General features: G+C 66.7%; 50 protein-coding genes, 6 tRNA genes and 1 pseudogene (1 of these 57 cut by a window edge). 16 read left to right on the top strand and 41 right to left on the bottom strand.

Annotation, left to right across the window (positions count from 1 at the left end):
- The 19 genes from recO to ACFPOU_RS05380 all read right to left on the bottom strand — a co-directional run.
- Positions 1-424 carry the 5' portion of a DNA repair protein RecO gene (gene recO, locus ACFPOU_RS05470; protein ID WP_379718001.1) on the bottom strand. Its footprint begins 374 nt before the window's first position, so only the first 424 of its 798 coding nucleotides appear in the window; it begins with the start codon at positions 422-424; its stop codon lies off the left edge, out of view.
- Between the two features lie 24 nt (positions 425-448).
- A complete protein-coding gene (gene era / locus ACFPOU_RS05465) occupies positions 449-1,465 on the bottom strand; it encodes a GTPase Era (protein WP_379717999.1) in 1,017 nt (338 codons plus the stop codon).
- A 7-nt stretch (positions 1,466-1,472) separates the two neighbouring features.
- Positions 1,473-2,279: a ribonuclease III gene (gene rnc / locus ACFPOU_RS05460; RefSeq protein WP_379717997.1), complete on the bottom strand. Its 807-nt coding sequence runs from the start codon at positions 2,277-2,279 to the stop codon at positions 1,473-1,475.
- Between the two features lie 188 nt (positions 2,280-2,467).
- On the bottom strand, positions 2,468-2,872 hold the full coding sequence (locus ACFPOU_RS05455) for a DUF4845 domain-containing protein (protein WP_379717995.1): 405 nt from the start codon (positions 2,870-2,872) through the stop codon (positions 2,468-2,470).
- Positions 2,873-2,904: 32 nt separating this feature from the next.
- Positions 2,905-3,822 (bottom strand): signal peptidase I, encoded by a 918-nt coding sequence (gene lepB, locus ACFPOU_RS05450; RefSeq protein WP_379717993.1) that lies wholly within the window; start codon positions 3,820-3,822, stop codon positions 2,905-2,907.
- Positions 3,819-5,612, bottom strand: coding sequence for a translation elongation factor 4 (gene lepA / locus ACFPOU_RS05445; RefSeq protein ID WP_379717991.1), 1,794 nt, complete (start codon positions 5,610-5,612; stop codon positions 3,819-3,821). The genes lepB and lepA overlap by 4 nt, the downstream gene beginning before the upstream one ends.
- A 314-nt stretch (positions 5,613-5,926) precedes the next feature.
- Positions 5,927-6,193, bottom strand: a complete 267-nt coding sequence (locus tag ACFPOU_RS05440; protein WP_379717989.1) for a glutaredoxin family protein — start codon at positions 6,191-6,193, stop codon at positions 5,927-5,929.
- 20 nt (positions 6,194-6,213) lie between these two features.
- Positions 6,214-7,665: a DegQ family serine endoprotease gene (locus tag ACFPOU_RS05435; RefSeq protein WP_379717987.1), complete on the bottom strand. Its 1,452-nt coding sequence runs from the start codon at positions 7,663-7,665 to the stop codon at positions 6,214-6,216.
- Positions 7,666-7,971: 306 nt separating this feature from the next.
- Positions 7,972-8,271 (bottom strand): sigma-E factor negative regulatory protein, encoded by a 300-nt coding sequence (locus ACFPOU_RS05430; protein ID WP_379717985.1) that lies wholly within the window; start codon positions 8,269-8,271, stop codon positions 7,972-7,974.
- Between the two features lie 220 nt (positions 8,272-8,491).
- Positions 8,492-9,094: an RNA polymerase sigma factor RpoE gene (rpoE, locus tag ACFPOU_RS05425; RefSeq protein WP_379717983.1), complete on the bottom strand. Its 603-nt coding sequence runs from the start codon at positions 9,092-9,094 to the stop codon at positions 8,492-8,494.
- 194 nt (positions 9,095-9,288) lie between these two features.
- A complete protein-coding gene (locus ACFPOU_RS05420) occupies positions 9,289-9,777 on the bottom strand; it encodes a protein YgfX (RefSeq protein ID WP_379717981.1) in 489 nt (162 codons plus the stop codon).
- A 149-nt stretch (positions 9,778-9,926) separates the two neighbouring features.
- Positions 9,927-11,174, bottom strand: a complete 1,248-nt coding sequence (gene fabF, locus ACFPOU_RS05415) for a beta-ketoacyl-ACP synthase II (protein WP_379717979.1) — start codon at positions 11,172-11,174, stop codon at positions 9,927-9,929.
- 26 nt (positions 11,175-11,200) lie between these two features.
- The gene (gene acpP, locus ACFPOU_RS05410) at positions 11,201-11,440 is read right to left on the bottom strand and encodes an acyl carrier protein (protein WP_020653257.1); all 240 of its coding nucleotides are present in this window, start codon (positions 11,438-11,440) and stop codon (positions 11,201-11,203) included.
- A 182-nt stretch (positions 11,441-11,622) separates the two neighbouring features.
- Positions 11,623-12,360, bottom strand: coding sequence for a 3-oxoacyl-ACP reductase FabG (gene fabG, locus ACFPOU_RS05405; protein ID WP_379717977.1), 738 nt, complete (start codon positions 12,358-12,360; stop codon positions 11,623-11,625).
- Between the two features lie 29 nt (positions 12,361-12,389).
- A complete protein-coding gene (gene fabD, locus ACFPOU_RS05400; protein ID WP_379717975.1) occupies positions 12,390-13,328 on the bottom strand; it encodes an ACP S-malonyltransferase in 939 nt (312 codons plus the stop codon).
- A 40-nt stretch (positions 13,329-13,368) separates the two neighbouring features.
- Positions 13,369-14,352, bottom strand: coding sequence for a beta-ketoacyl-ACP synthase III (locus tag ACFPOU_RS05395; RefSeq protein ID WP_379717973.1), 984 nt, complete (start codon positions 14,350-14,352; stop codon positions 13,369-13,371).
- Positions 14,353-14,380: 28 nt separating this feature from the next.
- Complete coding sequence (gene plsX / locus ACFPOU_RS05390) at positions 14,381-15,406, bottom strand: phosphate acyltransferase PlsX (RefSeq protein WP_379717971.1); 1,026 nt, start codon at positions 15,404-15,406, stop codon at positions 14,381-14,383.
- A gap of 188 nt (positions 15,407-15,594) precedes the next feature.
- Entirely contained in the window at positions 15,595-15,777 is a 183-nt protein-coding gene (gene rpmF / locus ACFPOU_RS05385; RefSeq protein WP_055936259.1) for a 50S ribosomal protein L32, read from the bottom strand.
- A 180-nt stretch (positions 15,778-15,957) separates the two neighbouring features.
- Positions 15,958-16,455 (bottom strand): YceD family protein, encoded by a 498-nt coding sequence (locus tag ACFPOU_RS05380; protein WP_379717969.1) that lies wholly within the window; start codon positions 16,453-16,455, stop codon positions 15,958-15,960.
- A gap of 181 nt (positions 16,456-16,636) precedes the next feature.
- On the opposite strand from ACFPOU_RS05380, the gene ACFPOU_RS05375 reads away from it, so the two are divergent.
- Positions 16,637-17,251, top strand: coding sequence for a Maf family nucleotide pyrophosphatase (locus ACFPOU_RS05375; RefSeq protein ID WP_379717967.1), 615 nt, complete (start codon positions 16,637-16,639; stop codon positions 17,249-17,251).
- A gap of 18 nt (positions 17,252-17,269) precedes the next feature.
- Positions 17,270-18,019: an SAM-dependent methyltransferase gene (locus ACFPOU_RS05370; RefSeq protein ID WP_379717965.1), complete on the top strand. Its 750-nt coding sequence runs from the start codon at positions 17,270-17,272 to the stop codon at positions 18,017-18,019.
- 42 nt (positions 18,020-18,061) lie between these two features.
- Here ACFPOU_RS05370 and ACFPOU_RS05365 read toward each other — a convergent pair whose 3' ends face one another.
- From ACFPOU_RS05365 to aceA, 3 genes are all read right to left on the bottom strand, one after another.
- Positions 18,062-19,333: an EAL and HDOD domain-containing protein gene (locus ACFPOU_RS05365; protein WP_379717963.1), complete on the bottom strand. Its 1,272-nt coding sequence runs from the start codon at positions 19,331-19,333 to the stop codon at positions 18,062-18,064.
- 209 nt (positions 19,334-19,542) lie between these two features.
- A complete protein-coding gene (locus ACFPOU_RS05360; RefSeq protein ID WP_379717961.1) occupies positions 19,543-20,832 on the bottom strand; it encodes a 23S rRNA (adenine(2030)-N(6))-methyltransferase RlmJ in 1,290 nt (429 codons plus the stop codon).
- A gap of 172 nt (positions 20,833-21,004) precedes the next feature.
- Positions 21,005-22,303: an isocitrate lyase gene (aceA, locus tag ACFPOU_RS05355; RefSeq protein ID WP_379717959.1), complete on the bottom strand. Its 1,299-nt coding sequence runs from the start codon at positions 22,301-22,303 to the stop codon at positions 21,005-21,007.
- Between the two features lie 477 nt (positions 22,304-22,780).
- On the opposite strand from aceA, the gene ACFPOU_RS05350 reads away from it, so the two are divergent.
- The gene (locus tag ACFPOU_RS05350) at positions 22,781-23,521 is read left to right on the top strand and encodes a PEP-CTERM sorting domain-containing protein (RefSeq protein ID WP_379717957.1); all 741 of its coding nucleotides are present in this window, start codon (positions 22,781-22,783) and stop codon (positions 23,519-23,521) included.
- Positions 23,522-23,525: 4 nt separating this feature from the next.
- Here the strand turns inward: ACFPOU_RS05350 and ACFPOU_RS05345 are convergent, their stop codons facing one another.
- From ACFPOU_RS05345 to ACFPOU_RS05335, 3 genes are all read right to left on the bottom strand, one after another.
- Positions 23,526-24,731 carry an MFS transporter gene (locus ACFPOU_RS05345; RefSeq protein WP_379717955.1) on the bottom strand — a complete coding sequence of 402 codons (1,206 nt, stop codon included), beginning with the start codon at positions 24,729-24,731 and terminating at the stop codon, positions 23,526-23,528.
- 185 nt (positions 24,732-24,916) lie between these two features.
- Positions 24,917-27,529, bottom strand: a complete 2,613-nt coding sequence (gene clpB, locus ACFPOU_RS05340; protein ID WP_379717953.1) for an ATP-dependent chaperone ClpB — start codon at positions 27,527-27,529, stop codon at positions 24,917-24,919.
- 67 nt (positions 27,530-27,596) lie between these two features.
- Positions 27,597-28,511 (bottom strand): LysR family transcriptional regulator, encoded by a 915-nt coding sequence (locus tag ACFPOU_RS05335; protein ID WP_379717951.1) that lies wholly within the window; start codon positions 28,509-28,511, stop codon positions 27,597-27,599.
- 227 nt (positions 28,512-28,738) lie between these two features.
- Between ACFPOU_RS05335 and ACFPOU_RS05330 the strand changes: the two genes are divergently transcribed.
- Complete coding sequence (locus tag ACFPOU_RS05330; protein WP_379717949.1) at positions 28,739-29,710, top strand: TerC family protein; 972 nt, start codon at positions 28,739-28,741, stop codon at positions 29,708-29,710.
- A gap of 3 nt (positions 29,711-29,713) precedes the next feature.
- On the opposite strand, the gene yiaA is transcribed toward ACFPOU_RS05330, so the two are convergent.
- The 5 genes from yiaA to ACFPOU_RS05305 all read right to left on the bottom strand — a co-directional run bounded on the left by yiaA (position 29,714) and on the right by ACFPOU_RS05305 (position 34,471).
- The gene (gene yiaA / locus ACFPOU_RS05325; protein WP_379717947.1) at positions 29,714-30,142 is read right to left on the bottom strand and encodes an inner membrane protein YiaA; all 429 of its coding nucleotides are present in this window, start codon (positions 30,140-30,142) and stop codon (positions 29,714-29,716) included.
- A 97-nt stretch (positions 30,143-30,239) separates the two neighbouring features.
- The gene (crcB, locus tag ACFPOU_RS05320) at positions 30,240-30,614 is read right to left on the bottom strand and encodes a fluoride efflux transporter CrcB (RefSeq protein WP_379717945.1); all 375 of its coding nucleotides are present in this window, start codon (positions 30,612-30,614) and stop codon (positions 30,240-30,242) included.
- Entirely contained in the window at positions 30,611-31,069 is a 459-nt protein-coding gene (gene moaE / locus ACFPOU_RS05315; protein ID WP_379717943.1) for a molybdopterin synthase catalytic subunit MoaE, read from the bottom strand. Before moaE ends, crcB begins: the two co-directional genes overlap by 4 nt.
- Positions 31,066-33,792 carry a DUF349 domain-containing protein gene (locus ACFPOU_RS05310; RefSeq protein ID WP_379717941.1) on the bottom strand — a complete coding sequence of 909 codons (2,727 nt, stop codon included), beginning with the start codon at positions 33,790-33,792 and terminating at the stop codon, positions 31,066-31,068. Before ACFPOU_RS05310 ends, moaE begins: the two co-directional genes overlap by 4 nt.
- A gap of 88 nt (positions 33,793-33,880) precedes the next feature.
- Complete coding sequence (locus tag ACFPOU_RS05305) at positions 33,881-34,471, bottom strand: hypothetical protein (RefSeq protein ID WP_379717939.1); 591 nt, start codon at positions 34,469-34,471, stop codon at positions 33,881-33,883.
- A gap of 296 nt (positions 34,472-34,767) precedes the next feature.
- Between ACFPOU_RS05305 and ACFPOU_RS05300 the strand changes: the two genes are divergently transcribed.
- The 9 genes from ACFPOU_RS05300 to ACFPOU_RS05260 all read left to right on the top strand — a co-directional run bounded on the left by ACFPOU_RS05300 (position 34,768) and on the right by ACFPOU_RS05260 (position 45,292).
- The gene (locus ACFPOU_RS05300; RefSeq protein ID WP_379717937.1) at positions 34,768-36,009 is read left to right on the top strand and encodes an exonuclease SbcCD subunit D C-terminal domain-containing protein; all 1,242 of its coding nucleotides are present in this window, start codon (positions 34,768-34,770) and stop codon (positions 36,007-36,009) included.
- The gene (locus ACFPOU_RS05295) at positions 36,006-39,767 is read left to right on the top strand and encodes an AAA family ATPase (protein ID WP_379717935.1); all 3,762 of its coding nucleotides are present in this window, start codon (positions 36,006-36,008) and stop codon (positions 39,765-39,767) included. The genes ACFPOU_RS05300 and ACFPOU_RS05295 overlap by 4 nt, the downstream gene beginning before the upstream one ends.
- Before the next feature lie 72 nt (positions 39,768-39,839).
- Positions 39,840-40,049: a hypothetical protein gene (locus ACFPOU_RS05290; RefSeq protein WP_192052352.1), complete on the top strand. Its 210-nt coding sequence runs from the start codon at positions 39,840-39,842 to the stop codon at positions 40,047-40,049.
- Between the two features lies 1 nt (position 40,050).
- Positions 40,051-41,190, top strand: coding sequence for a methyltransferase (locus ACFPOU_RS05285; protein ID WP_379717930.1), 1,140 nt, complete (start codon positions 40,051-40,053; stop codon positions 41,188-41,190).
- A 76-nt stretch (positions 41,191-41,266) separates the two neighbouring features.
- Positions 41,267-41,343, top strand: a tRNA-Met gene (locus ACFPOU_RS05280).
- 77 nt (positions 41,344-41,420) lie between these two features.
- Entirely contained in the window at positions 41,421-41,654 is a 234-nt protein-coding gene (locus ACFPOU_RS05275; protein ID WP_379717928.1) for a hypothetical protein, read from the top strand.
- A gap of 25 nt (positions 41,655-41,679) precedes the next feature.
- Positions 41,680-43,086: an ATP-dependent RNA helicase DbpA gene (gene dbpA / locus ACFPOU_RS05270; RefSeq protein WP_379717926.1), complete on the top strand. Its 1,407-nt coding sequence runs from the start codon at positions 41,680-41,682 to the stop codon at positions 43,084-43,086.
- A gap of 173 nt (positions 43,087-43,259) precedes the next feature.
- Positions 43,260-44,774: a serine/threonine-protein kinase gene (locus ACFPOU_RS05265; protein WP_379717924.1), complete on the top strand. Its 1,515-nt coding sequence runs from the start codon at positions 43,260-43,262 to the stop codon at positions 44,772-44,774.
- Positions 44,775-44,785: 11 nt separating this feature from the next.
- On the top strand, positions 44,786-45,292 hold the full coding sequence (locus tag ACFPOU_RS05260) for a TssQ family T6SS-associated lipoprotein (protein WP_379717922.1): 507 nt from the start codon (positions 44,786-44,788) through the stop codon (positions 45,290-45,292).
- A gap of 48 nt (positions 45,293-45,340) precedes the next feature.
- Here the strand turns inward: ACFPOU_RS05260 and ACFPOU_RS05255 are convergent, their stop codons facing one another.
- From ACFPOU_RS05255 to earP, 3 genes are all read right to left on the bottom strand, one after another.
- Entirely contained in the window at positions 45,341-46,945 is a 1,605-nt protein-coding gene (locus ACFPOU_RS05255; RefSeq protein ID WP_379717920.1) for an amidase, read from the bottom strand.
- Positions 46,946-47,134: 189 nt separating this feature from the next.
- The gene (locus ACFPOU_RS05250) at positions 47,135-47,710 is read right to left on the bottom strand and encodes an elongation factor P (protein WP_379717918.1); all 576 of its coding nucleotides are present in this window, start codon (positions 47,708-47,710) and stop codon (positions 47,135-47,137) included.
- Positions 47,711-47,778: 68 nt separating this feature from the next.
- Positions 47,779-48,939, bottom strand: a complete 1,161-nt coding sequence (gene earP / locus ACFPOU_RS05245; RefSeq protein ID WP_379717916.1) for an elongation factor P maturation arginine rhamnosyltransferase EarP — start codon at positions 48,937-48,939, stop codon at positions 47,779-47,781.
- 431 nt (positions 48,940-49,370) lie between these two features.
- On the opposite strand from earP, the gene ACFPOU_RS05240 reads away from it, so the two are divergent.
- From ACFPOU_RS05240 to ACFPOU_RS05230, 3 genes are all read left to right on the top strand, one after another.
- Positions 49,371-50,213 carry a hypothetical protein gene (locus tag ACFPOU_RS05240; RefSeq protein ID WP_379717914.1) on the top strand — a complete coding sequence of 281 codons (843 nt, stop codon included), beginning with the start codon at positions 49,371-49,373 and terminating at the stop codon, positions 50,211-50,213.
- A gap of 75 nt (positions 50,214-50,288) precedes the next feature.
- Positions 50,289-50,540: a hypothetical protein gene (locus ACFPOU_RS05235; protein WP_379717912.1), complete on the top strand. Its 252-nt coding sequence runs from the start codon at positions 50,289-50,291 to the stop codon at positions 50,538-50,540.
- Between the two features lie 30 nt (positions 50,541-50,570).
- Positions 50,571-52,436: a S8 family serine peptidase gene (locus tag ACFPOU_RS05230; protein WP_379717910.1), complete on the top strand. Its 1,866-nt coding sequence runs from the start codon at positions 50,571-50,573 to the stop codon at positions 52,434-52,436.
- A 79-nt stretch (positions 52,437-52,515) separates the two neighbouring features.
- On the opposite strand, the gene ACFPOU_RS05225 is transcribed toward ACFPOU_RS05230, so the two are convergent.
- From ACFPOU_RS05225 to ACFPOU_RS05190, 8 genes and pseudogenes are all read right to left on the bottom strand, one after another.
- A tRNA-Glu gene (locus tag ACFPOU_RS05225) sits at positions 52,516-52,591 on the bottom strand.
- Between the two features lie 52 nt (positions 52,592-52,643).
- A tRNA-Glu gene (locus tag ACFPOU_RS05220) sits at positions 52,644-52,719 on the bottom strand.
- 41 nt (positions 52,720-52,760) lie between these two features.
- Positions 52,761-52,836 (bottom strand) — tRNA-Ala (locus ACFPOU_RS05215).
- A gap of 88 nt (positions 52,837-52,924) precedes the next feature.
- Positions 52,925-53,000: transfer RNA gene (locus tag ACFPOU_RS05210), tRNA-Glu, on the bottom strand.
- A gap of 29 nt (positions 53,001-53,029) precedes the next feature.
- Positions 53,030-53,105 (bottom strand) — tRNA-Ala (locus ACFPOU_RS05205).
- Between the two features lie 76 nt (positions 53,106-53,181).
- Positions 53,182-54,585 carry a glutamate--tRNA ligase gene (gltX, locus tag ACFPOU_RS05200; protein WP_379717908.1) on the bottom strand — a complete coding sequence of 468 codons (1,404 nt, stop codon included), beginning with the start codon at positions 54,583-54,585 and terminating at the stop codon, positions 53,182-53,184.
- A gap of 74 nt (positions 54,586-54,659) precedes the next feature.
- Positions 54,660-56,042, bottom strand: coding sequence for an aminotransferase class I/II-fold pyridoxal phosphate-dependent enzyme (locus tag ACFPOU_RS05195; RefSeq protein ID WP_379717906.1), 1,383 nt, complete (start codon positions 56,040-56,042; stop codon positions 54,660-54,662).
- A 170-nt stretch (positions 56,043-56,212) separates the two neighbouring features.
- A pseudogene (locus ACFPOU_RS05190) lies at positions 56,213-56,467 on the bottom strand (IS1595 family transposase); the annotation flags it as partial.

Raw genomic sequence — 56,467 nt, 5'->3', positions numbered from 1 at the left:
CGAACAAGGCACGGTGCGGATCGTCGCGCGCGATCAGCTTGACCAGCAATTCATTCAGATAGAAGCCGCACAGCAAGGCCGTGCGCTCGATCGGCAGCATGCCGCCGACCCATTCGGCATCGATCAGGGTGCGCAATTCCGACTTGCCGCTCCACGAGACCGACAGCGGCTGGAAGGTCTGGAGCACGCCGCGCAGTTTCGACAGCGGCCGCTTCGCTCCCTTGGCCACGACCGCGATACGCCCGTAATCGCGCGTGAACAAATCGACGATGAGGCTCGTTTCCTTGTAGGGATAGCTGTGCAGCACGAATGCCGGCTGGCCATTCACCCGCGTATTGCCGGCGGAGACACGGCTGCGCCGCGCCGGCGCGGGACCGTCGGGTGCCGGCGCGGTGGCGGCGAGGTGGGCGTCGAGGCTCGTCATGCGATGCGGTCCGGCCTCCGGTGCTTACTCGTAGCCGTAGGCGCGCAGGCCGGCCTCGTTGTCGGCCCAGCCGGACTTGACCTTGACCCAGATTTCCAGGTACACCGGACCGCCGAACAGTTTTTCCATGTCCAGGCGCGACTGGGTCGAGATCTCTTTCAGGCGCGCACCCTTGTTACCGATGATCATCGATTTGTGGGTATCGCGCTCGACCAGGATGGCGGCGAAGATGCGGCGCAGATTGCCCTCCTGCAGGAACTGTTCGATGATCACCGTGCTCGTGTACGGCAGCTCGTCGCCCAGCAGGCGGAATACCTTTTCCCGGACGATCTCGGCGGCCAGGAATTTCTCGCTGCGGTCGGTGATGTCGTCCGGTCCGAACACGGGCGGATTTTCCGGCAGGTGGTTGCGGATCTCGCGCTCGAGGGCGTCGACCTGGAAGCGCATCTTGGCCGACACCGGCACGATGGCCGTGAAGTCGCGCAGGCTCGCCACTTTCTGGGCAAACGGCATCAGGGCCGCCTTGTCCTTCATGCGGTCGGACTTGTTGATGACCAGGATGACCGGCACGTTCTTCGGCAGCAGGTCCAGCACTTGCTGGTCGGCCGGGCCGAAAGTGCCGGCTTCGACCAGGAACAGCACGGCGTCCGAGGCCGTCAGCGTGTTCGAGACAGTCTTGTTGAGCGTCTTGTTCAGCGCGTTCGCATGACGGGTCTGGAATCCAGGCGTGTCGACATAGATGAACTGGGCGTCGTCATGGGTCTGGATGCCGGTGATGCGGTGACGCGTGGTCTGCGCCTTGCGCGAGGTGATCGACACCTTGGCGCCGATCAGCACGTTCATCAGCGTCGACTTGCCCACGTTCGGGCGGCCGACGATGGCGATATAGCCGCAACGGAAGCCCTCGACCGAGGTGCCCTTGCTGGCGTCGGTGCGGTCGTTGAAGAAAGCGTTGACGTCGACGCCCTGCTTGTCCGCAGGCCCGTCCCCGTCTTTCGTATGCGTCTCGTGCTGGTCGGCGGGATTCTGTTCGGTATTCATGCTTCGTTCATGCCTGTTTGGTAGGGGCGACGGCGGCGGCAGGGGCGGATGCCTCGCCGTCGCCCTGGATGGTGGCGATGCCGGCCAGCTTGAGCTGGGCGGCACGCGGCTTGGCCTTGCGGCCGGCGGCCGGGGTCTTGCGCAATGCCTGTTCGGCCGTCTCGAGCGCCAGGCGGGCGGCGGCCTGTTCGCCGGCACGGCGGCTGCCGCCGCGCCCGAATACCTGGATGCCGAGCTTGGGCACCAGGCATTCGATCTCGAATTCCTGGCTGTGGGCGGCGCCATGGGTGGCGATCACGTTATAGGTCGGCAGAGAAATCTTGCGGCTTTGCAGGAATTCCTGCAGCAGGGTCTTGGCGTCCTTGCCGAGCGTGCTCGGGTCGACCGTGTCGAGCAGCGGAATATAGAAGGCGCGAATGGTGTCGCGCGCGGCATCGAAACCGGCGTCCAGGAAGATGGCGCCGAGCAGCGCCTCGAGCGTGTCGGCCAGGATCGACGGACGCCGAAAGCCGCCCGATTTGAGTTCGCCCTCGCCCAGGCGCAGGAACTGCGACAGTTCGAGCTTCTGGGCGATCTCATAGAGCGACTGCTGCTTGACCAGATTGGCGCGCAGGCGCGAGAGGTCGCCTTCGTCGAGGTGGCTGAAGCGTTCGTACAGGATCGAGGCCACGACGCAGTTCAGGATCGAGTCGCCAAGGAATTCGAGACGCTCGTTATGCAGGCTGCTATGGCTGCGGTGTGTCAGGGCCTGCTGCAACAGGGCAGCATCCCGGAACGTATACGCCAAGCGCGTTTGCAATAACTGAAGATTCATTGTCGATGTATTGTAGTACGGGCGCCGCGAAGGCGGCGTTTCCTGCTCGGTTGGACGACGCCGGACGGCGCGCGCCATGGTGATTCGGCCGCATCCGCGCCGCCCGTGGACAGGGGCCGGCGGCGGGCGGGGCCTGTCCACGGGCGCCCTGCACGGCCATCCCGGCCGCGTGCAGGCCGGACAGTGGATCAGTTCGCGTCGCCTGCCTTGTCGGCCACGACGCCGCGCGGGTCGGTCGTGCCATCGTAATCGATGACCAGGGTGGCGCGCGCGGTCAGGGGAATGCGCTTTTCGTAGGCAAAACTGATTTCCGGGGTCTCGCTGTCGCGGCTGATGACGAGGTCGCGGCCCCGGATGGTCTCGATATCGTTGATTTCGGCAAACTTGTCGAACGTCTTTTGCATCTCGGCGGAACTGCCGCCGGCCGCCTTTGCGCGCGTCACGCCGTCACGTACGGCGCGGTATTCGAGGAAAGACGGCACGATCTTGATCGCCAGCAGGGCGAACAAGCCGAACACCATCAGTACCAGGATCAGCGCGGTCAGCGAGAGGCCCTGCTGCTTGCCCGGAAAAACCTGTTCACGGTGGGTCATGACTACTCCTTGACGGGGGTCGAAACGGCGCATTACCGGATGCTGCCGATGCGCTTCGGATCGCCGAAGTTCATCCACACCAGGAATGCCTTGCCGACAATGTTTTTGTCGGGAACAAAACCCCAGTAACGGCTGTCCGCGCTGTTGTCGCGGTTGTCGCCCATCATGAAGTAGTTGCCTGCCGGTACAGTACAGGTAAATTTGTCATAGGAATAGTCGCAAGCCTCGCGCTGCGGGAAGTTCTCCACACCGTCGAGGTTGAACGACCGCGCCGGTTCCGTGTTCAGGATGCGGTGCTCGCTGCCCGGCAGCTTTTCGACGAACTGTTTGTGGTAAACCGGCCGTTCGTCGTCCAGGTAGTCGTCCAGCGCCGTGTACTGCACCGGCACGCCGTTCACCGTCAGGCGCTTGTTTTCATAAGTGATCTTGTCGCCAGGCACACCAATGACACGCTTGATGTAATCCTGGCTCAAGTCCTTCGGGTATTTGAACACCATGACGTCGCCACGCTGCGGATCGTTCAACTGGACGATCTTCTTGTTGATGATCGGCAGGCGAATGCCGTAGGTGTACTTGTTCACGAGGATCAGGTCGCCCACCAGCAAGGTCGGCACCATCGAGCTCGACGGGATCTTGAACGGCTCCCACAGGAATGATCGCAGGAAAAACACCAGTGCGATCACCGGGAAGAAGCTGCCCGAATACTCGACCCAGGTCGGCTGGCGCAGGTGCGCCGCCTCGATCGCCGCACGGTTGCCGTTGCTGTCGACCTTGATGCCGTCGGCCAGCAGCTTGGCCGTGCGGGCGTCGTACTCGGCCAGGGCGGCGTCGGCCGCGGCGCGGCGCCGCTTGGCCAGGACCAGCACATCCCAGAACCAGACCACGCCCGTGGCCACCATGAGTACGAACAGAATGAGTGCGAAATTCCCCAGGATCGGTTGCAGGTTCATTTATCTTCCACTTGAAGGATGGCGAGGAAGGCTTCCTGTGGAATTTCCACCGAACCGACCTGTTTCATGCGTTTCTTACCGGCTTTTTGTTTCTCAAGCAGTTTCTTCTTGCGGCTGATGTCGCCGCCGTAGCACTTCGCCAGCACGTTCTTGCGCAGCGCCTTGACGTTCTCGCGCGAGATGATGGTCGCGCCGATCGCCGCCTGGATGGCCACGTCGAACATCTGGCGCGGGATCAGTTCGCGCATCTTGGCCGCCACCTGGCGTCCGCGGTAGGGCGCATTGGCGCGGTGCACGATGATCGCCAGCGCATCGACCTTCTCGCTGTTGATCAGCATGTCGACCTTGACCACGTCGGCCGAACGGTATTCCTTGAACTCGTAGTCCATCGAGGCATAGCCGCGCGAGGTCGACTTCAGGCGGTCGAAGAAGTCGAGCACGATTTCGGCCATCGGGATTTCGTAGTGCAGCTTGACCTGGCGGCCGTGGTAGGCCATGTCCATCTGGACGCCGCGCTTGCCGTTACAGAGCGTCATCACCGAGCCGACATATTCCTGCGGCATGTAGAGATTGACGTCGACGATCGGCTCGCGCACTTCGTTGATCTTCGACGGCTCCGGCATCTTCGACGGATTGTCGACCCGGATGATGCTGCCGTCGCGCATCTCGACTTCGTACACCACGGTCGGAGCGGTCGTGATCAGGTCCATGTCGAACTCGCGTTCGAGGCGTTCCTGCACGATTTCCATGTGCAGCAGGCCGAGGAAGCCGCAGCGGAAGCCGAAGCCCAGCGCCTGCGACACTTCCGGCTCGTACATCAGGGCGGCGTCGTTGAGCTTGAGCTTTTCCAGCGAATCGCGCAGCGCGTCGTACTGGTTCGCTTCGACCGGGAACAAGCCGGCGAACACCTGTGGCTGGACTTCCTTGAAGCCGGGCAGCGGCGCGGCGGCGGGACGGTTCGCCAGGGTCACCGTGTCGCCCACTTTCGCGGCCTTCAATTCCTTGATGCCGGCGATGACGAAGCCCACCTGCCCGGCCGACAGCGTCGGCAGCGAAACCGAGCGCGGCGTGAAGACGCCGATGTTCTCGACCAGGTTCTGCGAACCGGTGGCCATCAGCAGGATCTTGTCCTTCGGGCGCAGGGTGCCGTTGACGACACGCACCAGCATGACGACGCCCACGTACGAGTCGTACCAGGAATCGACGATCAGGGCTTGCAGCGGCGCGTCGACGTCGCCCTTGGGCGGGGGCACGCGCTTGATCAGGTCTTCCAGCACGTCTTCCACACCCAGCCCGGTCTTGGCCGAGCAGGTGGTCGCCTCGGAGGCATCGATGCCGATGACGTCCTCGATTTCCTTCTTGGCGTTGTCGGGATCGGCGTGCGGCAAGTCGATCTTGTTCAGGATCGGCACCACTTCCACGCCCAGGTCGAGCGCGGTGTAGCAGTTGGCGACGGTTTGCGCTTCCACGCCTTGCGAGGCGTCGACCACCAGCAGCGCGCCCTCGCAGGCCGAGAGCGAGCGCGACACTTCGTAGCTGAAGTCGACGTGGCCCGGTGTATCGATCAGGTTCAGGTTGTACACCTGGCCGTCGCGCGCCTTGTAGTGCAGGGCAGCGGTCTGCGCCTTGATGGTGATGCCGCGCTCGCGTTCCAGATCCATCGAGTCGAGCACCTGCGCGTCCATCTCGCGGTCCGACAGGCCGCCGCAAAGCTGGATGATGCGGTCGGCCAGGGTCGATTTGCCGTGGTCGATGTGGGCGATGATGGAGAAGTTACGTATGTTGTTCATTAACAAAGCTCAAACCAAAAAGGGGCGAAGCCGCAGCGGGAACGGGCGGCGCCGCAAACTGCAGGCGCAATACGAAAAAGGCGCTTCGTGTGGGGCTGTTCCTCCCCAGGCGAGCGCCTTATATCAACCAAGATCAATGTGATCAGCTCATGCCGGCGACAATAGCTTCTCCAAGCCAGGCATTTTACCGGATTTCAGGGTAGAAAGCCCGGTTTCTGAGAAATTGGGCGGCCGCCGCCGCCGGCACGGCATGCGCCATGCATGGGCGCATGCCGTGCCGGCGCAACCCGGGGCGGACGGGTTTCCCGTCCAATTCAGGCCGGCTGGCGCTCGAGATAACGCTGCACTGCCCCTGCATCGAGGAAGTAGTGGCACAGCTCGGGTTCGTCGAGCCGGCCGTACAGCACCGGCACCAGCTCGTCGAAGCGCTCGACCAGCGCCGGGTCGGCGTCGACATCGATGACGTCGACCTCGAAGGCGTGCCCGGCCGGCGCGAGGGCCTGGAGCGCCGCCAGCATGTCCTCGCACAGGTGGCAATAGCTGCGCGAGTACAGCGTGAAGTGCGAAGTAAAGCGCGGCATAAGGCGCGGCGTCGAGCGCATCACTTGACCGGCTTGATGACCAGGTATTGCGTGACGTTCTCGCGCCGCACCAGCACCGCCACGCTCTTTTTCGGATCGAGCTTGCCGGCCAGCGCGTTGAACTGGGTCGCGTCCTTGATCTCGACGTTGTTCATCTGCAGGATCAGGTCGCCCGCGCGCAGGCCGGCGCTGGCCGCCCTGCCCTCGGCGGCCTCGACCACCACGCCACCCTCGATCCGCAAGGCGCGCCGCTGCTCGGCCGTGAGATTCGACACCGCCAGGCCCAGCGCGTTCGGCGCCGCGCCCGGGGCCGGCTTGTTCGGCTGCGGCTTGGCGGCGGCGGCCTTGTCGTCTTCCAGCGCGACGATCGTGACCGGCACGTCGAGCTGGGCGCCGCGGCGCCAGACGGTGACGGTGGCGCGCGTGCCGACCTTCGCCGCGCCGACCAGGCGCGGCAGGTCGCGCGTGGTTTCGATCGGCTGGCCGTTGAATTTCAGGATGATGTCGCCGACCTTGATGCCGCCTTTCTCGGCCGGTCCGCCGGGCTCGACCATCGACACCTCGGCGCCGCGCGCCTTGCCCAGGCCGAGCGACTCGGCCACGTCGCGCGTCACTTCCGCGATCTGCACGCCCAGGCGCCCGCGCGTGACGCGCCCCGTCTTTTTCAGCTGGTCCGCCACGCGCATGACTTCGTCGATCGGCACCGCGAACGAGATGCCGTTGTAGGCGCCCGAGAGCGTGGCGATCTGCGAGTTGATGCCGATGACTTCGCCGCGCATGTTGATCAGGGGACCGCCCGAATTGCCGGGATTGACGGCGACGTCGCTCTGGATCAGCGGCAGGTATTCGCCGGTGTCGCGCGACTTGGCCGAGATGATGCCGGCAGTTACGGTGTTGTCGAGGTTGAAGGGCGAACCGATCGCGATCACCCACTCGCCGACCCGGATCTTGCTCGAGTCGCCGGTGCGCAGGTAAGGCAGGTTGGTCGCGTTCACCTTCAGCAGCGCGACGTCCGAGCGGCGGTCCGAACCGAGCACCTTGGCCTTGAATTCCCGGCGGTCGGTCAGCGTGACGGTGACTTCATCGGCGCCGTCGACCACGTGGGCATTGGTCAGCACATAGCCGTCGTCGGAAACGATGAAGCCGGAGCCGACGCCGCGCTGCACTTCCTGCTCCTCCTGCTGCGGCTGAGGCGAACGGCGGCGCGGGATGGGCTGGCCGAAGAAGCGGCGCAGGAATTCCTGCATTTCTTCTTCGCCCGGTCCGCCCTGCCCCAGGCGCACGCGCTCGGTGGTGCGGATATTCACGACCGCCGGGCCGGCCTTGTCGATCAGGTCGGTAAAGTCGGGCAAGCCCGTCACGACCGGCGTCGGGACCGGCGCGGCGGCGCCGGCCACTGGGGAGGCAGACAGGCCGGCACACGCCAACAGCAGGGCCGACAGGACGATGTGAGCGTTTATTTTGCTTGTCATGGGAGTCAGGAGGTGAGGACGGAATTGACGTAATGGTAAGCCAAAAACCGGTGTCTTGTCGCGCATGCGCAGGGGAGCGGCGCCGCGGCGGCGGCGCGCAAAACGGCAAGGCACAACGCGGGGAGAGGAAGGACGTCGGCGCCATGCGGCGCCGAAGGCGTGGCATCGGCTATTCGGCCGCCCGGCTAGCGGGGCGGCACGGCGGACGGACGGCCAGCGACGGCTGCCACGGCGAATCGGTGCGGTGCCTGCCCGGCCGGAGGCAGCGGGCCGGCGCCGGCGCATGGCGCGCCGGTAGCCGGGAAATCAGGAAGATGGCGTCGACGCCGCCAGCGCGTGCACCTGGACGTGTTCGAGTTCGGGCGGCGCGCGGCGCGGGTGGAGCGGCTCGGCCGCCAGGCGCGCGGAAAGGCGTGCCGCGAAGCCGGGCGAGAGATCGGCGGACTCTCCCGTGCGCAATGCATCACCGATCAGGTGATAGACTTTCCAGGCTGCCGTACCGTCGGCCGTGCGCAGGGCTGCGCACGCCAGCTCATGGTCATCTTTCGGCAACGCGTCGTCGCTCAGGGCGGAAATACGTTCGCGGTTTTTTTTGTTCGTGTCCATCTGTCGTTCCAGTAGCTGTGTGATCCAAATTTGTCCAGGGTGGCACGAACCGCGGTCAAGCTGCTGCCTGTCGGCTGGGAGCCCCGGGCGCCCTGCGCCTCCGGCAGCTGCGTGCGGAGAGGCAGGATGCAATGCGCCCCGACGCGGGCGGCCGCCGACCCGGCGCCTCCCTCGAACACGGTGACTGCTTGCCGCGTTGCGCGTGATCCAACCAGGCCAGCTACTTGCGCTTATCAGTTGGAAAATCGAGCAAGGGCCTCAATTTTTCGGCAATGACTTCGCGCGCGCGAAAAATCCTGCTGCGCACCGTGCCGATCGGGCAGGCCATCACTTCAGAGATTTCTTCGTAGCTCAACCCCTCAATTTCGCGTAGAACAATCGCTGTTCGCAATTCAAGCGGAAGCGCTTCCATCGCCGCATTCACCGTGTACGCGATCTGCTTACTGGCTAACACTGATTCCGGCGTGTTTATGTCACGCAAACTATCGGCATCGTCAAACGCTTCGGCACGTTCGGTATCTGCTTCGGTAGAGGTGGGTGCACGCCTGCCTTGTGTGACGAGATAATTCTTCGCGGTGTTAATTCCTATCCGGTAAAGCCAAGTATAAAACGCGGACTCGCCTCGAAAATGGCGCAGGGCACGAAACGCTTTAATAAACGTTTCCTGTACAACGTCCTCGGCTTCGGCAGGGTCGTGCACGAGGCGCGACACGAGGCGCATCAGCCTGCGCTGATACTTCGCCACCAACAGGTCGAATGCGTGCCTGTCGCCGGCCTGGACGCGTTCGACCAGCAGTTGATCACCCTCGCGTTCTGTCGTCACTGACCATGTCCCGTATCTCGCGGCAGGCCGGAGCGGCCCGATCAACCTACTGCGCGTCGGTTCGTCGACCTGCGCAACGCGCTGTACTGAAGTACAGCGCGCATGGTCCCCATGGGAACGCGGTCAACTACCCTTTCGCTCGCTGCGGTTGCCCGGACCTCTCCCACACTGAGAGTTGGCCAGCTGCAATAAGTTCAAAGTATTTCGATAGTCGTTGCTGCCCGTTCCTCGCGCCCGGACAGGGTGCCGATGGCAACGCGCAGCGCTCGGTACTCGCTGGGGCTGAGGCTGTCGCGCAGGACCGGGACGATATGCCTGGCGCCACCTTCTTCGGCCAGATGCAGGAGCAGCATCGACGGCCAGATGAGTGTTGCCGGCAACAGCGTCACGACGGTAGCAGCGGACGCCAGCGGATCGGCTCCCACCTCCTGTTGTACCGTCAGGCCGATGGCGCCGGTTCCAGATACATCAATCCGGTGCGTCTTTGTCGCGCCTGCCCATCCGTGCAGGGAACAGAGCGCTGCAAGCAGGAAAAAAGCGGCGCAGAAGGCCGCACCGGCCACGCGTTCGGGCAACAGGATGCCGACGCTAAAGGCTGCCGCGAATTGCAGCAGCGCGAACGACAGCAGGCCCGCGCGCAAACGGCGTGACGGCGCGACACGTGCGGAGACGGCAATGGACACGAAATAAGAAGGGAAAAATAAAACGGAACGCCTGCCGCGCGCGGAATGCGGCAGAGTCAGGCGCCTAGCCTATTAGACAAGACCAGGCACGGCAGGTTCGACCGGGCGCGTGAAAATTCTCGATGGAGGAGCTTCACGCGCCCCGCGGACTATACCTTGCCAAACACGAGGGTACCGTTGGTACCGCCGAAGCCGAACGAGTTCTTGACCGCATAGTCGATCTGCATCTCGCGGGCGGCGTTCGCCACGAAGTCGAGATCGCAGGCCGGATCCTGGTTGAACATGTTGATCGTCGGTGGCGAGACCTGGTGATGGATCGCCAGCACCGTGAACACCGATTCCAGCCCGCCCGCGCCGCCCAGCAGGTGGCCGGTCATCGACTTGGTCGAGTTGACGACCAGCTTGCGCGCATGGTCGCCGAAGGTGCGCTTGATGCCCTGCACTTCCGCAAGGTCGCCCAGCGGCGTGGACGTGCCGTGCGCGTTCACATAATGCACCTGGTCGGCGTTGATGCCGGCGTTCGCCATGGCGGAGACCATGCAGCGGCTGGCGCCACTGCCGTCTTCCATCGGCGCCGTGATGTGGTTCGCATCGGCGCTCATGCCGAAGCCCAGCAGCTCGGCGTAGATCCTGGCGCCGCGCGCCTTGGCGTGCTCGTACTCTTCCAGCACCATGACACCGGCGCCCTCGCCCAGCACGAAACCGTCGCGGTCGCGGTCCCAGGGACGCGAAGCGGTGGCAGGATCGTCGTTGCGCGACGACAGCGCGCGTGCCGAAGCGAAACCGCCCAGGCCCAGCGGCGAGATGGTCGACTCGGCACCGCCGGCGATCATGACGTCGGCGTCGCCGTATTCGATCAGGCGGCCGGCCGCGCCGATGCAATGCAGGCCGGTGGTGCAGGCCGTGACGATCGCCAGGTTCGGACCGCGCAGGCCGTACTTGATCGACAGGTCGCCCGAAATCATGTTGATGATCGAGGCCGGCACGAAGAATGGCGAAATGCGGCGCGGGCCGCGCTTGTCGTACTCGTCCTTCTGTTCTTCGATCCGCGGCAATCCACCGATGCCGGAACCGACGATCACGCCGATGCGGTCGGCGTTTTCCTCGGTGACTTCGAGACCCGAATCCTGCAAGGCCTGGATGCCGGCTGCCATGCCGTAATGGATGAAGGTATCCATGTTGCGGGCTTCCTTGGCGGGGATGTAATCCTCGATATTGAAGCCTTTGACTTCGCCCGCGAAGCGGGTCGAAAACGGCGTTGCATCGAACTTGGTGATGTTGGCAATGCCCGACTTGCCGGCCAGTGCGGCGTCCCACGCTTCGGCAATCGTGTTGCCGATAGGTGAAATGCAGCCCAGGCCGGTAATGACGACGCGGCGGTTGCGTGAACGGCTCAAGCGATTCTCCCGGAAACTAAGACAGCTTAGGCCTTGACGTGCGCGGTGGCGTAGTCGATCGCCTGCTTGACGGTGGTGATTTTCTCAGCCTGCTCGTCAGGGATTTCCATTTCGAACTCGTCTTCCAGGGCCATCACCAGTTCGACGGTGTCCAGGGAATCTGCGCCGAGATCGTCCACGAACGACGACTCGATTTTGATGTCGGCTTCAGCAACACCCAGTTGCTCAGCGACGATTTTTTTAACGCGTTGTTCGATATCCGACATGTTATGGCTCCATTAGGTATGTGTTGCGGAAAGTGCGCGCATTTTATCAGGTTTGCGCGCTGAAAAACTATTTTCGGCGTCTGACGCTAATTCGGCCGAAACTCCTGCTAAAAGATGAGATTTCGCCGCGATGTAAATAAGGCGTATGTCAACCGTTTGCCCCGTTCGCGGCCGCTCGGCCTTCAATTCATGTACATGCCGCCATTCACGTGCACGGTCGTTCCGGTGACATAGGCGGCCGTCGGACCGGCCAGGAAAGCCACCGCGTGGGCGATGTCTTCCGGCTGGCCCAGGCGCCCCAGCGGAATCTGCGCAAGCAGCGCTTCGTGCTGGCCTTCGCCCAGCCCCTTGGTCATGTCGGTATCGATGAAACCCGGCGCGACGCAATTGACGGTGATGTTGCGGCTGCCGATTTCACGCGCCAGCGCGCGCGTCATACCCGCCACGCCCGCTTTCGCGGCGGCGTAGTTCATCTGGCCCGGGTTGCCGGACGAAGCGACGACCGAGGTGATGTTGATGATGCGCCCGGCCCTGGCCTTCATCATGCCGCGCAGTACGGCGCGCGACAGGCGGCCGACGGCGGTGAGGTTGGTCGCGATCACGCTGTCCCACTCCTCGTCCTTCATGCGCATGGCCAGGTTGTCCTGGGTGATGCCGGCATTGTTGACGAGGATCGCGACGGCGCCGAAGTTCTTTTGCACTTCGTCGATGACGGCCGTGCAACGCGCGGCATCGGTGACGTCGAGCACCAGGCCCTGGCCGCCGAATTCGGCCAGGTAGGCGGTGATGGCCTGGGCGCCGGATTCGCTGGTGGCGGTACCGACGACGGTCGCGCCTTGACGGGCCAGCTCGAGTGCGATGGCCTTGCCGATGCCGCGCGAGGCGCCGGTGACGAGAGCGACTTGGTTCTGCAGATTCATGTAGTTCTTTTCCTTATCTAGACAGGGGCTCAAGCGCCCTTGATGCTTTCCAGTACGCGCTCGAGCGCGGCCTGGTCCGTCAGCGCTTCGCCCGCCAGCACCGGATCGATGCGTTTCGCCATGCCGATCAGGGTCTTGCTCGGGGCGCATTCGATGACGCGGGTGACGCCGCCCGCCGCCATCTTCTGCATCGTCTCGACCCAGCGCACGGGGCCGGCGGCCTGGCGCACCAGGGCATCCTTGATCGCGTCCGGGTCGCCCACGATGGCGACGTCGACATTGTTGATCAAATCGATGCGCGGCGCGTGGAAGGCCAGTGGCGCCATGTACGCGCGCAGGCGGTCGGAGGCAGGCTTGAGCAGCGAGGAGTGGAACGGCGCCGACACCGCCAGCTTCATGGCGCGCTTGGCGCCCCTGGCCTTGGCGATCTCGCAGGCGCGGTCGATCGCGGCGGCGTGGCCGGCGATCACGATCTGGGTCGGCTCGTTGAAGTTCACCGCCTCCACCACGTCGCCCTCGGCCGCTTCGAGGCAGACGGCGCGCACGTCGTCGGCGCCGAGGCCCAGCACGACGGCCATGCCGCCCTGCCCGACCGGCACCGCATCCTGCATCGCTTGCGCGCGAAAGCGCACCAGCGGCACCGCGTCCTTGAAATCGATCACGCCGGCGGCCACCAGGGCCGAGTATTCGCCCAGGCTGTGGCCGGCGACGATGCTCGGGGCCGGGCCGCCGGCGGCGATCCAGGCGCGATACACGGCCACGGCGGCGGTCAGCATGACCGGCTGGGTGTTGGTGGTGAGGTCGAGGTCTTCCTTGGGGCCCTCGGCGATCAGGCGCTTGAGGTCCATGCCGAGGGCATCGGATGCCTCGGCGACGGTGTCGTCGACCGCCCTGTTGCCTTCAAAACCGTTCAGCATGCCGACCGCTTGCGCGCCCTGGCCGGTAAACAGGAATGCGAATTTGCTCATCTTTTTATGTGTCCTTGTCAGTAACGGCGCTGCGAGGCAATTACATGCGCGCCAGAATCGCGCCCCAGGTGAAGCCGCCGCCGACGCCTTCCATCAAGATATTGTCGCCTGCCTTGATGCGACCGTCGCGCACTGCAAGATCCAGGGCCAGCGGAATCGAGGCTGCCGAAGTGTTGCCATGCTCGTGCACCGTGACGACCATGCGCTCGATCGGCAAGCCGAGCTTCTTGGCCGTGCTCTTCATGATGCGGATGTTCGCCTGGTGCGGGATCAGCCAGTCGACGTCGCAAGCCTGCATCTGCGCGGCCGCGAGCACCTCGACGGCGACTTCCTCGAGCACCGTCACGGCCAGCTTGAACACGGCCTGGCCATCCATGTGCAGGAAGCCGCCGCTGGCGGGGCTGCCGGCGGGATTGGGCGGAATCGACAGGATGTCGGCATGGGTGCCGTCGGCATGCAGCTTCGAGGCCAGGATGCCTGGCTCTTGCGAGGCCGTCAGCACCACGGCGCCGGCGCCGTCGCCGAAGAGCACGCAGGTGGTACGGTCTTCGAAATTGAGGATACGCGAAAATACTTCGGCGCCGATCACCAGCACGGTCCGGTGCATGCCCGACTTGATGAAGGCATCGGCCGTGGCCAGCGCATACACGAAGCCGCTGCACACGGCCTGGACGTCGAAGGCCGCGCTACCGTTGAGCATGCCCAGCTTTTGCTGGACGATGCAGGCCGTGCTCGGGAAGCTGCCCTGGAAGTCGGGTGTGGAACTGGCGACGATCACCATGTCGATCTCGGCCGGAGACTTGCCGGCCATGGCGAGCGCCCGGTGCGCCGCCTCGACCGCGAGGTCCGACGAATTCTGTCCGGCCGCGGCGTAGTGGCGCGCAGAAATGCCGCTGCGCGAAACGATCCACTCGTCCGAGGTCTCGATACCCTTGGCGGCCAGTTCCGCCGCCAGTTCGTCGTTGCCGACCCTGCGCGCCGGCAGGTAGCTGCCGGTGCCGATGATTTTGCTGTAGACAGTCATTGCGTTTCCACCCGAGTTCCGTCGTCAATCAAACCTGGCGCTGGGCGTCAGGCGTATCTGGCATCAGTTCGGCGATCATCGCCGAGAGTTGCTCTTGTACATTATATTTCGCCGCATCGAAAGCGCGTTTGATGGCCCATTCGAAGGCATACGCGTTCGCGCCGCCGTGGCTCTTGAAAACCAGGCCCCTCAAGCCCAGCAGTCCAGCGCCATTGTAGCGTTCCGGATTGAGCTTTTTCAGTGCGCCGCGCGCGATCAGCGCGCCCAGCATCGACAGCGCGCTTTGCTTGAAGACCGACTTCATGAAGCGCGACAGGCCTTCGATGGCCTTCAGGGTGACGTTGCCGACGAATCCGTCGCAGACGACGACATTGGTCGTGCCCTTGAAGATATCGTTGCCCTCGACGTTGCCGTGGAAATTCAGGATGCCGCGCTCGTGGTCGGCGCGCAGCAGCAGCGCCGTTTCCTTCACGACCTCGTTGCCCTTGATTTCTTCGGTGCCGACGTTGAGCAGGCCGATGGTCGGCCTGGGCACGCCTTCCATGGCCGAAAACAGGACCGATCCCATGATCGCGAACTGGTGCAGGTGGTGCGGGCTGCAATCGACGTTCGCGCCCAGGTCGAGCATGTAGGTCGGCTCGTTCTTCTGGTTCGGCAGGATCGAGCAGATGGCGGGACGGTCGACGCCGGCCATGGTTTTGAGCACGTAGCGCGACACGGCCATCAGGGCGCCGGTGTTGCCGGCCGAGACGCAGGCATGGGCGCCGCCGTCCTTGACCAGCTCGACCGCGACGCGCATCGAGGAATCTTTCTTGCGGCGCAGCGCCACTTCGATCGGATCGTCCATCGCCACCACTTCGGAGGCATGCCTGATGGTCAGGCGTGGCGTCGAGGCGGCATGGTGTTTCTTGAGCTCTGCGCGCAGCGTCTCTTCCAGGCCGACGAGGACCAGTTCGACCTCCGGCTGCTTCTTCAGGAAGGACAAGGCTGCGGGAATGGTAACGGAGGGACCGTGGTCCCCGCCCATGCAGTCGATGGATATTTTAATTGTCATCTGTGGGGGTAATACCGCGGCTCACGCGACGGTGGGCGGCAAGGTGCGAGCGCGCAGCGAGCGCGTGCCGGTCCGGACAAGCAACCGAGGTGATGCGCCGACATGGGCAACCGGGACAAATAAAAAGCGGCGCCACGCACTCAACATACGTTGCACCGCTTTCATGGTACAGAAAAACAAGACGGCGATTACTCGTCGTTCTTGGTCTTCAGGACTTTGCGACCACGGTAGAAGCCGTTCGGGCTGATGTGGTGACGCAGGTGGGTTTCACCGGTCACAGGCTCGACTGCCAGGTTAGGTGCAACCAGGAAATCGTGCGAACGGTGCATGCCGCGCTTCGATGGGGACTTCTTATTCTGCTGAACTGCCATGATGACTCCTAATACTAAAGTTCTAAAATTCTAACACAACCGATTTGCAAAAACATGCGCATCGAGTATCCCACCGGCAACCTCACGATTGCCGACATGTTTGAAACGCTGCCCTGACATACTCGACTGTGCACGCGCCTGACACGTTCTTTCTTACTACACCTGCCAACTGCCTATTGCTTATTCGGTTTTCAGGCTCTTCAAGCCGGCGAACGGCGAGACCTTTTCGGACTGCAGGGTGTCGAGCAGCGTGGTGCCCGGACATACCTCGTGTTTCGGCGCCTGCGGCAATGCCAGCAGGGCTTCGTCCTCGAGCAGTTCGCGGATATCGGCAGCGTGGCTGCCGACGATCACGTCGATGTTTTCATCGTCGAGGATCTGTTCGAACTGATCGGCTTCCTCGTCGTCGCGGCCCAGGACCAGCTGGGTCGCCGAATCGATCTGGTAATCGAACGGGGCCAGGCAACGCTGGCATACCAGCTGCACCGGGCCTGTCACGGCCACGGTCATGGTCGGATAGCCTTGCGGGGTCGTGCCGCCCTGGATCGACCAGGCGATCTCGCCGCTGGCGTTGGCGCAATCGGCGGCAAGGCGGCTCATTTCCGTCAGCGCGGTCACCCCTTCGCGATAGCCGCTCGTGCGGCAGAATTCAAAGGCGTCGATGACAAAAGCGCTCATTGCAGAAAACGTCCCCGGAAAACCTGCGATAATAACAGGGTTTTCCGCGCGCAGTCAAAGACTTGGCGCTTTTTTTGGCTCCGCGCCGCCGTCCGTGGCGCCAGCGCCGCTGCATTCGTCGGCAATGCGTGCCGGGATGCGTGAAGGATCCATTTTTCTTGTTTATTTTTCGAGCGCGCACATGATACCAAGTTCTGCCGTACCGCGCCTGATTTTAGCGTCGGGCTCGGCCTACCGGCGCGACCTGCTGGGCCGCCTGCGCCTGCCCTTCGAGGCCATCGCTCCCCATGTCGACGAGACGCCGCTCGCCGGCGAGGCCCCCGACGCCACCGCCCTGCGCCTGGCGCGCGCCAAGGCCGGGGCGATCGCCCTGCGCCATCCGGGCGCGCTCGTGATCGGCTCGGACCAGGTCGCCACCCTCGACGGCGCGCAGATCGGCAAGCCCGGCGACCATGCGCGCGCGCTGGCGCAACTGCGCACGATGCGCGGGCGCGAAGTCGTGTTCCATACGGCGCTGTGCCTGTGGGATGGCCGCGCGGCCGATCCCGCCGCCGCCGCGCAAGTGGAAAACGTGCAAGTCTTCGTGCGTTTTCGCGACTTGCCCGACGCCGAACTCGACGCCTACCTGCGCATCGAGCAGCCCTACGACTGCGCCGGCAGCGCCAAGAACGAAGGCCTCGGCATCGCCCTCATCGAGCGCATCGACAGCTCCGATCCGACCGCCCTGACCGGCCTGCCCTTGATCGCCCTGACCGGCATGCTGCGCCGCGCCGGCGTGGCTTTCTTCGGCGTTTAATCTACATTCCATCGACCCATGCCCGGCACCCTCTACCTGATTCCGAACACCCTCGGCCCCACCGATGCCGCGCCCGGCGCGCTTTCCCACATCCTGCCCGGCCAGGTGCAGGCGATCGCTTCGCAGCTCGGCTATTTCGTCGCCGAAAACGCGAAGACGGCGCGCGCCTTCCTGAAATTGATTGCCATCGACCATCCGCTGGCGAAACCGCTGCAAGAAATCCGCATCGCCGAACTGAACGTCAACACACCTGCGGCAAGCCTGGCCGAACTGCTGGCGCCGCTACTGGCCGGCGAAGACGCCGGGCTGGTGTCGGAAGCGGGCGTGCCGGCCGTGGCCGATCCGGGCGCCGACCTGGTTCGCCTGGCCCATCAGCATGGCGTGACGGTGCGTCCGCTGGTCGGCCCTTCCTCGCTCCTGCTGGCCGTCATGGCAAGCGGCCTGAACGGCCAGAGCTTCGCCTTCAACGGCTACCTGCCGACCGATGCGGCGGCGCGCACCAAGCGCATCCGCGAACTGGAAGCGCGTTCGCGTTCGGAAAAGCAGACGCAGCTGCTGATCGAGACGCCGTACCGGAACGGGCAGATGCTCGAAGCGCTGGTGGCGGGCTGCCAGCCGGGCACGCTGGTCTGCGTGGCGACCGATTTGTCGCTGGGGACCGAATCGGTGCGCACGATGACCGCCGCCAGGTGGAAAGCGCAACTGGCGGCGGGAAAGATGCCGGACTTCCACAAGAAGCCGACGGTGTTCCTGTTCCTGGGCCAGTAGAAGGCCGATCCGCGCAAGGCGGCCGGCCGCTCGCGCGGTGCATCAGGCCGCGTCGCGCACCAGTTCGCGCACCCAGTCGAAGGCGGCGAGCTCGATCTCGCGCATCTGCTTCGGGGTCAGGCCGAGGCGGCGCAGGGCGCCGGTGAACTGGCGGCCGGTGTCGGCCTTTTCCAGGCGCTCGACGACGTCGAGCATCGCACCCAGGTCGCCGGCGCGCGCAAGCAGCGCGCCGCGTACCTCGTCGGCCAGCTCGACGTTGTCAAGGATGTCGGCCATCGGCATCGAAAACAGCGCGTCGGCCAGCGACATGATGCCGACCGTGAAGGCGCGCTCGGCGCCGGTCACGTCGCCCGGACGCACCTGCAGCGACATCAGTTCGAGCAGCTTGCCGCGCGTGGTGGCCAGCTGCAGCAGCGGCGAATCGAGTTCGACCTTGCTGCCCGGCGTGGCGTACAGCAGGATTTGCAGCCAGCGGCGCAACTGCTTGCGACCGAGCTGGGCCAGGGCCTCGGCGACGGATTCGATGCGGCCGTCGGGACCGGCGGCGCGGCTGTTCACCAGGCGCAGCAGGTTCAGGCTGATCAGGGGATCGCGCTTGACGGCCGATTCGATGGCGGCAACGTCGGCATCGGAATTGATCAGTTCGAGCAAGTGCAGGATGACCATTTCGGAAGGCGTGATCTTGCGTCCGCTGAGGATCAGGGGCCGCGCGAAATAATAGCCCTGGAAGTAGTCGAAGCCGAGCTCCAGGCACAGGCGGAACTCCTGCTGGGTTTCGACTTTTTCCGCCAGCAGCTTCTTGCCCGTCCTGTGCAGCGAGGCCACCAGGTGCGCCAGCGCCTCGGGCGCCACGCCCTGCAAGTCGATCTTGACGACATCGACCAGGTCCAGCAGCTTGCCGACTTCGTCGGTATGGTGAATGACGTCGTCGAGCGCGAACTTGAAGCCGAGCGCTTTCAGCTCGGCCACGCGCGCCAGCAACGGCTCAGTTGGCTTGACGGTTTCGAGAATTTCGAGGATAACCTTATGCGGCGGCAGGAAACGGACGTAGTCGCTCATCAGGACGACTTCGTCGACATTGACGAATGCAAGTTTATTGCCGACCACTTGCCGTAGGCCGAGTTGGGAAGCATGGGAAATCACGGCCGCGGTGGCTGCGGCGCCGTCGGTCAGGCGTGCGTCGTCATGCTCGCCGGCCGCGCGAAACAGCAGCTCGTAAGCAACCAGAATCTGGTCGCGCCCGAGAATGGGCTGGCGCGCCAGGAAAAATTCGTCGGACGGCATCGTCGATACCGCCCTTGCTTCGGTATGCATGTAAAACACTCCTAGAAACCGTTGCCGCACAACAGGCGCGGCAAGGCACGCGCATGGGTGCGCACCTCTTCCGACTATACACCATCGCGCGAATCTTTACATTTTTACATCGAAACGAACGCACTGCCGCGTTGCTAAAAAGGGGCTGCCACCCCTGGCGGGGTGAAGATGTGGGACGGGAGCCGCGCGCAGCCCCCGGGAAAGCCGTTTCAGCCGCGCTTGCGCGGCGCACGCGCCGCACCCGCGGCCGCCCGCGGGGCGCCCGGCGCGACCGGACGCCCCGAGGCCGCACGGGCACCGGCCGCCCGCTCAGGCCGCGTGCCCGACGTGCCGGCACGCTCGTCCGCGTAGCGCGCGCGGGGAGCCTTGGCCTCGCCCGCGGCCGGCGCCGCGCCGTCCGCACGCGAGAAGCGCTTGGCGCGTTCGGCGGCGCCCACCTTGCTCGCCACTGCGCCATCGGGACGGCGCACGTCGGGCGCCGCTTCGGCGCGCGCTGGCGCGGCCTGGCCCGGCAGGCGCAGGCTGCCGGTACCCGACAGCGGGCTGGCGCGGCGTGCATTGCCGATCGGCTGGCGCGCCGTGCCGCCGGCGCCCACGCGCGCCGAGGCCGCACCGGTGACCTGGGTGCCGCGCTCGATCACGAAGGTCGCGCCCGTATCCTTGCCCAGCACCTTCACCAGGTAAGGCAGCACTTCACGCAGCAAGGGTTCCAGCGTGTACGGAGGATTGAGGATGAACATGCCGCTGCTGTGCAGGCCGAAACCGTCCGGGCCCGGCGTCGACACGGTCAGGGTCACGTTCAGCCATTCCTTGGCCGCCAGGCGTTTCAGGCGGTCGGCGAACTGGCGCGACTCCATGCGCTGGAGCAGCGGATACCAGACGGCGAAAATGCCGGTAGGGAAGCGACCGAGCGCTTCTTCCAGCACGTCCTTGACCTTGCGGTAGTCGTCCTTGACCTCGTAGGGCGGGTCGATCAGCACCAGCGCGCGGCGCGACGGCGGCGGCAGCAAGGCCTTCAGGCTCTGGAAACCGTCGCCGCGCTCGATCATCACGCGGCGGCCGCGGGCGCGCTCGCCCTGCTCGGCCTTGTGCGCCTCGGCCTTGCGGAAATTCTCGGCCAGGATCTTGCTGTCGGCCGGATGCAATTCGAACAGGCGCAGGCGGTCCTCGGGCCGCGTCATCTTGTCGGCCACGTAAGGCGAACCCGGGTAATAGCGCATCTTGCCGCTCGGGTTCATGCCCTTGACCAGGTTGATGTAATCGGCCAGGGCCGGCGGCAGGTCGGTGCGGTTCCAGAGCGGGCCGATGCCGGTGTCGAACTCGGCCTTCTTGGTAGCGAAACTGCTGTCGAGCGCATACACGCCGGCGCCCGAATGGGTGTCGATATAGGTATAGGCCGTGTCCTTTTGATTCATGTACTGGTGCAACTGCACTTGCACGAAATGCTTGAGGACGTCGGCGTGGTTACCCGCGTGGAAGGCGTGGCGGTAGCTCAACATAAGGGGGATTCCAGTCTAAAGGTCGATGCGGCAGCCGCGCGAAGCGGTGCAATTGCCGACATTATCCACCACAACCGCCATGCACCGAAAATAATCGCCTCGAAACGAACGACGCCGCGGGCGTGCGCCGCGGCTCCATGCATCGCACCCGGACGCGGCCGGGCTGGACGCTTCAGGCGACTTTCTTTTCGTCGAAGAACTGTTCGTCCTCGGTCGAGCCGTGCAGCGCCGTCGTCGAGCTCTGGTGTTGCTGGATGGTCTGGGTGACGGCGTCGAAATAGCCTGTGCCCACTTCGCGCTGGTGCTTGACGGCAGTGAAGCCCTTGCCGGCGGCGGCGAATTCGGCTTCCTGCAACTCCACGAAAGCCGACATCTGGCGCCGCGCATAGCCGTGGGCCAGGTTGAACATGCCGTAGTTCAGCGCGTGGAAGCCGGCCAGGGTAATAAACTGGAACTTGTAGCCCATCGCGCCCAGTTCGGTCTGGAACCTGGCGATCGTGGCGTCGTCCAGGTTCTTCTTCCAATTGAAGGATGGCGAGCAGTTATAGGCCAGCATCTTGCCCGGGAATTTGGCGTGCACGGCGGCGGCGAACTTCTTGGCAAAGGCCAGGTCGGGCTTGCCCGTTTCGCACCAGACGAGGTCGGCAAACGGGGCATAGGCCAGGGCGCGCGAAATGGCCTGGTCGATGCCCGCACGGGTTTTGTAGAAACCTTCGACGGTGCGCTCGCCGGTGCAGAAGGCGCGGTCGTTGGCGTCGACGTCGGAGGTGAGCAGGTCGGCCGCTTCGGCATCGGTACGGGCGATCACCAGCGTCGAGGTGCCCATCACGTCGGCCGCCAGGCGGGCGGCGGTCAGCTTTTCGACAGCTTCGCGCGACGGCACCAATACCTTGCCGCCCATGTGGCCGCATTTCTTGACCGAAGCGAGCTGGTCCTCGAAGTGCACGCCGGCCGCGCCCGCCTCGATCATCGACTTCATCAGTTCGAAGGCATTGAGCACGCCGCCGAAGCCCGCTTCGGCGTCGGCCACGATCGGAGCGAAGTAATCGATGTCGTCCTTGCCTTCGGACCATTGAATCTGGTCAGCACGCTGGAACGTGTTATTGATGCGGCGCACCACCATCGGCACCGAATTGGCGGGGTACAGCGACTGGTCGGGGTACATTTCGCCGGCCAGGTTGGCGTCGCCCGCCACTTGCCAGCCCGAGAGGTAGATGGCCTTCAGGCCAGCCTTGACCTGCTGCATGGCCTGGTTGCCGGTCAGGGCGCCGAGGGCGTTGACGAAGGGTTCGTTGTTGACCAGGTCCCACAGCTTTTCGGCGCCGCGCTTGGCCAGCGTGTGCTCGATCTGGAGCGAACCGCGCAGGCGCACCACGTCGTCGGCGGTGTAGTTGCGCACTACCCCTTTCCAGCGTGGATTGGTGTCCCAGTCGTTTTGCAATGCTGCGACCTGCTGTTCACGCGTTGCCATCTTCCTTCTCCCGATAATGAATGAGCTCGATTGCCAAATGAAATCCGTTACTGAAATCATAGCTCAGGTTCCGCACCGCACCATCTGTCTTCTATAAGACATCTGACTATATTTTTATTTTTTAGAATCAATGACTAACAATCGAATTTTCATGATGTGGTAAATAATTTCTCAGCATGGGAGCGGATTTGGCGTACAGCGTGCTGCGCTTTTCATGGAAGACCATCAGCGTTTCACATTGTGGTATTCGCAGCGGCGTGGCGTCACCGGGAATCGTTCATGCGCAGTAATGGGAATGCAGTTATGTTGCATTTTATCTATAAATGTTTCTTTCAAACTTATTATATTGACGAAAATCATCAAACCCGGCAAGCTGCGGTCGTGTCGAACCTGCTATTTAACGAAACCGCCAGTGACTGGCCTACCAAGGACGTGCAATTGAAACCCTTTCTCCATACAATCAGCCTGGCACTCGCCATGGCAGCCGGACTTGGCCCGGCACAGGCCGGCGTGCTGACTTTCCAGGATGTCGTCTTTACCAGTAGCTGGACCGGCAATGTCCTGACGCTGGAAATCGACGCCGCCAAGCGCAGCGGCGACTGGAGCGGCGCTACCCTGCTGGGCGCGCTCAGCCTGAAGGACATCGGCAGTTTCAGCAGCGTGTCGATGGTGGCCGCGCCGAACGGCGTCGACGCCTGGCAGCTGAACTCGAAAGAACTCAATGCCAAAGGCTGCGCCGGCGGCGGCGCGACGAAGTCGACGACCGCCCTCTGCCTGTCGGGCGCGCCGATCGCCTTAACCGACAACATGGTGTTCAGCTTCGCCTTCAGCGGCGGCACGCCCGAGCTCGACGCGCCGCACCTGAAGGTCAACTTCATGGACAGCGCACGCAACAAGGTCGGCGACCTGCTCTCGCAGACCGTCAAGTCGACGCCGACCGTGCCGACGGTGCCCGTCGTGACGCCGCCCGTCGTGGTCGCTCCGCCGGTCGTGGTGACGCCGCCGGTCACGCAGCCGGTGGGCGACGGCACGACCGTTTCCGCCGGCGACGAAGTGCCCGGCCCGACGCCGCCGGTTCCGCCGCCGGTGCTGGTGCAGCCGCCCGTCGTGGAGCTCGCGCCCGTGGCGGGCAACAGCGAGGTGCCCGAGCCGTATTCGATCGCCCTGCTGCTGGGCGGCCTGGCCTTGATGGGCGTGGTGCTGCGCAAACGCGGCTGACCGGTCAGGCCTTGTGCGGCAGCGGCGCCCGTCCCCTGCCCCCGGCGCCCACCGCGGTGGCGATCGCCAGCGTCTGGAACAGCGCCACCCCGATGAACAGCGCGGCCGGGTGGCCGCCATCCATCAGCACCCCGAATAGCGCGGGACCGACCGCCATGCCGCTGTCGAGTCCCGAATAGACGACGCCGAACACGCGCCCGCTGGCGTTCGGCGGTGCCGCCGCGCGGATGAGCAAGTCGCGCGAGGGGCCGGCGATGCCCGAGGCCAGGCCGATGCCGCCCATCACCAGCACCACCATCGGACCCGGCACGATCGAGGCCGACAGCAGCAAGGCCAGCGCCGCGGCAACGAGCAGGGCGGCCGCGATCGTGCGGTCATGGCTGCGCACCTTCGCCGCCAGGAAGCCGCCGGCCACCATGCCGGCCGCCGACGACAGCATGAAGGTGGTATAGGCCGAAGCCGCGGTCGGCAGCGAAATGGCATACAGCGCCGTCAGGCTGGTCGACAGGAAGGCCTGGATGCCGCCCAGCGCGACCGAGGTCAGGAAAAAGAAGCCGAAGCACATCCAGACCGCCGGCAGGCGCAGGAAATCGAAGGAGCCGCCGGCCGCCTGCGCCGCGTTCTGCGCCGGCGCCTGCGTCGCCAGCACCTTGCGGTTCAGCAAGAGCGTGAGCAGCATCAGGGTTGGAATGGCGGACGCCGACAGCAAGGCCACGCGCCAGCTCGACAAGGTTGCGACGGCCGCCAGGAACAAGGGCGCCGCCGCCCAGCCGACGTTGCCGGAAATGCCGTGCACCGAGAACGCATAAGGCAGGCGTTCCTTCGACACGTTCTGGTTGAGCAGCGTGTAGCCGGCCGGGTGGAACACCGCATTGCCGCAGCCCGCCACCAGGGAACCGAGCAGCAGCACGGTATAGTTCGGCGCGCTCGCCAGCAGCAGTGCCGCGCCGCCCAGCAGCGCGTGTCCCGTCAACAGCACGCGCCGCGCCCCGACCCGGTCGACCAGGAAGCCCGACAAGGCCTGGCCGATCCCGGAGACGACGAAGAACACGCTCATCAACAAGCCCAGTTCCGCATACGACAGCGTGAACGCCGACTTCAGCCAGGGAAACAGGCCGGCGAGGATCAGGTGAAAGAAGTGGGAAACACCGTGCGAGACCCCGACCAGGCCGATCACGCGCGCATCCTGGCGCAGGCTGCTTGTCGTCATGGTTGCGTTGTGGGAAGCAAAAAGGATCAGTGTAGTCAAAACCGGCCAGGCTTGCTGGCCTGGCCTCCTTCCCGTGCCCGCTCCCCGGCGACGACGGCCTTGCGCCCGCCCTTCATTCTTCCCAGCGGGCGAGACGGAATTGAAAAAGGGCGCATCGCTGCGCCCTTCCCGGCTGCCGAGCCGCCTTACTTGGCCAGCTCGACCTGCTGCTCCTCGCCGAACACGAGCTGCCCGGCCCGGACCCGCACCGGAATCGTGTCCTTCGGCCCGAAACGGCCCGACAGGATCGCTTTCGACAGCGGATTTTCGATCTGCTGCTGGATCGCGCGCTTGAGCGGACGCGCGCCGTACACCGGGTCGAAGCCGGCTTCCGCGATCTTCTGCAGGGCCTCGTCGTCGATGTCGAGCGTCATCTCCATCTTCGCCAGGCGCTCTTCCAGGCTGCGCAGCTGGATCTTGGCGATCGCGCCGATGTTCTTCTCGTCGAGCGCATGGAAGACCACGATGTCGTCGATGCGGTTGATGAACTCCGGACGGAAATGTCCGCGCACCTCGGCCATCACCGCCATCTTCACCACCGCCGGCTCGTCGGTATCCATCGACTGGATCTTGTGCGAACCGAGGTTCGAGGTCATCACGATCACCGTGTTCTTGAAATCGACGGTGCGGCCCTGGCCGTCGGTCATGCGGCCGTCGTCGAGCACCTGCAGCAGCACGTTGAACACGTCCGCGTGCGCCTTTTCGATCTCGTCGAGCAGGATCACGCTGTAGGGCTTGCGGCGCACCGCTTCGGTCAGGTAACCGCCCTCCTCGTAGCCGACATAGCCCGGCGGCGCGCCGATCAGGCGTGCCACCGAATGCTTCTCCATGAATTCGCTCATGTCGATGCGGATCATCGACTCCTCGGTGTCGAACAGGAAGGCCGCCAGCGCCTTGCACAACTCGGTCTTGCCGACGCCCGTCGGGCCCAGGAACATGAACGAGCCGTACGGCCGGTGCGGATCGGACAGGCCGGCGCGCGAGCGGCGGATCGCATCCGACACGGCCTCGATCGCCTCGTCCTGGCCGACCACGCGCTCATGGAGCTTCTCTTCGATGTGCAGCAGCTTGTCGCGCTCGCCCTGCATCATGCGCGAGACCGGAATGCCGGTCGCGCGCGAGACCACCTCGGCGATTTCCTCGGCACCCACCTGGGTACGCAGGAGTTTCGGCTTGCCGGCCTCGCCGTCGGCGCGGCCGGTCGCTTCCTCGGCGTGCTTGAGCTGCGCCTCGAGTTCGGGCAGGCGCCCGTACTGCAGCTCCGAGACCTGCTGCCAGTTGCTCTGGCGCTTGGCTTCTTCCATCTGGAAGCGCACGCGCTCGATCTCTTCCTTGATGTGGGTCGTGCCCTGCACGGCCGCCTTTTCCGACTTCAGGATCTCCTCGAAATCGTTGTACTCTCGCTCCAGGCGCGCGATTTCCTCGCCGATCAGTTCCAGGCGCCGCATCGACGCCTCGTCGGTCTCCTTCTTGACCGCCTCGCGCTCGATCTTCAACTGGATCAGCCGGCGTTCGAGCTTGTCCATCACTTCCGGCTTGGAGTCGATCTCGATCTTGATCTTCGAGGCCGCCTCGTCGATCAGGTCGATCGCCTTGTCCGGCAGGAAGCGGTCGCTGATGTAGCGGTGCGAGAGCTCGGCCGCGGCAATGATGGCCGGGTCGGTGATCTCGACCTTGTGGTGGAGCTCGTATTTTTCCTGCAGCCCGCGCAGGATCGCGATCGTCGCCTCCACGCTCGGCTCGTCGACGATGATCTTCTGGAAGCGGCGCTCGAGGGCCGCATCCTTTTCCACGTACTTGCGGTATTCGTCGAGCGTGGTCGCGCCCACGCAGTGCAGCTCGCCGCGCGCCAGTGCCGGCTTGAGCATGTTCCCGGCATCCATCGCGCCCTCGGCCTTGCCGGCGCCGACCATCGTATGGATCTCGTCGATGAAGACGATGGTCTGGCCTTCGTCGTGGGCGAGTTCCTTCAGCACCGATTTCAGGCGCTCCTCGAATTCGCCGCGGTACTTCGCGCCCGCCAGCAGCGCCGCCATGTCGAGCGAGAGCACGCGCTTGCCCTTCAGGGAATCGGGCACTTCGCCGTTCACGATGCGCTGGGCCAGGCCCTCGACGATCGCCGTCTTGCCCACGCCCGGCTCGCCGATCAGCACCGGATTGTTCTTGGTGCGGCGCTGCAGCACCTGGATCGCGCGGCGAATCTCGTCGTCGCGGCCGATCACCGGGTCGAGCTTGCCCATGCGCGCGCGTTCGGTCAGGTCGAGCGTGTATTTCTTGAGCGACTCGCGCTGGCCTTCGGCATCCTGCGAATTGACGTTCTCCCCGCCGCGCACGGCCGAGATGGCCGATTCGAGCGACTTGCGCGCCAGGCCGTGCTCGCGTGCCAGGCGCCCGGCGTCCGACTTGTCCTCGGTCAGCGCGAGCAGCACCATCTCGCTCGACAGGAACTGGTCGCCGCGCTTTTGCGATTCGCGGTCGGCCAGGTTGAGCAGGGCGACGAGCTCGCGCCCGACCTGCGTCTCGCCTCCCGTGCCGGAAACCTTGGGCAGGCGCTCCAGGCCGCCCTTCAAGGCATTCGTCAGCGCCCCGACGTTCACGCCGGCGCGCTGCAGCAATGAGCGCGCGCCGCCGTCGTCCTGGTTCAGCAGGGCGACGAGCAGGTGAACCGGGTCGATGTACTGGTTATCGTTGCCGACCGCCAGGCTCTGGGCGTCGGCCAGCGCTTCCTGGAGCTTGGTCGTTAGCTTGTCTTGCCGCATGGTTCTACTCCCTCGTGAGTGTTCTTAACCGGGAAACAAATGTGGGATGGGGCCATGCATTTCAAGATCATCCCTGCGCCGAATTCGACGAAATATCAGCAAAGACCGTGCCAGCCCTGTCCAGGATGCGCTTGATCGCCGGGTGGTCGAGCTGGCGTTCCACGGTCATTGCGTAGAACTGCTCGACGATCGTGTCGATCACGCCGACCTGCTCCAGAGCGTACTCCTGACCGACGACGGCGGCAACGGCCGTCGGTGCGGCCATGAAGCCGGCGCCGGCGCGCGCGAACGCCTTGAGCAGGGCGCCGTCGTCGAACTCGCCGACGATGACCGGGCGCAGCCCCCGTTCTTCGAACCAGCCCCGCAAGGGACCATGCACGGCCGCTTCAGGACCGGGCAGCAGGAAAGGCGCCTCTTGCAGGCGCGCCGGAAACGTGCCGCGCCAGGCGCGGCACAGTTGCGGATGGCCGAGCACGCTCAAGCTGCTCGATCCGAGCACATGGGTGTAAGCGCGCACCGTGCCCCCGGGCTCCGGGCCGCGGTCGGCCAGCACCATGTCGAGCCGGTGCGCGGCCAGCTCGACCATGAGCGCATCGAAGCGGTCCTCGCGGCAGATCAGGCGCATCGCCATGCCCGCCTCGCGCGCCGGCCGCAGCAGGCGGAAGGCGACCGTTTTCGGCACGATGTCGCAAATACCTACGCGCAATGTCTCCGGCACGGGAGCGGCGCCCCGCCGCATCGTCTGCTCCAGCTCGTTACCGAGGTCGAAGATACGCTCGGTGTACTGCAGGGCCACCTTGCCCGCCTCGGTCAGCTCGAGTCCCCTGCCCTTTTTCCGGAACAAGGGCGCGCCGAACCGGGTTTCGAGCAGGCCGAGCTGCGTGCTGATGGCCTGGGGCGTGACGTTCAGACGCTGCGCCGCGCGTGCGATCGAGCCGCCGGTGGCAACCGCGTGGAAGTACTGCAGATGCTTGTAGTTCATGACAGCACACTTCCAAAAAAATTGAGCGTCACTAAAGATTAATCGATTTTTCTTTTCTCTTTTGCCTGTCTAAGCTGGATACCACAGTCACGACCGAGGAGGAAATACCATGCAAACCCATGCCACCGATGGCGGCGACGGCCGCGAACACCTGTTGCCGCGGCGGGCGCCGCGCAAGTGGCGCGCGCCGGCGCCGCCGCGCTCGCCGGCCGGGGAGGGTTGATGCCATGGACTTCCTGCACCTCGTCTGGCTGGGCGCACCGGCCTGGATGTGGCTCTCCTTCCTGGCCATCGTGGCCGTGCTGCTCGCTTTCGACCTCGGCGTGCTCCATCGCGACGACCATGTCATCGGCGTGCGCGAGAGCCTGAAGCTCTCCGCACTCTACCTGGGCGCGGGCCTGCTGTTCGGCCTGTGGGTCTGGCACGGATTCGGTAGCGAAAAGGCGCTGCATTTCTATACCGGCTTCCTGATCGAAAAGAGTCTGTCGCTCGACAACATCTTCGTCATCTCGCTGATCTTCGCCACCCTGGCCATTCCGCCCGCGTACCAGCACCGTGTCCTGTTCTGGGGCATCCTGGGGGTGATCCTCATGCGCGGGGTGATGATCGGCGCCGGCGCGGCGCTGGTGGCCAGCTACAGCTGGGTGCTGTACCTGTTCGGCGCGGTGCTGATCGTCACCGGCGTCAAGATGTTCTTCGCCATCGAGCACCTGCACGGGGTGCGCGACAGCGCGGTGCTGGCCTGGCTGCGGCGGCACCTGCGCGTGACCGCGATCCACGGCAACGCCTTCCTGGTGAGGCTGCCGCAAGCGGGGAACGCACGCCTGGCCTGGCATGCGACCCCGCTCTTCCTGGCCCTGTGCATGGTGGAAATCACCGACCTGATCTTCGCCGTCGACAGCGTGCCCGCGATCCTGGCCATCACGAGCGACCCGTTCATCGTCTATACCTCGAACATCTTCGCGGTGCTGGGCTTGCGGGCCCTGTATTTCGCCCTGGCCGATGTCGTGCAGCGCTTCCGCTACCTGAAGTATTCGCTGGCGGCGGTGCTCGTCTTCATCGGCTCGAAGATCTACCTGGGCGATTTCCTGTTCGGAGGCAAAGTGCCGGCGGGCTTGTCGCTGGGGGTGACCGCCACGCTGATCGCGGCCGGTATCGGCTATTCCCTCTGGCGCAGCAGAAGCGAGGTGCGCCGTTGACGCTCAGCCGTGCCCGGGCGCCGTCGCCGGGGCCGGCGCCTGGTCCGCGCCGAGGTCGCGCACGTTCTTCTGGACCGCGACCACGGCGAACAGGCTCAAGACGAACGACATCGCATAGAAGCCTTTTTCGCTCGGCTGCAGCTCCGCGTTCCACAAGCCCGCCGCCAGCAAGCCGATCACCGCGAACAGCGAGAACCAGCACAGCGAAAAATACAGGCCGGTGACGGCAATGCCTTCGCTGCGGTCGCGCACCGATTTCTGCAGCGAGATGGCGGCGAACAGGCCATGGAGCAGCAGCGACAGGTAGTAGCCTTTTTCGTTGAGCTGCATCTGGGCGTTCCACAAGCCCAGCAGGAAAGCGGCCACACCGATGCATAGTGCGCCCCAGGATGCGCCGACGAAGGCGGCGGTCGGTCGTTGAACGGTTGTCATGGCAAGCTCCGGTTAATTGTCCGGCGGCAAGCTTATCATCGGCGGCCAGCGAATCCTTGCGAAACAGCAGCAGTATCGGCTGGCGCTACCGCCGGTACTATCCGCGCAAGGCGCGCCAGGTCGCAAAACCCGCGATGCACAGCAGGATCGACCCGACCAGGTGCAGCAGCGTATGCGCCAGCGCCCAGCCATAGTCGCCACGCTGCAGGAGCGCGACCGATTCGCCGGAAAAACTGGAAAAAGTCGTCAGGCCGCCGAGGAAACCGGTGACGACGAACAGGCGCCACTCGGGTGTCAGCTGCGGATGGGCCGAGAAAAAGCCCAGCGCGATGCCGACCAGGTAGCCGCCGGCCAGGTTGGCCGCCAGGGTGCCGGCCTGCACGTGGGCATGCATCGAACCGAGCCAGGTCGCGAAGCCCCAGCGCAGCCAGGCGCCGATCGCGGCGCCCGCCCCGACCGCCAGCCAGCTCACGCCGCTGCCCACTTGCGCTTGGCGCTGTCGTCGGTAATGCGCGCGTCGACCCAGCGCGCGCCTTCGGGTGTTTGTTCCTTCTTCCAGAACGGGGCATCGGTCTTCAGGTAGTCGATGATGAACTCGCAGGCGGCGAAGGCTTCGCCGCGGTGGGCCGCGCTCACGGCCACCAGGACGATCTGCGCCATCGGCGCCAGCGGGCCGACGCGGTGGATGACCAGCGCGTTGTAAAGCGGCCAGCGTGCGCTGGCCTGGGCCACGATGTCCTGCAGTGCGCGCTCGGTCATGCCCGGATAGTGTTCCAGTTCCATTTCCGAGACTGCCGATCCGTCGTTCATGTCGCGCACCGTGCCGACGAAGCTGACGACGGCGCCCACGCGCGGATCGTCCTGGCGCAGGCGCGCCAGTTCCTGCCCGAGATCGAAGTCCCCGGTTTGTACCCTTACCTGGCTCATTTGCCCTCCCGCGCCATGCGCAGCAGGAGCTGCTCGATGCGCAGCGCGGTGCGCTCGTCGGCCAGGGCCGGCAGCGCGCACAGGGCGTACAGGGCGTCCTGGCCGTGCGCGCGCTGCGCCGCCTTGTTGCCGGCTTTCAGCGTCGATTGCAAGTTTTCCACCTGCAGCCTGAGGCGGTCGCGCGCGAATTCGGCGCCGCTGTCGATGCCGGCCGCGACTTCCTGGCGCAGCAGTTCGGCGAGCAAGGTCGGCCGGTTTGCCTCGAGCAGGCGCGCATGGGCGGCGCGGTCGGTATCGAGAGCGTTCAGGGCCGCCTCGAAACGGGCATCGAGCACCGGGTCGTAGCCGGCGCCGGCCGGCGCCAATGCCGCCCAGCGGGCCCGCCAGTCGGCGCTCGCCATTTCCTGGCCGCTTCCCGCCAGCGCTTGCTCGAGTTCCTGGCAGGCGCGCAGCTTGTCGCGCAGGGCGCCGGCCAGGGCCAGGCTGGCGGCGCGGCGCGACAGGTCGGCATGGTGCTGCACGCTCGCCACGGCGTCGTGATACCGCTTCTCGACCCGTGCCTCGTGGGCGCGCGGTACCGGCCCGATCGCCTGCCATTCGGCGGCCGCCTCGCGCAGCAACTTGGCGGCGCTGGCCGCGGTCGCCTCGCCGGCGGCAGCTTCCAGGCGCGCGCAGAGCGCGTCCTTGGCCGTCTCGTGGACACGCCGCTCGGCGTCGGCCGCGTGCGCGGTTTCCTTGCGCCGCGCAAACAGATCGTCGCAGGCGCCGCGAAAGCGCTGCCACAATGCCTGCTCGGCCTTGCGCTCGAGCGGCAGCGCGCGCGCATGCGCCTGCCAGCGCGCCTGGATATCGCGCAGGTGGTCGACCGCATGCCGGTCGTGCGGATCGATCGCCAGTACTTCTTCGATCAATTCCTCGCGGCCCACGACCTCGGCCTTGCGCTGCTCCTCCAGCGGGCCTTGCAACGTGGTCAAGGCCGCGCCGAACAAGGTATCGAGGCGCTTCTTGTCCTTGCGGTCGATGGCGCCCAGGTGGCTCCAGGCAAGGCGCAGGCGCTGCACGGTGCCGGCGACATGCTTCCAGTCGGCCTCCCCCGACTCCAGGCGCGCGATCTCGGCATTGGCCTCGGCCACGATGGCCTCGCCCTTGGCCGCGTTCGCATGGCGCTCGTCGGCCAGGTGCTTGAAATGGGCCGCGGCCGGCGCATAGGCCACCGTGCAGGCATGATCGAAGCGTTCCCACAGGCTTTTCGGCGCCGCCCCCGACAGGCTGTCGAGGGCCTTCCAGCGTTCGCGCATGCTGCCGACTTTTTTCGCCAGTTCCGCCATCGCCAGGTTCTGGGTCGACAAGGCTTCCACGGTCTTGATGAGTTCTTCGCGCGAGACATTGCCGCCCCAGCGCGCCCAGTCCGACAGGCGTTTCAGTTCGGCGCGCAGGTGGGCCAGGCGGTCGGCTTGCTGGCTGTTCAAGCGCATGCCCTTGCCCTTGGTTTCCTTCAAGGCCTTGTCGAGTTCGGCGGCGTGGGCGAGCGAGCCTTGCTGCAGGGCCGCTTCCAGCGCGTCCATGTTGTCGATGAAGGCCTGGTCCGCGCCCTTGGGCGGTGTGGCGCGGCGCGCTTCGGCGCCGTCGGCCGGCGCCGCGTCGCCGGGCGTGCGCCGTTCGCCTCGCGGCGCTTCGGCCGCGCCGGCTTCGCGCGTCTTGCGCAGCGGCTGCGGCAGGCTCGCCAGCAGCGCTTCGAAACGGCCGTGCAGCTCGGTCCCGGCAGCGCCCGCAGGCAGCGGCGGCAGTGTTTGCCAGGCCTTGCGCAAGGCGTCGGCCTCCAGATCGGCGACCGGCCGGGCCTGCCACTCGGCCAGGGCCGCCTCGCGCGCGGCCAGGGCGGCCTGCGCTTGTTCGAGCGTGGCCAGCACGCTGGCCAGGCGCGCGTGTTCCGAGGCGAATTCGGCGACGAGCGAGCGTGGCAGCCAGGCGCGTTCGGACGCGGCCAGGGCGGCGCTTTGCTCGCCCAGCATCCGATCGAGCGCGGCGGCCATTTCGGCGACGTTCAGGCCGCTTGTTTCCAGCCGGCGCAGCGCGCCCAGGCGATCGATCATGGCGCGCTGCAGTTGCACCTGGGCTTCCAGGCGCGCGCCCAGCGCGTTGCGCAGCGGCGCGAAGGCGTCCTGCAATTCGGGAGCGGCGATGATCGCCCATTGACGATCGAGATCGGCAACCTGGTTCGGCGTCAGGTGCTCGTCGGCCAGCAGCGCTTTCGCCTGCGCCAGCGTCGCCTGGCCCCGGGCCAGTTCGGCATCGTGGTGGCGGATGGCCTCCAGGCGCGACTGCATCAGCTTGGCGACCCGGCGGTCGGTGTTGCGCATGGCGGCGTGCACGCGCTCGAGCGCGGCACGACCGTGGACCAGATCGGCCGCGCTCAGGCGCAGTTCGGAAAATTCGCACTGGAGGATGAATTCCACGGCGCGCGCTTCATCGCCGTCGAGCATTTTCAAGCGCTCGGCCTGCTGCTCGCGCACGGCGGCGCCGGCGCGGGCCGATGCGGAACCGGCGCCAGCGCTCTCGGGCTGGGTCGACGGTGCGCCGGACCTGTGCGATGGCGCGCTGGACACCGCAGCGGACTTGGCCGGTGCAGACTTGGCCGGAGCGGACTTGGCCGGCACGGCCGCTTGCGCGCCGCGTCCGTTGCCCGTCTTGCCGCCCTGGCGCTTGAATAGGAATTCGAACATGATGAAATCGCGCTTCCAAAACCCCCATCATAGCAAAGAACGATGGCGGCTTTTTCTGGCGTACTCAGCGCAAGCGCGCTCGCAACGGCTAGTGCGCGTAATAGGTCGCCAGACTTTGCCGATGAGCATGATCTGCGCGGGTGGCGCGGCTGGCCGGGGGGGACGCCTGGCTGCGGTGTTCGTCGCGGTAGGCATCGTGCGCCAGCATCTGGTTGGCGACCGCAAACCAGGCGTCGCCGGCGATGGCCGCGCGCGCGATCGGAAACAGCTCGCTCTCCTCGCGGTCGAAACGCAGTTCGAGGGCCGCGCAGAAGCGCTCGACGGCCAGGCAGAAGGCGTCGACGCCCTCCTCATCGCCGATGCCGGCGGCGGCCAGGCGGCAGGCGGCGCCGAGCGCCTCGGATGCGCTGCGGCTGAGCATGTCGAGTTCGCACAGGAGCGGGTCGGCCCCGGCACCGGCGCGGCGCAGGGCCGGCAGCAGGAAGCGGTCGAGCTTGCGGCCCTGGCAGCCTTCGTAGAGGCGGCGCAAGGTAGCGCAGACATAGTCGGCCTGGCCCTCGGTCAGTGCGCTCTGGCGGGCATAGCCGCGTTGGACGAGCTGCTGGACGGCATGCAGGCCGACCCGCATATTGGTTTGTTCCACGGAAAGCGCAACGAGGGTATAGGTCGCGGTAAGCATTCAGTCTCCTCTCGGCGTCGTCAACGCAAGCGCATGCTCCGCATGGGGAACACGGCAAGGCTGGACACGATGGTTTTTGGACAGGCTGGGCGGATGTTTTTTCTTCTCTTCAGCCTGAAGGAAGGTCTAGTTTACGGACCGTGCACCTCACGACTTTGATATTGCGCAAACTCTGGGGAGGCCATGGCGCCCGACGAGCCGGTGCGCCTGGGTGTCGCCGCCCGGAATTTTTTTGAACACATGCGCTGGCTGCGCTATAGTGCAGCCGTCCCCCACCTCCCCATTTCGATATCCGCATGCGGCTGTTGCACACTTCGGACTGGCACCTCGGCCAGACCCTGCACAATTACGACCGGACCTACGAACACCAGTGCTTCCTCGACTGGCTGCTCGACACCATCGTCGCCGAAGAGGCCGACGCGCTCTTGATCGCGGGCGATATATTCGACAACGCCAACCCGTCGTCGAGCGCCCAGCGCCAGCTGTACGGTTTCCTGCAGCGGGCCAGGGCGCGCGCGCCGCGGCTGCAGATCGTCGTCATCGCCGGCAACCACGATTCGCCGGGGCGGCTGGAAGCGCCGGGACCGCTGCTCGAAGCGCATGGCACGACCGTGATCGGCAACGTGGTGCGCGACAGCGACGGGGCGATCGACCTCGAACGCCTGCTCGTGCCGCTGCACGACAAGACCGGGGAAATCAAGGCCTGGTGCCTGGGCGTACCCTTCCTGCGTCCCGGGGACGTGCCCAGGGCCGAGGCGCAAGGCGACGCCTACCTGAACGGCATCGCCCTGCTCTACCGGCAAGCCTGCGCGCTGGCGCAATCGCGCCGCGCGCCCGGCCAGGCGATCCTGGCCATGGGCCACTGCCACATGGTCGACGGCCAGTCCTCGGCCGACTCCGAGCGCCGCATCGTCATCGGCGGCACCGAGGCGCTGCCGGCCTCGATGTTCGATCCGGACATCGCTTACGCGGCGCTGGGCCACCTGCACCTGGCCCAGCGCGTCGGCAAGCAGGACCACCTGCGCTACTCCGGCAGTCCCTTGCCGCTCTCGTTCGCCGAAGTCGGCTACCAGCACCAGGTGCTGCGCATCGACCTCGACGGCCCGGTGGCGAAAGAGATCACGCCGCTGCCGGTGCCGCGCGCGGTCGAACTGCTGCGCGTGCCGCCCAGGCCGGCGCCGCTGGCGCAGGTGCTGGCCGCGCTGGAAGCGCTCGAGCTCGACCCGGACCTGCCGCCCCAGTGCCGGCCCTACCTGGAAGTGCGGGTGCTGCTCGACGGTCCGGAACCGGGCCTGCGCGCGCAAGTGGAGGCCGCGATCGCCGGCAAGCCGGTGCGCCTGGCGAAGATCGAGCCGACCCGCAAGGTGGTCACGCGCGAGGACGGCAGCGACGCCCTCACCCTCGACCAGCTGGCCCAGCTGCAGCCGGACGACATCTTCCGGCGCCTGTGGCAGCAGCGTTTCGGCGACGACGCCCCGCTCGACCAGTTGTCAGCCTTCGCCGAACTGATGCTGCCCGGCGACGTGGAGCGCCCATGAAGATCCTGCGTATCGCGGGACGCAACCTGGCGTCCCTGGCGGGGGATTTTTGCGTCGACTTCGCGAGCGAGCCGCTGGCGTCGAGCGGCCTGTTCGCGATCTGCGGCCCGACCGGCGCCGGCAAGAGCACCCTGCTCGACGCGCTGTGCCTGGCCTTGTACGGCAACACCCCGCGCCTGCAGGGGCGCGGCAGCCGCGGCGCCCTGCCCGACGCCGGCGGCGAATCGGTCTCCACCCTCGATGCGCGCAACCTGCTGCGGCGCGGCGCGGCCGAGGGACACGCCGAAGTCGATTTCGTCGGCAACGACGGCATCCACTACCGCGCCAGGTGGAGCGTGCGCCGCTCGCGCAACAAGGTCAGCGGTTTGCTCCAGGCCTCGAACATGACCCTGCACCGGCTGCCGGAAATGGCGCCGCTGGGCGGCACCAAGACCGAGGCCCAGGCTGAGATCGCGGCGCGCATCGGCCTGTCCTTCGAGCAGTTCACGCGCTCGGCGCTGCTGGCCCAGAATGAATTCTCGGCCTTCCTGAAAACCGACGAGAACGAGCGCGGCGAACTGCTCGAGACCCTCACCGGCAGCGCCGTCTACAGCGACATTTCCAGGCGCGCGTACGAGCGCTACAAGTTCGAGCAGGACGCGGTGCGGCGCCTGAGCGCGCGCCTGGCCGACCAGACCCCGCTGGCTGCCGAGGCACGCGCCGCGCTCGACGCCGAGCGCGCCGCCGCCGAAACGGCGCTGCAGGCCGTCGACGTGCGCCGCGCCCTGCTCGAAGCGCAGTTGCGCTGGCATCAGGAACGCGAACGGCTGCGCGTGAGCGAAGCGCAGGCGGAAACCCTGCTGCAGGCGGCGCAGGCGCAGGTGGACGGCGCCGGCGAGCGCCGCCTGCGCCTGGCCACGCTCGACCAGGTGCAGGCGGCGCGCCCGCTGATGGCCGAACTGGCGCGCCTGGACGCCGAACGCGCCCAGCTCGAGGCGCTGCTTGCGAACGGCCAGGCCGAGCTCGCGCATGCCGGCGAAGCGGCGCGCGTTGCGCTGCAGGAAGCAGCGGCGGCCGCGGCCGCACAGGAAGCTGCCGAAGCGGCCCAGCTGGACGCCGCCGCGCAACTGGATGCGGCCAAGGCGCTCGACGCGACCATCGGCACGCTGGCCGGCGCCCATGCCCATCTGGCCGGCCGGCGCGACGCGACGGTGCTGGACGCGGCGCGCACCCGCGACCTGCTGGCCGAAGCCGATGCGCGCCTGGCGCAGACGCGCGACACCGCGACCCGCAGCGCCGACTGGCTCGCCGCCCACCGCAAAGTCGAGGCGCTGGCCGTCCAATGGCCGCGCTGGGACAAGCTCTTCGCGCAAGCCGCGCAGGCGGCAAGCGCCGCGGGCGCGAACCTGGACGCGCTGGCCAAGACCGAGCGCGCCCGCGTCAACGCGGCGGCGACCCTGGAAGCGGCGGCCGACGCCGCCGCGCGCGCCGCCGCCCGCATCGCCGAACTCGATACGGCGCGCCGGAGCGCGGCCGCCGCGCTGGCCGGCTTCGACCTCGACGCCCTGCACGAGCAACGCCAGGGCCTGGAGGCACGGCGCGAAGCGCTGGCCGCCGCCGCCCGCACCGCCAAGGGATTGCAGGCCGCGCGCGAACACCTGGCGCGCATCGATGGCGAGATCGAACGCACCCATGCGGCGCGCGGCGCGGCCGAAACCCAGCTCGGCGCCGCCCTTGCCGCGGCGCCCGCGCTTGCCAGTGCGGCGATGCAGGCCGAACACGCGCTCGCCGCCGCCGAACTGGCCTGCGCCGGCAATGTCGAAGACCTGCGCGCCACGCTGGCCGAGGGCGATCCCTGCCCGGTCTGCGGCAGCCAGGCCCACCCCTACGCGCACCAGGACGCGCGCCTGCATGCCGTCTTCGACATGCTGCGCGGCCAGGTGGCCGGGCGCCGCGTCGAGGCCGAGCGGAACCTGTCGGAACAGGCCACCCACCGCGCCCGGTTCGAAGCGGCCGGCGAGCGCCTCGCGGCGCTCGGCGCCGAGCGCGCCACGCTGCTGGACGACATCGGCGAACTCGAAGCGACCTGGCGCGGCAATACGGCCGCCGCCGATGCGCCGCCCGAGGGCGGACGCAAACCATGGTTCGAGGCGCAAACCGGCGCCGTGCGCGAGGCCTTGCTGGCCGTCGAGGCGCGCCAGCAGGACGCGCGCCGCGCCGCGCAGGCACGCGAAGCGGCGCAGACGGCCTTCGATGCCGCCAACGCCGAGCATGCCCGCCTGCGCGAGCTGGCCCAGAATGCGCGCAACGCGCTGGCCGCGCTGGAGATCGAACACCAGGGCCTGTCCGTCCAGCGCGAGCGCGAGCGCGCCACGCTCGACGCCGTGCTGGCCGACCTCGATCCAGTGCTCGCCGAGGCGAGCGGCGACGGCTGGCAGGATGCCTGGCGCCGCAATCCGGCGCAGTGGCAGGCGGCGCGCGCGCTGGAAGCGCAGGCCTGGAACACGCAGTCGGCCCGGCTGGCCGAACACCGGGCGGCCATGGCGACGTTGGAAGCGGCGCAGCGCGAGGCGTTCGTGCGCGCCGAGCATGCGCAAGCCGCGGCCGGCGCCGCCCGGGAAGCCCTGGCCCACAGCGAAGCCGGGCTGGACGAACAGCGCCGGTCGCGCGCCGCCTTGTTCGAAGGCCGCGCCGTCGCCGAGGTCGAGCAGGCCTTGCGGCGCGCCGTCGCCGGCGCCCGCGACACCCTGGCCGCGCGCCAGGCGGCGGCGGGCGAGGCGGTCCAGCGCGAATCCCGCGTGCGCTCCACCCTGGCGCAAGCCCAGGAACGCATCGGCTCCCTGCAGGACGACGCGCGCGACGCCGCCGCCCGCCTGGCAGACTGGATCGAGGATTACGCCGCCCATCACGGCGACCTGGAGCCGGTCGAAAACCAGGCCCGCCTGGCCGGCCTGCTGGCCGTCGGCGCCGCCTGGCTGGCGCAGGAGCGCGCGGCGCTGGCGGAACTGGACGCGGCGCTGGCCAGGGCCGCCGCCGTGCTGGCCGAACGCAAGAACCAGCGCGGCCTGCATGAGACCGGCGCCGCGCCCGACGGCGCCATGCAGGACGGCGCCGCCGTGGCCGATGCCCTGGAAGCGGTGCTGGAAGAACGCAGCGCCGTGCACGAACGGGCGACGAGCCTGCGCCTGCAGGCGGCCCAGGACGACGAACGGCGCGTCAAGGCCGCATCGATGCTGGCCGAGATCGAGCGCCAGCAAGCGGTCGAAGCGCGCTGGGGACGCCTGTCGGAGCTGATCGGTTCGGCCGACGGCAAGAAATTCCGCAACTACGCCCAGCAGTTCACGCTCGACGTCCTGCTCGGCTACGCCAACAGCCACCTGAACCAGCTGGCGCGGCGCTACCGCCTGGAACGCGTCGACAACGCCGGCGCCCCGTCGCTGGCCCTGATGGTGCGCGACCAGGACATGGGCGGCGAGATCCGCTCGGTCAACTCGCTCTCGGGCGGCGAATCGTTCCTCGTGTCGCTGGCGCTGGCCCTGGGCCTGGCGTCGCTGTCCTCGAACCGGGTGCGGGTCGAGTCGCTGTTCATCGACGAAGGTTTCGGCTCGCTCGACAGCGACACCCTCGGCGTGGCGATGGATGCGCTCGATGCCTTGCAGTCGATGGGACGCAAGGTGGGCGTCATTTCGCACGTGCAGGAAATGACGGAGCGGATCGCCGCGAAAATCCAGGTGCGTCCGGCGGGAGGCGGCAGCAGCACGGTCAGCGTCGGGGTGTGACGGCCGGGGCGCCGGGCCAGACCGCGCCCGGCATCGTTGTACAATGACGCCTTTGCCTACCTGCGTCCAACGATGAAACCCGCCCGCACCCTCACCTTCAAATGCGCCAAGTGCGCCAAGCCCGTCACGGTCTACCTGCAAAAGGTCTCGGCCTGTTCGCATATCCAGCCTTACCAGGGCATCTGCGGCTGCGGCGAAGTCAAGCGCCATGCGACCGGCAATCCGGATGCGGTGAAGTCCTTCGTCGAATCGGCCGACGGCAACTGGCATCACCACCACTGAGATGACGCGCATCGAATGGGAAGAAGGCGGCCAGCCGCGCTCGGCGCTGTGGCGTTCCGAAAGCGGCTGGCCGGCGCCCGGGAAAGTCGTGATCGCCGACGACACCATGACCGCCGATACGGCCTGGCGCCTGGCGCTGGACGGCACCGCCCTGCTCTGGCGCGGCGACTTCCAGAACGCGCGCCAGCTGTTGCAGGCGCTGGCGCGCCGCATCGACCACAAGGGTTCGCGCGCCAGGCGGGCCAAGGCGACCAAGGCCGCGCCGACGCTGCTGGAATCGTTCCACCGCCACCGCCTGGCCCAGCTCCAGCGCGCGCGCACGCTGGCGATGCTGCTGATCCCGTTCGAAGCCGACTATACGATCCCGCTGCGGCGCGCGCCCGACGTGCGCCAGGCCTGCAATGAAGCCTATGGCGCCGCGAGCGAGCCCTTCGTGATCTCGCTGCGCGAGCTGCTCGGCCTGATCGGCGCGCACGAGTGGCGCAGCAAGGGCGTGCCGATTGCGGCGCTCGACGCGCGCATCCATCCCTGGTACGGCGTGTTCTCGCCGGTGCGCGGCGAGTATGTCGAGCTGGTGGCGCAGGCGCCGCTGCCGAAGAGGACGAAGCTCGCCTTCGATATCGGCGCCGGTACCGGCGTCCTGTCGGCCGTGCTGGCGCGGCGCGGCTTCGCGCGCGTGGTGGCGACCGACATGGACGCGCGCGCGCTGGGCTGCGCGCGCGAGAACATCGAGCGGATGGGCCTTGCGCCGCAAGTCGAGATCGTCAGGGCCGACCTGTTCCCCGAAGGCCAGGCCGACCTCGTCGTCTGCAATCCGCCCTGGCTTCCGGGCAAGCCCAGTTCGGCGATCGAACACGCGATCTACGATCCCGACAGCCGCATGCTGCGCGGTTTCCTGGACGGCTTGACGGCGCACCTGGCGCCCGGCGGCGAAGGCTGGCTGATCCTGTCGGATTTTGCCGAGCACCTGGGCCTGCGTTCGCGCGAGCAGCTCGCCGGCTGGATCGCGGCGGCCGGCCTGACGGTCGCCGGGCGCCACGACGTGCGCCCGGCGCACCCAAAAGCGCTCGACGCCGGCGACCCGCTGCACGCGGCGCGCTCGCGCGAAGTGACGTCGCTGTGGCGCCTGCAGGCCGCCTGACACGCCGGTCCGCCCCGGTGTGGAGCGCCGGACACGGCCGATTTGCATCCTCGCGCCAGAAGCAGTACAATAGCGCTGCGGGGTGGAGCAGTCTGGCAGCTCGTCGGGCTCATAACCCGAAGGTCACAGGTTCAAATCCTGTCCCCGCAACCAGACACCAGTATGTATTCAGTCATACCCCGAGCCCGACTCTTGCAGCCGGGCTTTTGTTTTTTGGGCTGCGGCGCCGGATGAGAGACAAGAAAGACAAGGCCACGATCGATCTGCCGGGTTTCGAACCGGCCGCCCCGCTCGAAGCGGGCAATGTCGAGTTTCGGCGCCCCCCGTCCCGTTCCCGCCGTGCGCCCCCGAAGCAGGAACAGATTTCCTTGCTCGAAGAAACCGACACCAGCGGCCTGCCCGTCTGGCGCCGCGACGACAACCTTGACCTGACCGGCTTGCCGGTCTGGGCGCCGGCCCCGTAGTCGGTATTCCCGGCTGGAGGCCGCCATGCACACCCCCTTTTCCGCGCTGCCGCTGGCACCGCAATTCCTCGCCAACCTCGGCACGCTCGGCTACGACAACATGACGCCGATCCAGGCCGCCAGCCTGCCGGCGGTGCTGGAAGGGCGCGACCTGATCGCGCAAGCCAAGACCGGCAGCGGCAAGACCGCGGCCTTCGGCATTGGCCTCTTGCATAAACTGAACCCGGCCTGGTTCGCGGTCCAGGGCCTCGTCATGTGCCCGACGCGCGAACTGGCCGACCAGGTCGCCGGCGAGTTGCGGCGCCTGGCGCGCGGCGTCGGCAACGTCAAGATCCTCACGCTCACCGGCGGCGTGTCGATGCGCCCGCAAATCGCCTCGCTCGAACACGGCGCCCATATCGTCGTCGGCACGCCGGGGCGCATCCGCGACCACCTGGGCCGCGCCACGATCGACCTGTCGAAAGTGCAGACCCTGGTGCTGGACGAAGCGGACCGCATGACCGACATGGGTTTCTACGACGAGATCGCCGGCATCGTCTCGGCCTGCCCGCAGCGGCGCCAGACCATGCTGTTCTCGGCCACCTACCCGGACGACATCCGCCACGCCACGGCCGGCTTCCTCAACGACCCGCTCGAGATCGCGGTCGAGAGCCAGCACGACGCCGGCAAGATCGAGCAGCGCTTCTACGAGGTGGGTGTCGACAGCCGCGACGAGGCGGTGGCGCGCCTGCTGCGCCATTACCGGCCAGCCTCGACCCTGGCCTTCTGCAATACCAAGGCCCATTGCCGCGAACTGGCCGATACGCTGCGCGACCAGGGCTTCTCGGCGCTCGCCCTGTACGGCGAACTCGAACAGCGCGAACGCGACGAGATCCTGATCCTGTTCGCCAACCGCAGCTGCTCCGTGCTGGTGGCGACCGACGTCGCCGCGCGCGGCCTCGACATCGCCAACCTGGAAGCGGTGATCAACGTCGACGTCTCGAAGGACGCCGAAGTGCATGTGCACCGCATCGGCCGCACCGGGCGCGGCGACGAAACCGGCCTGGCCCTGTCGCTGTGCGCGCCGAACGAAAAGAAATGGGTGCGCGCGATCGAGCAATACCAGGATGCCCCGGCTTCCTGGTACAAGCTGCACGACCTGGGCGACACCGTGCTGCCGGCCGCGCCGGCGCCGATGGTCACGCTCGTCATCGCCGGCGGCAAGAAGGACAAGCTGCGCCCGGGCGACGTGCTGGGCGCGCTGACCGGCGACGCCGGCCTCGTCAAGGAGCAGGTGGGCAAGATCAACGTCACCGAATTCCAGACCTATGTGGCACTGGCGCGCGATGTCGCCGACTACGCATACCGGAAACTGAATGCCGGTAACAGGCTCGGTCCGGACTTCGGTAACTTCAAGGGCCGCAGTTTCAAGATGCGTTTCCTCGATGTCTGAGAACCTGGGTCGGCAGGAAGGCCGACCCGGATGACGATGCACGGTGCGCCGGCAACGCCGCATTCCCTGCCGGGACGGGTGCTCGGGCATCGCAGGGTCCGCACGGTTGATACAGTAGCGACAGATTTGCTGCAAATCTGGCATAGTTTTGCTAAAAATAAACGTTTAGCACAATGACCAGCCAACATACAACGATCTACACCCCGTTCGCCGACGGACGTCCGGTACGCGACATCGTCGAGCACACCCCTGCGCTGGTCAACGAGCCCTGGTGCCGCAACCTGCTGCGCCACGTCCTCGACTCGCTCGAACAGCAGTACGCCAGCGGCGCCCCGCACCGCGCCATCACGCCCGACACGCTCGTGGTGCTGGCCAATGGCGAGGCCTTGCTGATGCCGTCGGTCGCCGACGCGTCCGCGACGCAAGCCGCGCCGGACCTGCCGGCCGACCTGCAGGCGCTGGCCCTGGTCGTGCATTACGCCATCACCGCCGAGCTGCCGCCGGAAGGGCCGCTCGGTCCGCGCCTGTACGACAATTACAGCGAACAACTGACTAAAGGCCTGGACTGCTGCCTGGGTCCGAACCGGCGCCTGCGGCCGCAGACGGTGGCGGACATGCGCACCCTGCTCGGCATCGGGGCCGGTGCGGCCACGCTGCCGGCCGCGCCGGTGGCGGACACGGCCGGCACGGCACCAGCGCCGGACGTCGACGATGCGACGCCGCAAGAGGCCCTACCCGCGCCCGCCGCGCCCGCGCCCGTGCTGGAAGCTGCCGGGCCCGTGAGCGAAGCCACGCCAGCCGGGGGCGATGTCGCCGCCCCGGCAATCCTGTCCTTGCCTGGCGAGCGTCCCGTCGCCGGGCCAATGGCCCTGGACGGATCGCCGGATGCCCCGGCGCCGTCCGCGCCGCCGCAGGAAGGCAGCGGTACCTACGCCTCCGAACCCGTCAACCTGCGCGAGCTCGCCGCCGCCGGCATGCTGCGCAAGTCCGCCACCCGGGACGCGGCGGCGGACAAGTTCACGGCGCCGCCGCGCGCGGCCGAACGCATCGGCGCCGCGCCCGCGCCGGCAGGGCCGGCACCGGCGGCGCAGCACAAGCCGTCGGCGGCGATCCCCATCGCGCCACGCGCCGGCACCTCCCGGGCGCAGCCGGCACAGCGCCGCAACGACCGGGCGCAGCGCTGGGGCATGATCGCGGGCGCCGCCATCGTCGTGCTGGCGGCCGGTGGCGCGCTCGTTTCGTACCTGCAACAGAACGATGCGGTAGACCTGGCGCCGCTCCCGCTGCCGCCGCAAGAGCGCGCCGCCACCGGCCTCGATGCCGGCGAGACCGTCGTCGCCCCGCCGGCCGCCGTCGCCATCGATCCTGCCACGGGCGCGGCGCCGTTCGACGGCGCGCCCGCCACCGTCCCGAATGCGGCGCCGGCGCCGGCGCCAGCCGCCGGCGTGACGAACGACGCCGTGATCAACGGCACCACCTATAAACTGCTGATCAAGCCCTGGGGCACCATCTACGTCAATGGCGTCGACCGCGGCGTCAGCCCGCCGGTCAAGCGCCTGACGCTGGGCCCTGGCCAGCACACGATCCGGCTTGCCAATCCAAACTTCCCCGAACACATCATGACGGTCGAAGCGGGCATGCGGGAAATCGAGACCATCGAACACGATTTCACGGCCCAGGCCGAGTAAGGTAGCTGCCAATGTCCCGAACCCTTCCTCCACTCTCCCTCGCAGCGCTGGTCGTGGCCGGCCTGCTTGCCGGCTGCGCCGAACTGGCGCCGCTGTTCGACCGCAATCCCGAACGCGGTCATCCGCGCGCAGGCCACCGGGAAAGTGCGCGCGAGGCGGCGCGCGAGGCGCAACGCGACGAGGCGCGCGCGGCGGCGCGCAGCGAGGCGCGCGCCGAGGCCCAGTCCGGCCGCGACCAGGCCGCGCTGCGCGAAGGCATTCGCCTGTACAACGAAGGGGATTTCAACGCGGCGATCAAGCGCCTGGGCTCGAACGACATCCGGGCCAGCTCGCCGGCGCGCATCCGTGTCATGGCGCTGAAGTACACCGCTTTCAGCTATTGCGTGACCTCGCGTCCGAAGCAGTGCGAACAGGCCTTCGAAAAGGCGCTGAAGATCGATCCCGACTTCACGCTCGAATCCGGGGAAGAAGGCCACCCGCTGTGGGGCCCGGCCTTCGAGCGCGCCAAGCGCGGCTGACCCCGGCAACGCGGCACCAACAAATGTTGGTGCCGCAAAAACATTTGTTCAGGCCTTGATGTTGACCGAGCCGGGGAAGGCTGGCGCCCGGCGTCGCTTGCTGGCTTGCTCGTACGCATAGGCCATGCCGATCAGGGTCGCCTCGGTATAGGCGCCGCCCACGAAGGAAAGGCCGACCGGCAGGCCGCGCGCGAAGCCGGCCGGCACGGTGATGTGCGGATAGCCGGCCACGGCTGCCGGCGACGAGAAGCTCATGCCGTAATGGTCGCCGTTGATGTAGTCGGTCAGCCAGGCGAGGCCACCGGTGGGCGCCACCAGCGCATCGAGCCTGTGTTCGCGGAGGACCTTGTCGATGCCCTCTTCGCGCGAATACTTCAGGTTGTTCGCGAGCGCTTCCCGGTAGGCCTGCGCATCGAGTCCGTCCTTGCCCTGGGATGCGATCAAGTGTTCCTGGCCAAAGTACGGCATCTCGCGGCTTGCGTTCTTCTCGTTGAAGGCGATCACGTCGGCCATGTTCTTCACCGGCGCATGCGGGGCGTAGCCGGCCAGGTAGGCGGCCAGGTCCGGCTTGAATTCGTACAGCAACACCTCGACTTCGGTCTCGCCATATTTGTCGGTATTGGGCACCTTGACGTCGACCAGGATCGCGCCCTGTGCGCTCAGGATCGCCAGTTCCTTCTCGACGATGGCGTCGACGACCGTGCTGCCGCCAAAGAAATTGCGCGCGACACCGATGCGCTTGCCGCGCAAGCCGTCCGGGCGCAGGGCCGCCGCGTAATCGGCCACCTTGCCCTGGCTCTCCCGGGTGACCGCATCGTCCCCGTCGACGCCGGTCATGGCCGCCAGCATGTAGGCGGCGTCGGCGACGCTGCGCGTCATCGGGCCGGCCGTGTCCTGCGAGTGGGCGATCGGAATGATGCCGCTGCGGCTGACCAGGCCCAGCGTGGGCTTCAGGCCGACGATGCCGCAGCTCGAGCTGGGAGAAACGATGGAGCCGTCGGTCTCGGTGCCGACCGCAAGGGTCGCCAGGCTGGCCGCGATGGCGGCGCCCGAACCGGAACTCGATCCGCTCGTGTTGCGGTCGAGCGCGTGCGGATTCTTCGTCTGGCCGCCGCGCCCGCTCCAGCCGCTGACCGAGTGGGTCGAGCGCATGTTGGCCCACTCCGACAGGTTGGTCTTGCCGAGGATGACGGCGCCGGCCGCGCGCAGGCGCTCGACGATGAAGGCGTCGCGGGTGGCGCGCACGCCGTCGAGCGCCAGCGAACCGGCGCTGGTGCTCATCTTGTCGCCGGTGGCGATATTATCCTTTAGCAAAACCGGAATGCCGTGCAGCGGACCGCGCAGCTTGCCGGCGGCGCGTTCGCGGTCGCGCTCGGCCGCGATCGCCAGGGCGTCCGGGTTCAGTTCGATGACCGAGTTCAGCCTGGGGCCGGCCGCGTCGACGGCGGCGATGCGCGCCAGGTAGCGCTTCACCAGCTTCTGCGAACTCGTCTTGCCGGAGGCCATGGCAGCGCCCTGTTCGCGCACGCCGGCTTCGAGCAGGCCGTCATGGGCAACCGCCTGGGCACGGGCCGCCGGTGCGGCCGCCGCCGAGCCTGCTGCGGAAACGGCACCGGCAGCCATGCCGTATCGAACGAAATCCCTGCGGTCCATGTTCTCTCCACTTTATTTGTAATAAAGCAATAGCATAGCAGTGCTTTTTGCCCGATACCATTTATAAAGAGAATGTATAGACGAAAAAAAACGCTGCCATGGAGGCAGCGTTTTATTCGGGACGCAGCGGATCGTTCGGTGGCGGCTCAGCCAGGCCCCATGACGTGTCAGTGACGTCTTGGTTGCGTCTCAGTTGCGAACGACGCGCTTGTATTCGTTGGTGCGGGTGTCGATCTCGATCGTGTCATCCTGGCTCACGAACAGCGGCACCATGACGACGTGCTGGTGGGCTTCGATGGCGTTCTCGATCTTGGCTTCCTTCAGGACGTTGCCCGACGTATTGCCCTTGACGGCCGGTTCCGAGTAGACCACCTGGCGCGCGATCGTGGTCGGCAGTTCGACCGAGATGGCCTTGCCGTCGTAGAACACGGCCTCGCACTGCATGCCGTCTTTCAGGTAGTGCAGCGCGTCGCCCAGGTTCTCTTCTTCGATTTCGAACTGGTTGTACTCTTCGTCCATGAAGACGTACAGCGGATCGGCGAAGTACGAGTAGCTCACCGGCTTCTTGTCGAGCACGACAACGTCGAACTTGTCATCGCCACGGAACACGTTTTCCAGCGGCGCGTTGGTCAGAAGATTCTTCATCTTCCACTTGTAGGTGAAGCCCGTGCGGCTCGAGCCGTTGACATCGGAACGCAGCACGATAAAAGGCTTTTCATCAACCATGATGATGTTGCCGACACGGATCTCTTTTGCGGGTTTCATAGGAGTCTGGGTAATCAAAAAAAGGGGTTGCAGTAACCGGGCATGATACCACGTAACGTTTGCCGTGCCTATCGAAGTGAAGCGGCAAAGGCCAGCAGGTTCGATGCCAGGTCGCCATTGGCCAGCATCGCCGCCTGCCAGGCATCCGAACGCGCCTCGATGCGCGCCCTGTCGGACCGCAGCGCGGCCCACAGTCCGGGCCAGTCGGCGGCATCACCCTGGACGCCGTTCCAGTGAAACATCACCTGCTGCAGACTGGCGATTGCGGGCGCGTAGCGGGCCAGGAAGGCGCGCAATTTCTTGTGGTGCAGGTCCTCGTCCTGCGGATAGATGTGCCAGACGAAAGGCTTGCCGGCCCACTGGGCACGCACCCAGGAATCCTCGCCGCGCACGATATTCAGGTCGCAGGCCCAGAGCAGGCAATCATAGTCCGGCTGGGGCACGAAGGGCAGCACGCGCACGGTCAGCGCGCCGCGCGTGGCCACGGCCCCGGCGCACGCCGCCGCTCCCAGGAATTCGGCGACCGCGTGCCCCGCCACGCCTTCGGGTACCAGGCAGGTCACGCGCTCGGCGCCGTCGCGCCAGGCCGCGAACAAGTCGGCCACCGGCGCATGCGGATAGCAGAACAGCGACACCTTCAGGGCGTCGATCTCGGCGTCCGGCAAGCCGAGGCCGCGCAGGAAGGCGCGTACCCGCTCGGGATGCCGGAGGAAATCCAGCCGATCACGCTCGAGCCCGGCTTCGCGCAGCAAGCCGCCGGTCCGGGCTGTGAAACCCGGGAAAAAGAAATGCTTGGTCAGCTTCAGGCGCGGATGCATCGACGGCAGCTTGTGGCAACCCTCGACCCACTCCTCGGCCGTCAAGCCTTCCAGGTTCAGCCAGGCCGGACGCGGCGAGCGAGCGGCCATCGCCTCGATATAACGCGGCGGGATGTCACAGGCAAAAAACTCGATGACGATGTCGGCGATGTCGCCGGGGGCGTGGTCGCCGTCCTGGCCGCGCCAATGGCGCACCAGGACGCCCTGCACCACCTGGCTGGCGGCCGCGGCCTCGACCTGCGGGCAGATGCGGCGAAAGCTCGCCAGGTCGTCGACCCACAGGGTGACGGCCACGCCATGTTCGCGCTGCAATTGACGGGCCAGGCGCCAGCAGATGCCGATGTCGCCGTAGTTGTCGACGACCTTGCAGAAAATGGCCAGCGACGGCGCTGGAGCGTGGGATGCGGACATGGGATCGAACACAAAGGGGGAATGACGCCGGGTAGCGGGCGCGAGGGCGATATTTTACCCGATTTCGCCGCCGCTCCCGCGGCGGGAACGGGCCGGCACGCCTGCGCCTGCCGCCTCCTTCCTTGGCGAAGCCTTCAATTGTTTTACCCTTGTCTGCGCTAGCGCAAGCCACGTAAAGCGATAGGAACATGCCCGCCATTGCGCTCAAACTTCGCCGCCCTCCCCTAGTCCAATCGCTACCTGCGTGGAAATCGGACATCCGTCCAATCCTCGCTTTCCGTGCATGCCTCGACCTTACCCGCGGCGCGCACGTCAACGTTCGCGGCCGCAAGCAGCAGGTGCGTAAGGGGAATTGCTATCAGCCGGGCATGCCGACGCGTACCCGGCGCCGGTACTGTTGCCGGCAGCCGCATCCTCAGAAGGAGTGGAGCATGAATGAATACCAGCAATACGGCATCCCGCAGCAAGCCCAGTTCGGTCCGCAAGCCCTGTTCGGCGGCCTGTTCGGCGCGCCGGTCGGCGGCGCCATCGGGCGCGGCATCGGCGGCATCTTCGGCAACCCCAGCCTGGGCGGGCGCATCGGCGAAATCGCCGGCGGCATCGGCGGCAGCCTGCTGCCCTTCGGCGCGGACCCGGCCCAGCAGCAACAGCTACAACAACTGCAGCAGCTGCAACAACTACAGCAACTGCAGCAACAGCAGCAACAGCAACAACAGCTGCAGCAGCAACTGGCGCCGCAGGGCCTGTTTGGCGGCCTGATCCAGAAATTCGGCAAGCCTGCGGGCAACCTGATCGGCAGCCTGACCGGCAACCAGACGCTGGGCAATGTCCTCGGCGGGCTGTCGGGCCTGGGCGGCTTGCTGCCGTTCGGCGCCGATGCGCAAGGCGGCGGCCAGCAGCAGGCCATCGTCCAGCAATTGCAGCAAATCCAGCAGCAATTGCAGCAACTGCAGCAAATGCACCAGCAGCTGCAGCAGCAGGCAGCGATGCTGCAACAGCAGCTGAGCCAGCAACTGCCGCAAATGCAAGCCGGTGCGCAAGGCCAGATGGCGCCGCAAGGCTGGCTGAGCAACATGATCGGCCAGTATGCGCAGCCGGTCGGCAGCTTCATCGGCGGCCAGCTGGGCAACCAGCAGCTGGGCAGTACCATCGGCGGCATTGCCGGCCAGATCGGCAGCATGTTGCCGTTCGCGGCCGATCCGTGGTCCGCCTACGCGCAGCAGGCCCAACAGGCTCAGCTGGCGCAACTGGCGGGCCAGCAAACGGTTCACTAACTTCCTCGGCCGCAGCCCGGCCGCATCGTCAACCGCCCTTCCGCCCAGGCGGAAGGGCTTCATGGAGACTCGCTCATGCCGATGTCCGGCAACGCCAGCAACACACGCTACATCGTGCGCGCCGCCACGGATGAAACCGCGCTTGCGCATTTTCTCGACAGCATACAAAGCGACCCGGCGATCCGCGTGGTCGACACCATCGGCCCGGCGGCCGGTCCGCCGCACACGGTCGTCGTCGAAACCGATCCCGCGACTGCCGAACGGCTCAGGCAACGCACCCTCAACCAATTGATGATCGAACCGGACCGCCCGCTGTCGCTGTTCTGACGCCGGCCACCGCAATCGAAAGGAAACGACATGCCAAAAACTCCGCAAGGCGGCCCGGGTGAGCCGCAAGACCGCGGCCAGCCGCCGAACGGCCCCGACAATCCCGGCGGCACCGCGCCCGCCGAAGGGCGCGGCCACATGGTGAGCGAACGCAAGAAAAAATACCTGGTCGCGCCGCGCCAGGTCGCGCCCGGACTCGGTCCGCTCACGTCCCTGGGCGTGGCGCCGCTGCCGATGGCCGCCGTCGAGCAGGCCTTGCGCGCCATTCCCGAGATCGAGGTCGTCGACACCATCGCCACGCGCAGCGCCTTCGGCACTGCCGGCCTGGAGAGCATCGCCGCCGAAGGCGTGGTGGTCGCGCGCATGACCGACCGCCAGGCGCTCGACCTGCACGCGCGCGGCGGCGGGCGCCTGCTGGTCGAGCGCGACCAGCACCTCTACCTGCTCGACCCCTTGCTGCGCCGCCCCGACCTGGTTTCCTCGCTGGCGCCCTACGGCGGGCCGGCGGTGGATGTGACGATTACCGTGCTCGGCAAGGACGGCATGCCCCTGCCCGATGCCGAGGTCTCGCTGTTCGGCGGCATGCTGCCGGCCTCGGGCGTGACCGACGCCGGCGGCGTGGCCAGCCTGCGCCTGTTCGGCGACGATCCGCGCGCGATCAGCGGCCTGTACGTCAAGCCGCGGGCCGACCACTGGACTTTCTACCAGCGCGATCCCGATATCGACCTGGCGCAACCGAACGTCGTGCTGCTGCACGGCCTGTCCGAATGGCCGACGCTGCAGGGCTTCCCGAACCAGAACGCGCTCGGCTGGGGCGCGCGCGCGATGCGCCTGGACGCCCTGCCCCCGCACCTGCGCGGCCGGGGCGTCAAGGTCGCCGTCGTCGATTCGGGCGCGGCCACCAGCCACGCCAGCCTGAACCGGATTCGCGCCGGCTTCGACATCATCAACAAACGCATCAATCCGGCCACGTGGAACGACGATACGCTCGGCCACGGCACCCACTGCACGGGGGTGATCGCCTCGGCCGATCCGGCCTGGGGCATCCGCGGCTTCGTGCCCGACGCCGAGATCCACGTCTGCAAGCTCTTTCCCGGCGGGCAGATCAGCCAGCTGATCGAGGCACTCGAATACTGCATCGAGCACCAGATCGACGTCGTCAACCTGAGCCTGGGCGGCGGCGCCCCCTCCGAAGCGCTCGAGCGCCAGATCGTGCGCGCGAAACAGGCCGGCGTGGCCTGCATCGCCGCGGCCGGCAATTCGGGCGGGCCGGTGCAGTACCCGGCAGCCTCGCCCAACGTGCTGGCCGTGGGCGCGATCGGCAAGATCGGGGAATTCCCGGCCGACAGCTACCACACCGAAACCATCAGCCTGGATGCCGACAGCCAGGGCTTCTTTACCGCCAAGTTCAGCTGTTTCGGGCCGCAGATCGACGTCTGCGCACCGGGCGTGGCCATCGTCTCGGCGGTGCCGCCGAATAATTTTGCGGCCTGGGACGGCACTTCGATGGCGGCGCCCCATGTCAGCGGCCTGGCCGCGCTGATTTTGGCGCACCGCCCGGAATTCCAGGGTCTCGGGCGCACGCGCTCGGCGGAGCGGGTCGAGCGACTGTTCCAGGTCATTCGCCTCAGCGCACGCCGGGTGTCGCTGTCGGACCCGGCGCGCATCGGCAGCGGCATGCCCGATGCGCTGGCCGCACTGGGCTTGCCGCTGATGCCGGGACAAGCCGCAGGCGCCTGGCAGCCGGGTTTCGGGTCGATGATGGGCGCGGGGAACGGCGGCTCCGGCATTCCGGTCTTCGCCGGCGGATCGCCTTATTTCAGCACGGCCTCGATCAACCTCCAGCCAATGGGCTTCGGCTTTGCGATGGGGCCGATGCCGCCGCCGGGCTGGTAGGAAGGCCTAAGACAAAACCGGCGCGAAAAAGCAAAAAGAAAAAGCAAAAAGCCGCTGAAAAGCGGCTTTTTGCATTGACTGGCGTCCCCACGGGGATTCGAACCCCGGTACTCACCGTGAAAGGGTGATGTCCTAGGCCTCTAGACGATGGGGACCTAAAACTGTTGTGCTGCTTGCTGCGACAAAGCGCCGATGCCACTCAATTCTTGGCGTCCCCACGGGGATTCGAACCCCGGTACTCACCGTGAAAGGGTGATGTCCTAGGCCTCTAGACGATGGGGACCCTGGACTTGCCGATACTGCCAAACTGCCATGTGCCTGTCGTGGTGGAGGTAAGCGGGATCGAACCGCTGACCTCTTGCATGCCATGCAAGCGCTCTCCCAGCTGAGCTATACCCCCCACGGGGAACAACATCATACCATACTGCATGTGCTTCTACTACCCGCTGCCGCTGGCGCAGCGTCTCGGCAAACTTCTGCCGAATTCCTGGCGTCCCCACGGGGATTCGAACCCCGGTACTCACCGTGAAAGGGTGATGTCCTAGGCCTCTAGACGATGGGGACCCTGAACTACCGATGACTGCACTTCGAAGTGGTGGAGGTAAGCGGGATCGAACCGCTGACCTCTTGCATGCCATGCAAGCGCTCTCCCAGCTGAGCTATACCCCCGTACTGCTGAAGTGCGAGCATTATAGCGGGGCTTCTTGCATTACGCAAATACCGATTTGCACGAATTAAGAGGCGCCTACAAACCTTGTGCGACGCGGGCCAACACCGTCTCGCGTCCGAACAATTCCAGCACCGCGTCGATGGCCGGCGTTTGCAGCTGGCCGGTGACGAGCAGGCGCAGCGGCATGGCGATCTGCGGCATCTTCAAGCCCTGCGCGGCCAGCACCTCCTTGAGCATGGCAGCAATGGCGGCCTTGTTCCACTCGACCGTCCGGCAGCGCTCGGCAAACAGCGCCAGGGCCGGGCGCACCGCGTCGGTCAGGTGCTGGGCCAGCAGGGCCGCGTCGGGCCGGGGCTGGCGGTAGAACAGCATCGCCGCGTCGGCCAGCTCGTTGACCGTGTTGACGCGGTCCTTCACCAGCGCCAGCACGGCGGGCAAGGCCGGGGCGCCGTCGAACCCGGCACCCTGGGCGTCCATCTTCGGACGCGCCAGGCCGGCCAGGCGCTCGTTATCGGCCGCCTTGATGTAGTGGTTGTTCAGCCAGGCCAGTTTTTCAGGATTGAACTGGGCCGCCGAGGCGGTCAGGTGGTCGAGGTTGAACCACTCGGTGAATTGCTCCATCGAGAAGATCTCGTCGTCGCCATGACTCCAGCCGAGGCGCGCCAGGTAATTGAGCATCGCTTCCGGCAGATAGCCCTGCTCCGGGTACTCCATGACGCTGACGGCGCCGTGGCGCTTCGAAAGCTTCTGGCCGTCGGCGCCCAGGATCATCGGCAGGTGGCCGTACTGCGGCAGCTCGGCGCCAAGCGCGCGCAGGATGTTGATCTGGCGCGGCGTGTTGTTGACGTGGTCGTCGCCGCGCAGCACATGGGTGATGCGCATGTCCCAGTCGTCCACCGAGACGCAGAAATTATAGGTCGGCGTGCCGTCCGGACGCGCGATGATCAGGTCGTCGAGTTCCTTGTTGGCGATCGTGATCGGACCTTTCACGACATCGTTCCAGGTCACTTCGCCCTCGAGCGGGTTCTTGAAGCGCACCACCGGCGTGACGCCGGCCGGCACGTCGGGCAGGACCTTGCCCGGTTCCGGACGCCAGGTGCCGTCGTAGCGCGGCTTCTCGCCGCAAGCGCGCATGCGCTCGCGCATCGCTTCGACTTCCGCCGGCGAGCAATAGCAGAGGTAGGCGGTGCCCGCGTCGAGCATGCCCTTGACCACCTCGCGGTAGCGGTCCATGCGCTGCATCTGGTAGAACGGGCCTTCATCGTGCGCCAGGCCGAGCCACTGCATGCCGTCCAGGATTGCCTGCACCGCTTCCGGCGTCGAGCGCTCGAGGTCGGTGTCCTCGATGCGCAGGATGAAGGTGCCGCCGAAGTGGCGCGCATAGGCCCAGGAGTAGAGCGCGGTGCGCGCGCCGCCGAGGTGGAGGTAGCCGGTCGGGCTGGGGGCAAATCGGGTGCGGACAGGGGTGCGGACGGTCATGGCAAAAAGCGAAATGATAAAGCGGCTATTCTACCCCGATGCGCTGCCCCCGGGCCCGCACCGCCCCGGATGCCTCAGCCGTGGGCGCGCCAGCGCGGCCACGGCTGGCGCGCCGGTTCGATTCCGAGCGCCGCGCCCGCGCCGCTCACCGCCGCGCCGATCGTGCGCGCGCCCTCGCGCAACTGGGCCGGCCGGTGTCCGGCCATCACCTGCAGGCGCAGGCGCGCCGCGCCCAGCGGCACGCCCGGATACTCGACGGCGTCGACGAGCATGCCCGCGCGCGCCAGCGTGCGGCCCGCCAGGCGCGCCACCTGCTCGTTGCCGATCCAGAGCGGCACGATGGCCGAGGGCACGCCCAGGCAGCGCATGCCGGTTTCGGCCAGGCTGGCGCGCAGGGCGACGGCGTTGCGCAGCAAGGCTTCGCGCAGCGTATCGCCCTCCTCGCCGGCCACGATGCGCAGCGCCGCGAGCACGCAGGCCGCTTGCACCGGCGAGAGCGCATTCGAGCACAGGTGCGGCCCGGCGAACAGCTGCAGCTGGCGCTTGACCGCGTGCGAGCCGCTGGCGACAAAGCCGCCGTTCGAGGCGAAGGTCTTGGCGAAGGAACCCGTCACCAGGTCGACCTTGCCCAGCATGGCCTGCTGGCCGAGGCTGCCCGTGCCGCCCGGTCCGAGCGCGCCCAGGTCGTGCGCGACGTCGACCAGCAAGGTGGCGTTGTACTCGCGGCACAGGTGCTGCATCAGCGGCAAGTCGGGCACGTCGGCGTCCATGCCGAACAGGCCCTCGGTGACGACCAGGATGCCGTTCTCGACATCGCGCGCGCGGATCGCGGCCAGCAGTTCGCGCACGTGGCCGGTGTCGAGATGGCGGTGCAGCGCCACGTTGCGGGTGGCGGCCTGTGCCCCCTGGCGCAGCGAGGCATGCGCGAGCTGGTCGACCAGCACATAGTCGCGCGCGTTCGCCAGCGCGGTGATGACGCCGAACGCGGCGCCCCAGCCGGTCGGGAACAGGGTCACGTGCCGGAGCTGCAGCAGCTCGGCGAGCGCCGCTTCCAGGGCGAGCGACAAGGCGCTGTCGCCCAGCAGGAGCGCCGGGCCGGTGCCGTGCGGGCCGGCTTCGGCCAGGGCCGCGCGGGCCGCCTCCCGCAGCGCCGGATGCGAGGCCAGCGACAGGTAGTCGCGGGAGGTGAAATCCATGCCGTCGGCGGCGCTGCCGGGCGCGGCATCCGCGTCGCCTACCCGCGATTGCGGATTCGGCGCGCCGTCGTGCGCGCGCCCGTACTGCCAGAGGCCGTGGGTGGCGCGCAGGTGGCACCAGGCATCGAGCGCCTCGGTGCGGCGCATCAGGTTGGCGCCGCGCGGCTGCGCGAACTGGGCGACGCTGCCGCGTAGCGCGCCGCAAGCTTGCAGGACGGCGATATCGGCGGTCCGTTCCAAGACGATCGTTTCCTCGTGCACGGTGTACTCCTCGCTAAAGGTCAAACACCAGTGTAGGAAGGAAATTTTCGACAGACTTTATGTTTAAACAGAAGCGGCGCCGAAAAACATGCGCGCAACGCTTGACAAGAAAAACCGGCGCCGCCGCCCCACCGGCGGTGGAAACAAGAAAATTCTTGGCGCTGTCACCGTTACGTGTGGACGAGTCCCATTGCCGCTCGCAGGAAGCGCTCCGGTGACGCAATGCGCTCGCCATCGAGCGCCCAGCGCCAGCCCAGGTAATTCGGCAAGTAGCGTGAAGCTACGCCATGGAAGCGTGCCAGCCACTGCCTGAATCGGCGGTGATAGGCGTTCACGTTTTGCACATGGACGGCGCCGCAGACCCGCTCGCCCAGGCGCAGGTTCACGTACTGGTGCGAGATGCCCGCTTCGCGCGCAAAGCTCCG

The sequence above is a fragment of the Massilia jejuensis genome, from assembly GCF_042656795.1.
In the GTDB taxonomy this organism is placed as follows: domain Bacteria; phylum Pseudomonadota; class Gammaproteobacteria; order Burkholderiales; family Burkholderiaceae_D; genus Telluria; species Telluria jejuensis.
Note: the sequence above shows the minus strand (reverse complement) of the source record. Positions and strands in the feature narration are given on the sequence as shown.

Bases quoted from the DNA above. Each gene is read 5' to 3' on its own strand.
- lepA (WP_379717991.1), bottom strand. From the start codon at position 5,612: ATGAACAACATACGTAACTTCTCCATCATCGCCCACATCGACCACGGC.
- ACFPOU_RS05335 (WP_379717951.1), bottom strand. From the start codon at position 28,511: ATGAACTACAAGCATCTGCAGTACTTCCACGCGGTTGCCACCGGCGGC.
- ACFPOU_RS05265 (WP_379717924.1), top strand. From the start codon at position 43,260: ATGACCAGCCAACATACAACGATCTACACCCCGTTCGCCGACGGACGT.
- ACFPOU_RS05240 (WP_379717914.1), top strand. From the start codon at position 49,371: ATGAATGAATACCAGCAATACGGCATCCCGCAGCAAGCCCAGTTCGGT.
- earP (WP_379717916.1), bottom strand. From the start codon at position 48,939: ATGTCCGCATCCCACGCTCCAGCGCCGTCGCTGGCCATTTTCTGCAAG.
- ACFPOU_RS05310 (WP_379717941.1), bottom strand. From the start codon at position 33,792: ATGTTCGAATTCCTATTCAAGCGCCAGGGCGGCAAGACGGGCAACGGA.
- ACFPOU_RS05360 (WP_379717961.1), bottom strand. From the start codon at position 20,832: ATGTTGAGCTACCGCCACGCCTTCCACGCGGGTAACCACGCCGACGTC.
- lepB (WP_379717993.1), bottom strand. From the start codon at position 3,822: ATGAACCTGCAACCGATCCTGGGGAATTTCGCACTCATTCTGTTCGTA.
- acpP (WP_020653257.1), bottom strand. From the start codon at position 11,440: ATGTCGGATATCGAACAACGCGTTAAAAAAATCGTCGCTGAGCAACTG.
- fabG (WP_379717977.1), bottom strand. From the start codon at position 12,360: ATGAATCTGCAGAACCAAGTCGCTCTCGTCACCGGCGCCTCGCGCGGC.
- ACFPOU_RS05295 (WP_379717935.1), top strand. From the start codon at position 36,006: ATGAAGATCCTGCGTATCGCGGGACGCAACCTGGCGTCCCTGGCGGGG.
- ACFPOU_RS05235 (WP_379717912.1), top strand. From the start codon at position 50,289: ATGCCGATGTCCGGCAACGCCAGCAACACACGCTACATCGTGCGCGCC.
- gltX (WP_379717908.1), bottom strand. From the start codon at position 54,585: ATGACCGTCCGCACCCCTGTCCGCACCCGATTTGCCCCCAGCCCGACC.
- ACFPOU_RS05255 (WP_379717920.1), bottom strand. From the start codon at position 46,945: ATGGACCGCAGGGATTTCGTTCGATACGGCATGGCTGCCGGTGCCGTT.
- ACFPOU_RS05375 (WP_379717967.1), top strand. From the start codon at position 16,637: ATGATACCAAGTTCTGCCGTACCGCGCCTGATTTTAGCGTCGGGCTCG.
- ACFPOU_RS05395 (WP_379717973.1), bottom strand. From the start codon at position 14,352: ATGACTGTCTACAGCAAAATCATCGGCACCGGCAGCTACCTGCCGGCG.
- ACFPOU_RS05345 (WP_379717955.1), bottom strand. From the start codon at position 24,731: ATGACGACAAGCAGCCTGCGCCAGGATGCGCGCGTGATCGGCCTGGTC.
- aceA (WP_379717959.1), bottom strand. From the start codon at position 22,303: ATGGCAACGCGTGAACAGCAGGTCGCAGCATTGCAAAACGACTGGGAC.
- ACFPOU_RS05350 (WP_379717957.1), top strand. From the start codon at position 22,781: ATGGCAGCCGGACTTGGCCCGGCACAGGCCGGCGTGCTGACTTTCCAG.
- ACFPOU_RS05440 (WP_379717989.1), bottom strand. From the start codon at position 6,193: ATGCCGCGCTTTACTTCGCACTTCACGCTGTACTCGCGCAGCTATTGC.
- fabD (WP_379717975.1), bottom strand. From the start codon at position 13,328: ATGAGCAAATTCGCATTCCTGTTTACCGGCCAGGGCGCGCAAGCGGTC.
- ACFPOU_RS05285 (WP_379717930.1), top strand. From the start codon at position 40,051: ATGACGCGCATCGAATGGGAAGAAGGCGGCCAGCCGCGCTCGGCGCTG.
- ACFPOU_RS05300 (WP_379717937.1), top strand. From the start codon at position 34,768: ATGCGGCTGTTGCACACTTCGGACTGGCACCTCGGCCAGACCCTGCAC.
- rnc (WP_379717997.1), bottom strand. From the start codon at position 2,279: ATGAATCTTCAGTTATTGCAAACGCGCTTGGCGTATACGTTCCGGGAT.
- ACFPOU_RS05365 (WP_379717963.1), bottom strand. From the start codon at position 19,333: ATGCATACCGAAGCAAGGGCGGTATCGACGATGCCGTCCGACGAATTT.
- ACFPOU_RS05435 (WP_379717987.1), bottom strand. From the start codon at position 7,665: ATGACAAGCAAAATAAACGCTCACATCGTCCTGTCGGCCCTGCTGTTG.
- ACFPOU_RS05380 (WP_379717969.1), bottom strand. From the start codon at position 16,455: ATGAGCGCTTTTGTCATCGACGCCTTTGAATTCTGCCGCACGAGCGGC.
- yiaA (WP_379717947.1), bottom strand. From the start codon at position 30,142: ATGACAACCGTTCAACGACCGACCGCCGCCTTCGTCGGCGCATCCTGG.
- ACFPOU_RS05330 (WP_379717949.1), top strand. From the start codon at position 28,739: ATGGACTTCCTGCACCTCGTCTGGCTGGGCGCACCGGCCTGGATGTGG.
- ACFPOU_RS05430 (WP_379717985.1), bottom strand. From the start codon at position 8,271: ATGGACACGAACAAAAAAAACCGCGAACGTATTTCCGCCCTGAGCGAC.
- dbpA (WP_379717926.1), top strand. From the start codon at position 41,680: ATGCACACCCCCTTTTCCGCGCTGCCGCTGGCACCGCAATTCCTCGCC.
- ACFPOU_RS05275 (WP_379717928.1), top strand. From the start codon at position 41,421: ATGAGAGACAAGAAAGACAAGGCCACGATCGATCTGCCGGGTTTCGAA.
- ACFPOU_RS05260 (WP_379717922.1), top strand. From the start codon at position 44,786: ATGTCCCGAACCCTTCCTCCACTCTCCCTCGCAGCGCTGGTCGTGGCC.
- ACFPOU_RS05305 (WP_379717939.1), bottom strand. From the start codon at position 34,471: ATGCTTACCGCGACCTATACCCTCGTTGCGCTTTCCGTGGAACAAACC.
- ACFPOU_RS05290 (WP_192052352.1), top strand. From the start codon at position 39,840: ATGAAACCCGCCCGCACCCTCACCTTCAAATGCGCCAAGTGCGCCAAG.
- clpB (WP_379717953.1), bottom strand. From the start codon at position 27,529: ATGCGGCAAGACAAGCTAACGACCAAGCTCCAGGAAGCGCTGGCCGAC.
- rpmF (WP_055936259.1), bottom strand. From the start codon at position 15,777: ATGGCAGTTCAGCAGAATAAGAAGTCCCCATCGAAGCGCGGCATGCAC.
- plsX (WP_379717971.1), bottom strand. From the start codon at position 15,406: ATGACAATTAAAATATCCATCGACTGCATGGGCGGGGACCACGGTCCC.
- ACFPOU_RS05250 (WP_379717918.1), bottom strand. From the start codon at position 47,710: ATGAAACCCGCAAAAGAGATCCGTGTCGGCAACATCATCATGGTTGAT.
- moaE (WP_379717943.1), bottom strand. From the start codon at position 31,069: ATGAGCCAGGTAAGGGTACAAACCGGGGACTTCGATCTCGGGCAGGAA.
- era (WP_379717999.1), bottom strand. From the start codon at position 1,465: ATGAATACCGAACAGAATCCCGCCGACCAGCACGAGACGCATACGAAA.
- ACFPOU_RS05370 (WP_379717965.1), top strand. From the start codon at position 17,270: ATGCCCGGCACCCTCTACCTGATTCCGAACACCCTCGGCCCCACCGAT.
- ACFPOU_RS05230 (WP_379717910.1), top strand. From the start codon at position 50,571: ATGCCAAAAACTCCGCAAGGCGGCCCGGGTGAGCCGCAAGACCGCGGC.
- ACFPOU_RS05455 (WP_379717995.1), bottom strand. From the start codon at position 2,872: ATGACCCACCGTGAACAGGTTTTTCCGGGCAAGCAGCAGGGCCTCTCG.